Source organism: Burkholderia sp. AU16741, from assembly GCF_002223345.1.
GTDB classification, from domain to species: Bacteria; Pseudomonadota; Gammaproteobacteria; order Burkholderiales; family Burkholderiaceae; genus Burkholderia; species Burkholderia sola.
The window spans coordinates 1-56,924 of the sequence record NZ_NKEZ01000008.1 but is presented as its reverse complement, the minus strand read 5'-3'; the positions used below and the strand labels follow the sequence as shown (position 1 = coordinate 56,924).

Below are 56,924 nucleotides of genomic sequence, written 5' to 3'. Positions count from 1 at the left end.
CACGAACGGCCGCGCGTCGTGAAACAGCCAGTTCCAGCCGGCCACGAGCCGTCGCTGGTCGAGCGGAAACGGCAGCTTCGTCTTCGGCGGCACGTGTTTCACCGGCGGTTGCGACATCAGGTACGCATAGAGCGCGAGCAGATCGGGCTCGCTCAGTTTCGCGAATGCGGTGTACGGGAACGCCGGATACAGATGCGAGCCGTCGCGCGAGATACCTTCGCGCATCGCGCGGGCGAACGCCGGATACGACCAGTTGCCGATGCCGGTTTCCGGGTCGGGCGTGAGGTTCGTCGTGTAGATCGTGCCGAACGGCGTATCGAGCGCAAGCCCGCCCGCGTTGGTCGCGCCGCCGGGCGCCGTGTGGCACACCGCGCAATCGCCGGCGAGCGCGACCTGGCGGCCGCGTTCGAGCATCGCCGCGCTCCACATCGCGCCGTCCGCGCCGCCGGGGGCCATGGACGCAACAGGCGCGATCGGCGCGGGGCCCGGCAGGACCGCGCACGCCAGCCCGATCAGCCCGCCGACCACGCCGCCCGCGCCCCCGCCGGCCAGCCAGCGGCGCCAGCGGGACGCACGGCGCGGGGCCGACCGCGGCCCGTCGCCGGCATCGGCCGGCACCGGCTGGGCGAGCGCCGCGCGAATGTGCGCGGCATCGAACGGCGGTGCACGAAAACGCACGCCCGTCGCGTCGTACAGCGCGTTGGCGATTGCGGCGGCGGCCGGCGCGGCGGCCCGCTCGATCCGCCGCGCATCGTGTGCGGAAAGTTCGCCGTGCGCGCGATGCGTCGCTGCATCGACTGCAAGCAGCTCGTGCGCGATCGCGTCGGGTCGCGCGCCGGCATCGGTCTCGTCGTGCGCGGGCCGCGCGGACAACCGCGCGCCCATCACGCGGGAAATCGCGGCCTCGATCTGCCATGCGGGCAGGCCGGCCAGCGACGCGTCGCCGGGCTCGCCGCTGCCCTGCCCGGCCACCACGCGCTGCACCGAAACGTCGCCCGTCGCGCAATCGACCTCGAGATCGACCACCCACGCGGACCAGCTCTGGTCGCCGTCACGGTCGGCATCCTCATCGGAGGCGGAGGCGTGCGCATCGGCGCGCGCGCCATCGAATGCGAACCCGCGGCCGCCGACACGTGAAGCCGCATTCGCGCGAGCCGCCGCCGGCACGCCCCATGCGGCGCGTTCGCTGACCATCCTGATCGTCTCGCGCGGCCCCGCATCCCGCTCGGCATCGAGATGCTGCAAGCGCAACGCAACCGGATCGCGCCGTAACGCGCCCGCGAGTTCGTCGACGAAGGATTCGCGGGCAAAGACGTGCGCGTGACCGGAAATCGCGCCGTCTGCATCGGCCAGTTCGATCGACGTCTGCGCGTGCCGATAGACGAATGGCGATGCAGGGACGGGACGGGCGCGTTTTTCTGCTCCGTCAGAATCGCCCGGGCCGATATCGGCCGCCTGCGCGCGATAGCGCCAGGTCGTGATCCGGCCGTCGGGTGCGGTCCGGGTTTCGATATCGAACGATGCCTGCGTGCGCGCATCGCCGATCGGCCAGGCGTAGTGCGCGCGGTGCGGGCGCGATGCGTCGGTGGCCGCGTCGTCGTGCGGCTCGGTTTCCGTCACGCGCGCCGGGTCGACGGGCAGATCCGCGTCATGCTTCATCGCCGCCTCGCAGAGAGCGTGCGGCGCGATGCACCGCGCGGATGATCTCCAGATGCGTGCCGCAGCGGCACAGGTTGAAGCGCAATGCGTCGCGGATCGTCGCATCGTCGGGCGCGGGGTTGCGGTCCAGCAGCGCCTTCGTGCTCATGATCATCCCGTTCAGGCAGTAGCCGCATTGCGCGGCCTGCTCGTCGATGAACGCGCGCTGGATCGGATGCGGCGCGTCGCACGACCCGAGCCCTTCCAGCGTCGTCACGTCGCGCCCGTGCGCGGCGGCGGCCGGCACGACGCACGAACGCGTCGCCTGCCCGTCGACGAGCACCGTGCACGCACCGCACTGCCCGAGCCCGCAACCGTATTTCGGGCCATTGAGCGCGCAGTCGTTGCGCAGCACCAGCAGCAGCGGCGCGTCGGGCGCGGCGTCGGCGAAGGCGTGCGGCGTGCCGTTCACGCGAAACGCCAGCGGCCGTGACGGAGAAGCGGGATGGGACATGAATGGATCCGGAATACGGCGTGCGGGCCGGCGTCGGCCGGCGGCGGGCACGAGCCGCCGGCTGGCGCCCCCCGGCGCGCCTGACATATAACACGCCGAAATGCGCGCGTTACGGCGCATCGATTGCCGCGCGAACGCAGCGGCTCCAAAGCACCGGCCGGCGCAGGCGCCGCCCGCGTCAGGCCGCGGCCGCCACGTTGCTGCGCGACGGCGCCTCGAGCGGCACGTCGAACACGTCGTAGCCGAACACCCACGACGGATCCTCGTTCGTGCGCAGCCATGTGTTGTTGTGCGACACGAGCTGCACCTTCGACGCGCGCGCCGCGCGGTTCGCCTCGTACAGCGCGAACGCACCCGCATGGTCGCCGATGCCGACTTCGTCGAGACAGCGCGCGAGCATCGCCGCATCCTCGATCGCCATCGCCGCGCCCTGCGCCATGTGCGGCTTCATCGGATGGCATGCGTCGCCGAGCAGCACGAGCCGGCCGCGGCTCCACAACGGCAGCGGATCGCGTTCGAGCAGCGGCCATTTGGTGATCGACGGCGATACGTCGATCAGATGCTGGATGTCCGCGTGGAAACCGGCGAACGCTTCGCGCATCTCGTCGCGGCTGCTGTCGACCATCGACACCCCCTCGGGCCATTCGGCCTGCGGCACGCCCGTCACGTAGTAGTACTCGTCGCGCTTCTCGGTCACGTAATAGACCATCATGTGACGATCCTCCGACCACCACTTCACGCACATGTCGTACGGCTTGTTGCCGAGCAGCGATGCCGGGAACACCGCGCGGTGCGCGACATAGCCCGTGTAGCGCGGCGGTTCCGCGCCGAGCAGATGCTCGCGAATCCGCGAATTCACGCCGTCCGCGCCGATCGCGATGTCGGCCGTCTCGATGCTGCCGTCGGTAAACGTCAGGCGCACGTCGCTGCCCGTGTCCTCCACCGCCGCTAGCTTCTTGCCGAAGCGGATCGTGCCGGGCGTCACCGCCTGCGTCATCAGCGCATGGAAATCGCCGCGATGCACGGTCAGGTAGCTCGCGCCGTAGGCCTTGCGCGCGTAGTCGCCGAGCGGGATCTGCGACAGCACGTCGGCTGTGCGCCAGTCGCGGCTGTACCAGTAATCCGGATGCGAACCCATCGTCTCCAGCGCGTCCTCGCAGCCGATGCGCCGCATGATCTTCATCACGTTCGGGCCGAGATGGATGCCCGCGCCGAGGCGCGAAAAAGCGGGCGCCTGCTCGTACAGCGCGACGTCGTAACCGCCGCGCTGCAGCAGCGCGGCAGCGGCCGTGCCGCCGAGGCCGGCGCCGATGATTGCGATACGAGGTTTGCTCATGCGGATCTCCTGATCGTGGGCCCATTGCCGAACGCGGCGCGAGGACGGGCGGATTGAATGGCGTTTATTTAGCGTACACACTCAATTTATTCAGGACAAGCAGATTGTTTGATGCCGCCGGAGCACTCGGGTAAATACCAATAAATCACCTCAAACACGCACGCACCAACAATCTACCCATGTCGACCACAATTTTGATCCATTGCCATTTTCAAATGTACACACTAGACTTTGCCCAACATCCGGCGATCCCGCGCCAGCGTGCCGCCCCTTCCTTACCGACACGGAGCCTCCCGTCATGAGCAAGACCTACCGCATCGGCCAGATCGTGCCGAGTTCCAACACGACGATGGAGACCGAGATCCCGGCGATGCTGCGGCTGCGCGAAACCATCCGCCCCGAACGCTTCACGTACCACTCGAGCCGGATGCGGATGAAGAAAGTCGTCAAGGAAGAACTCGCGTCGATGGATGCCGAATCCGACCGCTGCGCGGTGGAACTGAGCGATGCGCGCGTCGACGTGCTCGGCTATGCGTGCCTCGTCGCGATCATGGCGATGGGACACGGCTACCACCGCGTGTCGCAGGCGCGCCTCACGAAGCACACGGCCGACAACGGCGCGCAGGCGCCGGTGCTGACGAGCGCGGGCGCGCTCGTCGATGCACTGAAGGTGATCGGCGCGAAGCGCATCGTCGTCGTCGCGCCGTACATGCTGCCGCTCACCGAGCTGGTGGTCGACTACATCCGCAACGAAGGCTTCGACGTGCTCGCATACCGCGCGCTGGAAATCCCCGACAACCTCGACGTGGGCCGCCACGATCCGGCGCGCCTGCCCGACATCGTGAAGACGCTGCCGTACCAGGACGCCGATGCGATCGTGCTGTCCGCGTGCGTGCAGATGCCGTCGCTGCCGGCCGTCGCGAAGGTCGAGGCGATGACGGGCAAGCCGGTGATCACCGCCGCGATCGCGACCACCTACGCGATGCTGCGCGAACTCGATCTCGAACCGGTCGTGCCCGGCGCCGGCGCGCTGCTGTCCGGCGCGTACTGAACACCGCCGCCACTTCGGAGCCTCCCCATGTCCTCGACCTTCCTGTACGGCGCGAACATCCACGCCAACGGCATCCGCCAGCACTATCTGCGCTACGGCGGCGCGACCGGCGCGCGCGCATCGCGCCCCGCGGTCGTGCTGATCCCCGGCATCACGAGCCCCGCGATCACGTGGGGCTTCGTCGGCGAGGTATTCGGCGCGGCATTCGACACCTACGTGCTCGACGTGCGCGGCCGCGGGCTGTCGGACGCGTCGCCGTCGCTCGACTACAGCCTCGATGCGCAGGCGGACGACGTCGCGGCGCTCGTCGCCGCGCTCGATTTGCCGCGCACGAGCCTCGTCGGCCATTCGATGGGCGCGCGGATCGCCGCGCGCGCGGCCCGGCGCGACATCCGCGGGCTCGCATCGGTCGTGCTCGTCGATCCGCCGGTGTCGGGCCCGAACCGCCGCGACTATCCGGGCAAGCTGCCGTGGTACATCGACTCGATGGCGCTCGCGCGCGCCGGCACCGACGCCGAAGGCATGCGCGCGTTCTGCCCGACCTGGACCGATGCCGAACTCCGGTTGCGCGCCGAATGGCTGCACACCTGCGACGAACGCGCGGTGCGCGCGTCGTACGAAGGCTTCCACACCGACGATTTCCACGCGGACGCCGCGCGACTGGCCGTGCCGTCGCTGCTGATCACGGCCGAGCGCGGCGACGTGGTGCGCGACGACGACGTCGCCGAACTGCAGCGCGCGACGCCGACGATGCGGCACGTGCGCGTGCCCGACGCCGGCCACATGATTCCGTGGGACAACGCGGCGGGCTTCTACGCGGCGTTCGGCGACTTCCTCGGCGCGCCGCTCGCCCCCTGAACGCGCGACGTCCGCCCCTTTCCTTCACGCCTTTACCGGAGCCGACGATGCCAGTCAGCGATACCCAACTGATCGACGCGTGGAAGCAGGTCCTCACGCTGTCGCGCCTCGAACCGGGCCAGACCGTCACGATCCTGACGAGCGCGGCCACCCATCCGCAGACGCTGTCGTGCGCGCTGATCGCGACGCAGGCGCTGGGCGCGATCGTCAACCGGCTCGACCTGCCGCCGGTGAACGGCGACAAGGCGTTCAGCCGCGACCCGCTCGCGTACCTCGGCACGACGCCTTTGACCGGCAACAAGGCCGCGATCGCCGCGCTGCGCGAGAGCGACCTCGTGCTCGATCTGATGACCCTGCTGTTCTCGCCCGAACAGCACGACATCCTGAAATCGGGCACGAAGATCCTGCTCGCGGTCGAGCCGCCCGAAGTGCTGGTGCGAATGGTGCCGACGCTGGCCGATCGCACGCGCGTGCTCGCCGCGTCGAAAAAAATCGCCGCCGCGCGCGAGATGCGCGTGAGCTCGGCGGCCGGCACCGCGCTCGTGTGCCCGCTCGGCGAGTTTCCGCCGACCGCCGAATACGGTTTCGTCGACGCGCCGGGCCGCTGGGATCACTGGCCGAGCGGCTTCGCGCTGACCTACCCGAACGATCGCACCGCACGCGGCACGATCGTGATCGATCGCGGCGACATCCTGCTGCCGCAGAAGCACTACGTGCGCGACCCGATCGCGCTGACCGTCGAAGGCGGCTACGCGACGCGCATCGAAGGCGGCGTCGACGCCGACCTGCTGCGCGACTACATGGAAACGTTCGCCGACCCCGAGGGCTACGCGATCTCGCATATCGGCTGGGGGCTGCAACCGCGCGCGCGCTGGTCGACGCTCGGGCTGTACGACCGCGAGGCGACGATCGGGATGGATGCGCGCGCGTTCGAGGGCAACTTCCTGTTCTCGCTCGGCCCGAACAACGAAGGCGGCGGCAATCGCACGACCACGTGCCACATCGACATCCCGCTGCGCCGCTGCACGGTCGAACTCGACGGCGAGACCGTCGTGCGCGACGGCCGCGTGACCGACCAACCCGTCTGATAGACGAGGACCGGACACCATGAACGATCTTTCCCGTCACGCCGAAGCGAACGTGTATCGCCAGCAGGGTTTCGGCACGCCGCTGCCGCCGCACGGCAACATTGGACTGCTGATCGTCGATTTCGTGGTCGGCTTCGCCGATCCCGCGACGTTCGGCGGCGGCAACATCGCGCCGGCGATCGCGCGCACGACGCATGCGCTCGCGCTCGCCCGCGAACGCGGCTGGCCGGTCGCGCACAGCCGCATCGTGTATGCGGACGACGGCAGCGACGACAACGTGTTCTCGCTGAAAGTGCCCGGCATGGCGACGCTGACCGAGCATCATCCGAACAGCGCGATCGTGCCCGAGCTCACGCCCGCGCCGGGCGAACTCGTCGTGCGCAAGACCGTGCCGTCCGCATTCTTCGGCACGCAGCTCGCGCCGTGGCTCGCGCAGCGTGCGGTGCAGACGCTGCTCGTCGCGGGGGCCGTGACGAGCGGCTGCGTGCGCGCGAGCGTCGTCGACGCGATGTCGCACGGGTTCCGCCCGCTCGTGCTCGCCGATTGCGTCGGCGATCGCGCGATCGCGCCGCACGACGCGAACCTCTTCGACATGCAGCAGAAATATGCGGCCGTGATGCCGCTCGACGATGCGATCGCGGCGATCGACGCCGTGCAGGCGCGCTGAGCCGCCGCGTCGCGCGGATGGCGCCGGCCATTCGGGCGGTTCGGGCGCCTGGAGCGGTGGCTACGCCAGCACCCGCGCGCAATTGACGCAGGGGTTTTGGCGACCTAGATTGACCGCATGCGCCGCCGCGCCGCGGCCACCCGCCGTCTCGCGTGCACCGCGCGCTGCACGCCCGCCGCATTCGTCGTGGCCGGGCGCCGGCCGCGCCTTCCTCGACAGGATCTCTCCCCCGTGAACCGCTCCGAACTGCTCGCGCGCACCGGCTGCCTGACCGTGATCCGGCCGCCCGCACCGCCCGTGAAGCCCGCGCCCGGCCAGCCGGGCAGCCTGTCGTCGTACGTGCCGGCGCTGCCGGAAGTGTTCGTCGCGATTCTCGACGACGGCCGCATCCTCGCGTTCAACGGACACGTCGATCTCGGCACCGGCATCCGCACGTCGCTCGCGCAGATCGTCGCCGAGGAACTCGACGTGCCGGCCGCGCGCGTGACGATGGTGCTCGGCGACACGGCCGCGACGCCGAACCAGGGGCCGACCATCGCGAGCGCGACGATCCAGATTTCCGCGACGCCGCTGCGCTGCGCGGCCGCGCAGGCGCGCCACGCGCTGCTGGCGCTCGCCGCCGAGCGGTTCGGCGTCGATGTGGAACGGCTGAACATCGACGATGGAACGGTTTCAGCCGATGGACAGGTAGTTACGTTCGCCGCGCTCGTCGCCGCGCAACGGATCGCGCTGACGCTCGACCTGAACACCCGCACGAAGGACCCCGCGCACTACCGGATCGTCGGCCGCTCGTCGCCACGCGTCGACCTGCCCGCGAAGGCGACCGGCCAGCTCACGTTCGTGCACGACATGCGCGTGCCGGGCATGCTGCACGGCCGCGTCGTCCGGCCACCGTATGCGGGCCACGACAGCGGCCCGTTCGTCGGCACGTCGCTCGTTGAAATCGATCGCGCGTCGGTGGCCGACGTGCCGGGGCTCGTGGCCGTCGTCGCGATCGGCGATTTCGTCGGCGTCGTCGCCGAACGCGAGGAGCATGCGATCCGCGCGGCGCGCCAGTTGCGCGTGACGTGGCGGCCGCTTCCCGCGCTGCCGCCGCTCGACGCGCCGGCCGCCGCGATCGCCGCCGCGCCGGCCCGACGACGCGTGCTGCTCGACGAAGGCGACGTCGACGCCGCGCGAGCGGAACCGGACACGCTCACGCTGTCGCGCACCTACGCGTGGCCGTTCCAGATGCACGGCTCGATCGGCCCGTCGTGCGCGCTCGCCGACTACCGCGCGCCGGGCGACGGGCGAATCACCGTGTGGTCCGGCACGCAGAACCCGGTATCGCTGCGCCACGACCTCGCGACGCTCGTCGCGCGCGACGAAGCCGATGTCGACGTCGTGCGGATGGAAGCGGCCGGCTGCTACGGCCGCAACGGCGCGGACGACGTGTGCGGCGACGCGCTGCTGCTGTCGCGCGCGGTCGGCCGACCGGTGCGCGTGCAACTGTCGCGCGCGGACGAACATCTGTGGGAACCGAAAGGCGCGGGCCAGTCGATGCAGGTGACGGGCACCGTCACGCGCGACGGCCACCTGCTCGGCTACGACTTCACGACGCGCTATCCGTCGAACGACGCGCCGCTGCTCGCGGCGCTGCTGACCGGCGCGATCGCGCCCGAGCCGCGCGTGTTCGAGATGGGCGACCGCACGGCCGTATCGCCGTATGCGAGCCCGCATCGTCGCTTCGTCTGCGAGGATCTCGCGCCGCTCGTGCGGGCGTCATGGTTGCGCGGCGTGTCGGCGTTGCCGAACTCGTTCGCGCACGACGCGTTCGTCGACGAATGCGCGGCGCTGACCGGCGTCGATCCGCTCGCGTTCCGCATTCGCCATCTGCAGGACACGCGTGCGATCGAATTGCTGAAGGCCGTGGCCGAGCGCGCGGGCTGGATGCCGCGCGCGCCGCGCCCGCTGAACGAACGCGACGAAGCCCGGATCGTGCGCGGCCGCGGGCTCGCGTATGCGCGCTACGTGCACAGCCGCTTCCCCGGTTTCGGTGCGGCATGGTCGGCCTGGATCGTCGACCTGAGCGTGGATCGCATGTCGGGCGAGATCCGTATCGAACGCGTGACGGTCGGCCAGGACACGGGCACGATGATCAACCCCGATGGCGTACGCCACCAGATCCATGGCAACGTGATTCAGGTATTGAGCCGCACGCTGAAGGAACGCGTGCGGTTCGCGGACGGCAAGGTCGCGTCGCGCGAATGGGCGAGCTATCCGATCCTGACGTTCGACGAAGTGCCGGACGTCGATGTCGTGCTGATGCCCAGGCAAGGCGAGCCGCCGCTCGGCGCGGGCGAATCGGCATCGGTGCCGGGGCCGGCCGCGGTCGCGAACGCGTTGTTCGATGCCACCGGCGTGCGGTTCTACGCGCCGCCGTTCACGCCGGAAACCGTGCGCGCCGCACTGAGCGAAGCCGGCCGGCTTCTGAGCGCCGACACGGCCCGCGCATCGGTCACGGCGGGTGCGACGTAGGGCGGCCCGCGCCGCGCGTCACGCGTCGCCGTCTTCTTCCATCATCTTGCGCAGCAGAAACTGCAACGCGACCCGCTCGCCCGGATTGAGCGTGCCATACGTGCGCTCCGTCACCTGCCGCGCGAACGGCACCGTACGGTCGATCAGCGCGAGGCCGGCCGCGGTCGCGCGCACGATCAGCTTGCGGCCGTCGTTCGGATCGGGCAACACCTCGATCAGCGCGCGCGTCTTCAGGCGCTCGACGACGCCGCGTATCGTCGCCTGATCGATCGCGGTCGCCTTGACGATGTCGTTCAGCGAACACGCCTGCTGCGCCTTGACCGCGCACAGCGTCACGAACTGTGCGGCCGTCAGATCCGAGTCGGGGATCGCTTCCTGGAAAATCGAAACGTGCCGCTGGTACGCTCGGCGCAGCAGATGCCCGATCTGGTCGTGAAAATCGTACGAATCCTTGGAAGACGCCATGAGAGTGCGGGCCCGCGCCCGCGTGCAAATGAAAGACAAGCAGTGTACACCCTCAAATCGGTGCAGCCGGCGGCCGGCCGGTCGCGTCATTGCGGTGCATCATGATTCGCGGTGTCGCATGCGGCTGCGGGTGTCGATCGTCCAACCTTGTCGGGACGCTCCACCATCGCGACGGCGCGCCAGCCCGGCCGCGCGCGGTCGCAGCGGCGCCGAACAGGCATGGAATACGTGGGGGCGCACTTCCACGCATACACTTCAATTTTGAGCGCATACGCACGAATATCGTGCATGCCGTCACGCGCGTCGCAGCGTTTTCAGCACGTGCTCCATATCGCCCAATATCCCTTTTTAAACGCGGCTTTTGCCCGCATGAAACGCTTCGATCCAGGCGACCGGATTCATGCCAGTGCGCTTCGGTATTTTCTAGTGTGTACGCTACGTATTTGACGTGATATACAGATTCCTGTGCGCAGCGGAACGTCCGCTCGCGTCGATCGAGCCACCCATTCATCCGCCACATTCGAACAGGGGCATTCCCATGTCTACCGCACACCCGAGCGCCGCCGTTTCCCCCGACGACGCGCCCCACGGCCCTCTCTATCGCAAGGTCACGCTGCGTCTCATCACCCTCTTCTGCCTGTGTTACTTCGCCGCCTATCTCGACCGCATCAACATCGGGCTCGCGAAGCTCCAGATGCTCGATGCGCTCAAGTTCAGCGACACCGTGTACGGCCTCGGCGCCGGCCTGTTCTTCGCCGGCTACATCCTGTTCGAAGTCCCGAGCAATCTGGTGCTGCAACGGGTCGGCGCGAAGCTGTGGATCGCGCGGATCATGATCACGTGGGGCCTGCTGTCGGGCGCGACGATGTTCGTGCACACGCCGATGCAGTTCTACCTCGTGCGCTTCCTGCTCGGCGCCGCCGAAGCCGGCTTCCTGCCGGGCGTGCTGCTCTATCTGACGCAGTGGTATCCCGATGCGCGGCGCGCGCGGATCGTCGCGCTGTTCATGGTGGGCCTGCCGCTGTCGAGCATGATCGGCAGCCCGATCTCCGGCTGGATCATGCGCGCGTTCGACGGCGCACACGGGCTCGGCGGCTGGCAGTGGCTGTTCCTGCTCGAAGCGCTGCCGTCGGTGCTGCTCGGCTTCGCGGTGCTGCGCTGGCTGCCCAACGGCATCGAATCCACGCAATGGCTGAACGCCGACGAGAAGCGCGTGCTGCGCGCGAATCTCGACGCCGATCCGTCCGGCAACAAGAGCCACGCGCTCGGCAAGGCGTTCTCCGATCCGAAGGTGTGGGCGCTCGGCCTGATCGACCTGTGCGTGCTGCTCGGCCTGTACGCGGTGAGCTTCTGGCTGCCGACGATCTTGCGCGACACCGGCGTGAAGGACGCATATCACATCGGCTGGCTGATGGTGATTCCGAACGCCGCCGCCGTGCTCGCGACGCTGTACTGCGGCGCCAGTTCCGATCGCGCGCGCGAGCGCCGCTGGCATATCGTCGTACCGTTCGTGGTGTCGGCCGTCGCGCTGGCGATCGCGGCTTCGTCGTCGCACGGCACGCTCGGCACCGTGCTGCTGTTCTCGCTGATCAACGCAGGCGCGGCCGCCGCGATGCCGGTCGTGTGGGCGCTGCCGTCGACGTTCCTGAAGGGCTCGGCCGCCGCCGGCGGGATCGCGTTCGCATGCTCGATCGCGAATCTCGGCGGGTTCGGCAGCACCTATTTCATCGGATGGTTGCGCGACACGTTCCATTCGCAAAGCGCGGGGCTGTACGGTTTCGCCGCGTGCATGCTGGTCGGCTGCGCCCTCGCGCTCGCGTATCCGGCCCGGCTCGTGAACCGCTGACGCGTCGCGTCTCCGCCCCAACGCGACCTTTTTACAACCGCGACCATCGCGCGGCCCGCCCCGACGTTCCCCGTGTCGTCCCGCGCACGCCGCCCGCCCGGCGCGTGCGCGCTTCCAGCCCCCGTGCGGCCGTCGTTCAGCGGCTTTTTCTCCGCACAGGCACGTCGCTTGCGCCCTTTTCGCGCCCGCCATCCGGCGGACAGCCATCTTCCTTCCAACCGGCGCTGCGCCCCGCACGATCCTTCGCGCGGCGGTCCCGCATCGCAAGGCAGGTTTCCTGAACGAGAGGACGACATGAAATCAATACGAACGATAGTGGCCCTGTGCTCGGTCATTTCCGTACTCGCAGCGTGCGGCGGCGGCGACGACGCCGGGACCGAACTCGGCATCTCGAAGCCGCAGGCGCGCTTCATCAACGCGGTGCCGGCCGGCCCTAACCTCGACTACTACCTGAATGCGAAGATCGACCAGTCGGGCGTCGCGTACAAGGGCGTGACGCGCTATCACGACGTCGATTCGGGCACGCAGACCGCGAGCTACGACGTGTCGGGCACGACCGCGACCATCGCCTCCCAATCGTTCAGCGCCGCGAACGGGCACCACTACACGACCATCGCGCTGCCGAGCACGACGTCGCTGATCTCGGTGATCGACGATCCGTACGACAAGGGCCTGCTGTCGGACAAGGCGCGCGTGCGCAGCTTCAACGCGTCGCCGAATGCGCAGAACGTGGACGTGTACGTCGTGCCGCCGGGCACCGACATCACCACGCAAAGCCCGACGATGGCGGGTGCGGCCTACCAGAACGCCGTGCCGGCGACGACGCAGGATTCGGTCTACCTGAACGGCGGCACCTACCAGATAATCGTCACGACGGCCGGCAGCAAGTCGCCGATCCTCAAGACCGCGCCGGTCAACATCGGCAACAACGCCGACTGGCTGCTGCTGACGATTCCGTCCGGCGGCATCGGCGACGTGACGCCGAACGACATTCACGTGCTCGTCGCGCAGGGCAACAACGCCGATACGTCCGCGCAGGAGCTGGGGCCGCAGTAACGCAGCAAGGGTCCGAAAACACACGCGGCGGCCGGTGCGATCGCATCGGCCGCCGCGTGTCGTATACCGGCATCGAGCGTCGGTATCGGTGCCCGCTATCAGGCGTCGATCCGTTCGAGGCAGATCACGTGCTCGGCGCGCGTGCGCTCGCCATGCTCGACCTCGACGTCGCCGACATGGCGCACGCGCCAGCCCGGCCGCGTCGCGATCTGCGGCAGGTTGCCGGACGGCCGGCTCTCGATGCCGCCGAGCCCTTCGTCGGGCGTATCGACCGCTTCGTCGAGCGACGCGTTCGAATAGATCACGTTGTCCTGCAGTTCCGACGCGCCGGTACGCGTCTCCATGCCCTTGCCGTCGACGTCGACCGTGTTGTCGGTCATCGCCATGTTCGCGTTGTCGAGCGTGACGATCCGGCCGACCGCCCGGCGTACCGGGTCGCCGCTGTCGACCGCGTGCGCGTCGACGTCGATCGCCGGCAGGCCGGTCGGCATTTTCCCGGCGACCGCCTCCGGCGTCAGCGGACGCTGCGCCACCTGCGCGGCCTGGGTCGCCGCATCGGGCATGTCGCCGGCCGCCGGTGTCTTCACCGGGCTCTTCTGGATCTGTTCCCGCTGCTTTTCCGGGGTAGGGTTCGATTCCGCGTTCTGCATCGCACCTCCTTGCCCGGCCCGCGGACATCGGCATCACGCCATCGCCGCCGGGCCGGAATTCGCTACAACGGTCCTTGCAAATCTTTCATGCCCACGGACGCGCGCACGCCGTCCGGCGCGCGTCCCAGCCGGCACGGCACCTCCGCGGCGGACGGCGCGCTCACGCACCGCCCGCTCCGACGACTCGCGTGCGTCAGCCGCCGCTCGCGCCGCTCGGCGCGGAAGCCGCGCCCGGCAGGCTCGCGCCGGCATCGCCGCTGCCGCCGGCCGCGCCGCTGCTCGGCATGCCCGACGGTGCGGTCGAAGGCGCGGCCGACATGCCGCTCGCTGCGCTCGAATCCGAACTGGCCGCGCCGTTGTCGTCCTTCTTCTTGCAACCCGCGCCTGCCGCCAGGCCCGCGATCAGGATGCCGGCGAAGACGGCTCGCGATACGTGACGAATGGAATATCGCTGCATGACACCTCCGCTGATGTCGATGTGGATGGAACCCGCTGACTCGCAATATGCGTGCCGCCCCCCGCGCCGCGGCCGCCCGCCACTGCATTCGTTTTTCGAATGACACCCAGCCGAATATTTAATTTCCCATCGCGGTAGCCGCCGCTCATACTCGCGAACCAATCCGAGACATAACGTCCACCGGGTCCGGCCCGCGCCGCGTACGACATGCGGCCGGTTTCGCGCCCCGCATATGGAAGGAGACAACGGCGTGCAACGGGAAGCCATCCACCGCGCCGCGAGCGACGCCGCGGGCGCGCTCGACGTGCTCGATGCGCGGATGATGCGCATCCTGCTCGTGCTGCTGACCGAGCGTACCGTGTCGCGTGCGGCCGTACGCCTGAACATGTCGCAGCCGGCGACGAGCGCGGCGCTCAAGCGCCTGCGCACGCTGCTCGGCGATCCGCTACTGGTGCGCAGCCGCTACGGGATGGTGCCGACCGAGTTCGGCGCGCGACTGATCGAGCCGCTGCGCAACGCACTGCGCGTGATCGACTTCATCCGCGTCCAGCAGCCGACGTTCGACGCGCGCACGTCGGTGCGCACCTACCGGATCGGCTGCCCCGACTACCTGAACGTGCTGTTCGTGCCGAAGCTGGTCGCACTGTTCCGCGAGCGCGCGCCGAACGCGCAACTGGTGTTTCATCCGCTCGGCGACGGGTTCGACGACGAGCGCGCGCTGGCCGACGGCGAACTCGACGTCGTGATCGACAACCGGCCCGCTCGCCGGTCGCGCTTCCGGCAGGACGACCTGTTCGACGACCGCGTCGTGTGCCTGATGCGCGCGACGCATCCGCTCGCGCGGCACGGCGCGATGACGGCCGCCGGGTTCGCGGCGGCGCCGCAGCTGTGCCCGACGCCGTCGTGGCTCGAAGCGCGCGGCGCGATCGACCGGCAGCTCGATCGCGTCGGCCTGCAGCGGCGCATCGTCGTCACGCTGCCGCACTTCGAACTCGCCGCGCACGCGCTGGTGCGCAGCGACCTGATCCTCACCACCACGTACCGCCTCGCGCGGCACTACGCGAAGCTGCTGCCGCTCGCCGCGGTCGCGCTGCCGGCCGAGCCGCCGGACATCGCGTACCGGATGACGTGGAACGAATCGGGGACGTGCGCGGAAGGCGGTCGATGGCTGCGCGGACTGATCGCGGAAGCGACGCACGCATGGCTCGATGCCGACGCGATGCTGCCGGCCGTTGCAGCGATCGCCGCTGTTGCCGCGGTTGCCGCTTCCGAAGCCGATGCGGACGCTCCGGAAACCACGCCGGACATCGCCGATCCGCGCGAACTCGCCCGGCCCACGCGCGACAGGCCGGCCTCGCATTGTCATGCGTGGCCTCCGGCGCGCGTCGCGCAGGCGGCCCGCATTCATCGCATTCCGACGAAGTCGCACTGACCGGCCCAACGTCGACAGCGGGATCGCGCACGACGTCACGCGCCTCGGCGCATCGGTTGCGCAAGCAACTTGCCGGCAACGACGGCTGAACCGAGCGCCAGCACGCCGCTCACCGTCAACGCATTGGCGAATCCGCTCGCGAACGCGACGGGCGCGGCCCGCGCGAGCGCGCCGGCAGCCGACGACGGCACGCGGCCGAGCGCCTGCGCGAGGTCGCCGGCCAGCAGGCTCGACATGAACGACGCATCGGCAAACGCGCGCAGGCCGGGCGTCGCGGACAGCAGGCCGTCGAGCCGCGCATGCGTACTCGCCGCCAGCACCGCGCCGAGCACGCCGACGGCCGTCACGATCGCCGAGAAGCGCGTCGTCGTGCTGATGCCCGACGCCATGCCCGTGCGATCCGGCGGCACGCACGCCATGATCGCCTTCTGCGTGTCGCCGTTCATGATGCCCGCGCCGCACCCCGTCGCGAACATACCGAGCGCGACGAGCCGATAGTCGCCACTGGCCGTCAGCGCCGCGGTCGCGAGATTGCCCGCGCCGATCAGCGCGAGGCCGCCCGCCAGCACGCCGCCGGACGACACGCGCGCGGCGAGCGCGGCACCGAGCGACGGGCCGACGATCATCGCGAACGCGAACGGCAGCATCCCGAGCCCGGCATCGATCGCCGACATCCCGAACGCGTTTTGCAGGTACAGCGGCAGGAACGTCATCATCACCTGCGCGCACGCCGCATAACCGAACATCGCGAGCACCGCGCCGACGAAGCGCGGCTGGCGAAACAGCGCGAGATCGATCATCGGCCGCGCCTGCCAGCGCTCCGCGCCGACGAATGCCGCCAGCAGCGCCGCCGCGAGCATGAGCCGGCCAAGCGTCGCGGCCGACAGCCAGCCGTGCGACGGCGCGCCGATCAGCGCCGCGATCGCACAGGCGAGCGCCGCCCCGAACAGCAGGCTGCCGGCCGCGTCCACGCGTTTCGCATGCGGATCGTTCGATTCGTCGATCGCGACGCGCGCGCCGGCCGCCAGCAGCAGGCAGACGGGCAGGTTCAGCAGGAACACCCAGCGCCATCCGATCCATTGCGTGATCGCCCCGCCGACGAGCGGCGCGATCGCCGTCGCGATCCCCATGCACATGCCCCAGACCGCCCATGCGCGCGCCCGCTCGCGCCCGTCCGGGAAGCGGTTCGCGATCACCGCGAGCGCCGCGGTCAGCAGCAGCGCGGCGCCGCCGCCCTTCGCCGCGCGCGCGGCGATCAGCCAGCCGGCCGACGGCGCGATGCCGCAGCCGAGCGACGCGACAAAGAAGAGCGCGAGCCCCGCGAGGAGCATCCGCTTGCGCCCGAAGCGGTCGGCGAGGCCGCCGGCCGGCAGCAGGCACGCGGCGAATGCGGTCATGTACGCGCTCACGACCCATTCGATATCGGCGAAGCTCGCGTGAAAGCCGCGCGCGATGCTCGGCAGCGAGACGGCCACCACGTTCGTGTCGAGCACGATCAGCGCGCAGGTCGCAGACGCGACGGCGAGCGTCGCGGCGGCAGGCAGGCGGCCGCCCGTGCGCGGGGCGGCCGCCGCGCTCGCGCGCGACGCCGGTGAAGACTGGGACATCGGCCACTCCGGAACAGGATGAACGAGCCGTATGCTAGGCTTGGCCGCTATTGCCTGTCATTGACACTTCAATGCAGTTTAATTGACGAAAATTGCAACCATGAGCCAGCTCGAATTCCGTCACGTGCGCGCGTTCCTGAGCGTCGCGCAACACCTGCATTTCGCGCGCGCGGCCGATGCGCTCGACATGGCGCCGCCCGCGCTCACGCGGCAGATCCAGGAAGCCGAGCGCGTGCTGGGCGTGCGGCTGTTTCACCGGTCGCGCCGCGCGGTCACGCTGAGCGCGGCCGGCGAGGCCTATCTCGCGGAAGCGCGCGCCGCGTTCGACCATCTGCAGCGCGGTCGCGAGCTCGCCGCGCTGGCCGAACGCGGCGAGCTCGGCCGGATCGAGATCGGCTATGTGTCGTCGGCCGTCTATTCGGGCACGCTGCAGCGCACGGTCGGCGCGTTCCGCACCACGCACCCGCGCATCGAGCTGAACCTGCGCGAAGTGCCGATGGACGACGTCGCGAACCAGCTCGACGCGGGCCGCCTCGACCTCGCGTACGTGCGCCCGCCATTGCCGCTGCCCGGCGGCCTGCGGATCGTCACGCTGCAGCGCGACGTGTTCGTCGCGGCCGTGCCGGCCGATTCGCGCCATGCGGCGATGGCGGCCGTGCGCGCGGCCGACCTCGCCGACGCGCGCTTCGCGGTACCCGAACAGGAGCTCGGCACGCTCGAAGTCGCGCGCCGCGGCCGCTTCGCGCCGGTCGTGGCGGCGCGGCCGGGCGGCCTGCTGGCGGTGCTCGCGTGCGTGTCGGTGAACGGTTGCGTCGCGGTGATTCCGGATGCGCTCGCCGCTTGCGTGTCGCTGCCGGGCGTCGTGTACCGGCCGATCGCCGGCAAGCCGATCATGTCGGCGCTCGCGCTTGCGCACCGGCGCTTCGACAAGGCGCCGGCGGTGCGGGCATTCCTGCGCACGGTCGCGCCGGCCGCGTAAAGCGCTCGCGTGCTCGGCGACCAGGCCGGCGGCCCGCGGGCGCTGGCCGAAGCCGCACGCGTGCTCGACGGCACGCCGTACCGGTTCCGCTGGGCCAACTTCCAGGGCGCGGCGCCGCTGTTCGAAGCGCAGCGCGCGAGAGCGATCGAATGTCCATGCGAGCGCCGTAGACACGTTCGCGAGCCCCGCCCCGACGCCGCCCCCGCCCGGCGTCATGACGCAGCGCCATGCGCTCACGGCGGCGGGCGTCCTTCCGGCCCCCTGCACGTTCCGCCGAATGGGTGCATCGTATCGGTTGGCCAACGCCGGCACCGGTGCGCGGGAATCCGCCGGCGCACACCTGCCGGCACCGCGCACCCGCGGGTGCGCCCCGTTCCTGGAGGACCCCGATGTCGATCAACCCCGATACGCCCTCTCGTCCCGTGAAATCGCCGGGCCCCGATCACCCGATCCTGATCGAACCGCATTCGTCGCGCGTGGTCGTGAAGGTCGCCGGCAAGGTCGTCGCCGATACGCGCCACGCGCTGGTGCTGCGCGAGGCCAGTTATCCGGCGGTGCTGTACATTCCGCGCGAGGATGCCGACATGTCGCTGCTCGAACGCACCGACCACGCGACCTACTGCCCGTACAAGGGCGATTGCGCGTACTACTCGATTCCGGCCGGGGGCGAACGTTCGACCAACGCGGTGTGGACGTACGAGCATCCGAATCCGGCCGTCGAATCGATTCGCGGGCACCTCGCGTTCTATCCGGACCGCGTCGATTCAATCGAGGAAAGCCTGCTCGTCACCGAGTGAGCGCGGCGGCGCGATCGGCGTCGCCACGGCCGGCGAAACCCGCCGATCTTCGCGCAGGCCGTCGGCGTCGAGTTGTCTACGTCGGCGACGAGCCGCCCGCGCCGCAGGGCGAGGCGATCGTCGTGCTGCCCGATTCGCCGATCCGTACCGTCGCGCAACCGCGCGGCAAGAAGGTCGCGTTCAACAAGGGCTCGAGCGTCCACTACCTGCTGGCGAAGGCGCTCGAGCATGCAGGCCTCACGTATGCCGACATCCAGCCGATCTACCTGACGCCGGCCGACGGACGCGCCGCGCCGATGCGCCGCCATTCGTCGTAGTCGGTGACGAGGCCCACATCGTCGATTCCGATATCGGCCGCATACGTGCCGCTCTCGTAGCGGTACACGTGCGGCGCCGTGCGCGTATAGCGCTGCTCGCCGTGCACGATGTCGATATCCGGAAAACGCAACCACGCGGTGCGAATCTCGGCCGACTCGCCGACGGCGAGCGCCAGCCGGCGGATCGGCAGCGTATTGGTCGACGGACTGAAGCCGAGATCGATATCGGTCGCGCCCGCGAGCGCCTGCGCCTCGACGCCGTCGATCGTCCACTGCCCTGCGTCGCACGCGATGTCCCATTGCCGGGGCGGCGCCGTGCCGGTCCAATGCGTCACGCGCGCCGAGCGCGTGAGCCAGTCGGCGCCGCATGCGATCGCGTAGTCGATACGAAACGGCGTGCCGTCGATCGCGCCCGCCACCGCACCCGTTAGCGCGATACCCGTGCGCGACTCGTCGAGCCGGCACCATTCCGCCGCCTGCCACGTCTGCACGTTCTGCCACGCGACACAATGCGTCCGTCGCGCTTCATTCCGTTGCGTCATGTCGTGTCTCCTGTCGGTCGCCCGGAAGAAGGCCGATTTTCGCTCACGGCGCGGACGAACGCACGCGGCTTCGGCAGCCCCGTGAGCGCACCGGCCGATACTCAGTATCGGCTTCATGCACACCATCGCGTCGACGCCGCTTTGGTACCATCCATCGATCGGTAAAAATCGAACCGGAAGACACGAGGCGCGACTTCATGGATTTGTTGGCGACGATGCGCATCTACGTGAGAGTCGTGGAGCGCGGCACGATGTCCGGCGCGGCGCGGGATCTCGACATGGGCCAGCCGGCCGTCAGCGAGCGCATCGAGAAACTCGAAAAGCATCTCGGCACGCGGCTGCTGATGCGCAGTGCGCGCACGCTCGCGTGCACGGAGGAAGGCCGCCTCTTCTACGAACGCAGCAAGGCGCTGCTCGAAGCGGCCGAACTGGCCGTGGCGTCGGTGTCGAAGACGGAGAATGCGCTCGACGGCACGATCCGGCTCGCGGCGCCCCAGTGTTTCGGCGAGGTCGTGCTGCCGGCCGTGCTGATGCAGATCCGCACCGCGTATCCGAAGCTGCACATCGACCTGGTGCTGAACGACGAGATCGTCGATCCGGTCACCGAGGGCGTCGACATTTCGATCCGGATCGGCCCGCTCCGCGACGGCGGCTTCGTCGCCTACGCGCTCGGCGCAATCGGCCGCGTGCTCGTCGCAGCACCGTCGTATCTCGAGCGGCACGGCCCGCTCGACACGAAGGCCGATCTCGCGAACCATCCGTTCATCCGCGTGAAAGGCATGTTCGCGAACGAACAGGTGCCGCTGCAGCGCGACGGCGGTGCAGTCGAACACGCGCGCATCCGCACGGTCATGACCGCGAGCCACTGGCGCCCGATGTTCGACACGATCGCGGCGGGCGGCGGCATCGGCGTGGTCCAGCATCCGGCTTGCGCGGACGCGCTCGCGCACGGCCGGCTCGTCCGCCTGCTGCCGCACTACGACGTGCCCGACTTCGCGCTCAACGTGCTGGTGCACGCGCAGCGGCCGCTGCCGCCGCGCGTGCGCGCCGTCGTCGATCTGCTGAAACGCGCCCTGCCGCCGCTGCTGACGTAACGCCAGCGCTGGCCGTCACGCCTGCAGCGACTTCCCCGGCTCCTTCACGTGCGCGTCGACTTCCATCTGGTAGAAGCGCGCGCTGACGAAGCCGAACAGCGTCCAGCCGAGGAACACGCACAGGCCGCCGAGCATCAGCGCCTGCTCGCCCGAGCTGTAGAGCGCGTAAAAGCTGTACGCGGTCGCGACCATCGCGACCGCGTTCGTCAGCAGCGCCTTGCCCGGCGGCACTTTCGCGACCTTCTGGATCGTGATCAGTGCGGCCATCGACATCACGTAAGGCACGAGGTTCGTGACGACCGCGAGATCGACGATCTTCTGGAACTGGCTGCTCAGCTCCGGGCTGATCGTCATCAGCGCCAGCGCGACCTGCGCGATCAGCAGGATCACCATGCCGACGATCGGCGTGCCCGTGCGCGTCGCGCGGGCGAACACCGGCAGGAAGTAGCCGACGTCCGCCGAACTCTTGAACACCTGCGCCACCGTGAACTGCCAGCCGAGCAGCGAGCCGATGCACGCGATCACCATCAGCGCGGTGACGATCGTGCCGACGGTCGGCGTGAACATCGTCGCGAACGCGAGGCCGAACGGCGCGTTCGACGCCGCGAGGATCGCGTTGGGCACGATCCCGGCGATCACGTTGGTCGATACGATGTAGAAGATCGCCGACGCGATCGTGCCGCCGAGCACGGCGATCGGCACGTTGCGCTCCGGATTCTCGACGGCGTCCGCGTTCGCGCACGCCGATTCGAGCCCGAGGAACGCCCACAGCGTCACCGCGATCGAGCCGCCGACGGCCGGCCCGAACGGCATGTGGTGCGGATTCCACGCGGCGCCCCAGGTCGCGCCGCTGAACCAGAACCAGCCGACCAGCGACACGACGACGACCGGAATGATCACGCCCCACACCGTGACCGCGCCGATCCGGCCGGTGATGCGCGAGCCGCCGAAGTTCGCGACCGTCGTCAGCACGAGCAGGAAGATCGTCCACAGCCCCGTCTGCAGCGGCGACAACGTCGCGTCGAACAGCACGGTGCCGTAGCCGACCGCCGTGACGCCGATCGCGACGTTCGCGATCACGAGCGACAGCCCGTACGTGTAGTTCGCCATGTAGTTGCCGGCCTTGCCGAACGCGTATTCCGCGTAGCCGCCCATCCCGCCCGGCTTGCGGCTCAGCATCCCGCAGCGCGCGAACGCATAGGCCAGCGCGAGCGAGCCGCCGGCCGTGACGATCCACGACAGCAGCGAGATCGTGCCGACCTGCGCGAGCTTCGCCGGCAGCAGGATGATGCCGGAGCCCATCATGTTGACCGCGGTGAGAATGGTGAGCTGCCAGACGTTCATCCGGTGCTTCTGCGCGGCCGCCGGGGCCGCATCGGCCAGATGCGCTGCGTTGTCCATGGTGTTCGATCCTTCGATGTGAGGCCGCCGCGCGGCCGATCGCTCGTTCGCCCGGTCAGGCTTCGGGGCTTCAAGCCGTCAGGCAGTACACGCGGTACGTGCCGTCCTCGACTTCCACGCCGTGCGTATCGTGCGCGAAGCCCGGAAAACGCCGGTCGTACGCTTCGAGCGCCTTCAGGTAGCCGAGCACCGGGCCGCCGGCCGGCCCCGCGTTCTCGCCGGGCATCAGGAGCGGAATGCCCGGCGGATAAGGCACGACGCCGGTGGCCACCGTGCGCCCGGCCAGCTCGTCGAGCGTGACCTGCTCGACGCGGCCCTGCACGAGACGCTCGTACGCGCGCACCGGGCTCATCTCCGGCGTCGGCAGGATCGAGAACGCGTCGGACATCAGACGCGTCGTGCCGAGCTGTTCCATCGCCGCGAACATCGTGTCGGCCAGATCCTTCAGCCCCATGCTCGCATAGCGTGAACCGTGCTCCTTCGCGAGCGACGGAATCGCCATGTCGAGCGGCAGGTTCGCATCGTAGTCGCGCTTGAAATCGCACAGCGCGCTGACGAGCGAGCCCCACTTGCCCTTCGTGATGCCGATCGAGAACAGGAACAGGATCGTGAAATCGGTCGTCTTCTCGACGACGATCCCGCGCGCATCGAGATACGCGGTGACGACGCTCGCCGGGATGCCGACCGGCATCAGGCCGCCGGCCGGCGCCACGCCCGGCGTGACGATCGACACCTTGATCGGGTCGAGCATGCAGTAGCCGTCCTCGATGTTGCCGAAGCCGTGCCATTGCGCGCCGGGGCGCAGCACCCAGCACGCCGGGTCGGTCGCGAGCAGCTCGGGCGGCGCTTCGTGGAACGGCAGCGTGCGGCCCGTGCGCGCCTCGAGCACGGTGTCGGGCTGCCAGCATTCGAAGAACCAGTCGCCCTTCGCGCCGAATTCGCCGTTCATCCGCGCGATCATCTGCCGGAACGCGACGGCCTCCTCGATCGATTCGCGCGTCAGCGCCGCGCCGCCGGGGCCGTCCATCATCGCGGCGGCGACGTCGTTCGACGCGATGATCGCGTAGTTCGGCGACGTCGACGCGTGCATCATGAACGTTTCGTTGAACTGGCCATGCGGAATCGGGCTGCGGCCGTCACGCACGTGGATGTACGACGCCTGCGACAGCGCGGTCAGCAGCTTGTGCGTCGACTGCGTCGCGAATACCGTCGGCCGATCCTTGTGGTGGTCGCGCGGGTCGCCGTGCATAGCATGGCGGTCGCGGTAGATCGGATTGAAACGCGCGTAGCCGTACCACGCTTCGTCAAAGTGCAGCCGGTCGACGCTCGCGCCGAGCAGCTCCTCGACGCGCGTCACGTTGTAGCAGAGGCCGTCGTACGTCGAGTTCGTCACGATCGCATGCTTCGGCTGGCGATCCGGCAGCCCCGCCGCGAGCGGGTTCGATGCGATCGCCTCGCGGATCGCCACTTGCGTGAGGCGCTCCGACGCAATCGGCCCGATGATTCCGTAGCGGTTGCGCGTCGGCACGAGGTAGGTCGGAATCGCGCCCGACATCGTCATCGCATGCTCGGCCGACTTGTGGCAGTTGCGGTCGCACAGCGCGATCTGGTCGCGGCTCACGCTCGCCATCAGGATGATGCGGTTCGACGTCGACGAGCCGTTCGTCACGTGATACGTACGATGCGCGCCGAATACGCGCGCCGCATAGCGTTCGCTTTCGCCGATCGGGCCCGAGTGATCGAGCAGCGAACCGAGTTCGCCCACCGAGATCGACAGGTCGGAGCGGAACAGCGATTCGCCGAAGTATTCGAAGAACGCGCGGCCGACCGGCGATTTCAGGAAGCCGGTGCCGCCCGTGTGGCCGGGCGTATGCCACGAGTATTCGTAGACGCGCGAGAACTTCGCGAGCGCGCCGAACATCGGCGGCAGGACGGTCGAGCGATAGCGTTCGATCGCCGCGTGGATGCGCCCGCCGATGAAGTCGGCCGTATCCTCGAGCAGCCACACGAAATCGTCGACCTTGCCCATCACCGCGGCCGGCACCGTCGACGCGACGCTGCGGTCGGCGAGCAGGAAGATCGGCACGCTGCCGTTGCGATGCCGGATCGCATCGACCACCGCTTCGGACGGCCCGTGACCGTCCACGCCGAGATCCCAGTCGAGCAGCACGCACTGGATCGACGGATCGGAGCGGATCAACACGATGGCATCGTCGGCGGACGTCGCCGTCAACACGTCGATACCGCGTTGCGCGAGCTCCGCGCTCAGCGTGCGAACCGCGCGCCCGGCCGCGGTTTCCTGCGCGATCTCGTCGTCGATCAGTAGCGCACGCATGCCGAGGCGGCGCATGCCGCCAATGGAAGTGTTCACGTTGTTGCCCTCGCTGTTGCGTTGCTTCGATTGGTATCGTTCGTCTCACGAGCACGCGGACGGCAGGTCACGGGCAGCGGCACGAGACGCTCGCCATTCCGGCTTGATTCGCCATCCAGTTCGGAGCCGACTATGCCATGAACGCCTTTCGATGAAAAGCCGACGATTCGGTGAAACCATCGGCGCCTTTCCAATAGGATTTCAACATTGGATCATTTTTATATGCGCCGCGGCACGACAATTCCCGATCGATTGATCAGGCTCATTCGTCAATGACATTGACGATTGCGATTGATTGAATTCGCGTGCCTTTATTGCTACGATCGGCGGCGTCGGGCACTATCCGATCACGGCCGTGGCGCGCTGCTCAACGCTTGCCGGCGCAGTCCGCATTCGGCGTTCGGCATTCGCGGGAGCGTTTCAATCGGCTGCAGCGCGTGTCGTATCGACATCACACGCCGGCGCGAATGCGGCTCCCGCTTCAGGTCATTTACCGGAGAGTTCGCGTGAGCCTGTTGAAAATCGCAGTCGAGCCGGCGCTGATCGGCGCCTTTCTCACCACGCACGAACAGGTCGACGTATTCCAGACCGATTTCACGAATATCGCGGCAGTCGTCGTCGGTATCGATACCGCGGAAAAGGTGCTGAAAACCGTCGAGCGAACCGGCTTCGCGATTCCGTTCTTCGTCGCGGTCGAACCCGACCAGGAAGTGCCGCCGTCGGTCCTGCCGAGCGCAAGCGGCGTGATCCCGCTCCGGCACGGCGGCCGCCATTACCACGGCAGGCAGATTTCCGCCGCCGCCGACATCTACAGCGAGAACCTGCTGCCGCCGTTCTTCAAGGTGATGCGCGACTACGTGCAGCGCGGCTACGTCGAATTCGACTGCCCGGGCCATCAGGGCGGCCAGTTCTTCTCGAATCATCCGCTCGGCCGGATGTTCTTCGATTTCTTCGGCGAGACGCTGTTTCGCTCGGATCTCTGCAACGCGGACGTCCGGCTCGGCGACCTGCTGATTCACGAAGGGCCCGCGCTGGAAGCACAGCGCAACGCCGCGCGCATCTACAACGCGGATAAAACCTGGTTCGTGCTGAACGGCACGTCGACGTCGAACAAGGTCGTCACGAGCGCGCTGCTCGCGCCCGGCGATCTCGTGCTGTTCGACCGCAACAATCACAAGTCGGTGCACCTCGGCGCGCTCGTGCTGTCCGGCGCGCGGCCGGTCTACCTCGAGACCGCGCGCAACGCGTGGGGCCTCATCGGCGGCGTCGACAGCGCGGCGCTCGGCGAAGCGCGCATTCGCGACGCGATCCGCGACGTCGCGCCCGAGCGCGCCGACCTGCCGCGCCCGTTCCGGCTCGCGGTGATCCAGCTCGGCACCTACGACGGCACGATCTACAACGCGCGCGAAATCGTCGACCGGATCGGGCATCTGTGCGACTACATCCTGTTCGATTCGGCGTGGGTCGGCTACGAGCAGTTCATCCCGATGATGCAGGACTGCTCGCCGCTGATGCTGACGCTCGGGCCCGACGATCCCGGCATCTTCGTCACGCAATCGGTACACAAGCAGCAGGCCGGCTTCTCGCAAACGTCGCAGATCCACAAGAAGGACAGCCACATCGAAGGACAGAAGCGCTTCTGCGATCACCGGCGCTTCAACAACGCGTACATGATCCACGCGTCGACGAGCCCGTTCTACCCGATGTTCGCGGCACTCGACGTCAACGCGCAGATGCATGCGGGCCCGGCCGGCAGGCGCCTGTGGCGCGACTGCGTCGCGCACGGCGTCGATGCGCGCAAGTTGCTGCTGAAAACCTGCCGCCAGATTCGCCCGTTCGTTCCGCAGCAGGTCGACGGCCGCCCGTGGGCCGACCATCCGACCGAGCAGATCGTCGACGACCTGCGCTTCTTCCGCTTCCACCCGGCCGACACGTGGCACGGCTTCGAAGGCTATGCGGACGACCAGTATTTCGTCGATCCGTGCAAGCTGCTGCTGACGACGCCCGGCATCGATCGCGACACGCACGAATATGCGCCGTTCGGCGCGCCGGCGCCGATTCTGGCGCGCTACCTGCGCGAGCACGGCGTCGTGCCCGAGAAAGCCGACCTGTATACGATCCTGTTCCTGCTCACGCCGTCGGAGAGTGCCGGCAAGCTGCAGCATCTGGTCGCGCACCTCGCGCAGTTCGAGCGCCATCTCGACCAGGACACGCCGCTGCGCGAAGCGATTCCGTCGCTGTGCGAAGCGTATCCGGAGCTGTACGGCACGATGCGTCTGCGGCAGCTGTGCCAGCGAATGCACGATTTCTACCGCAGCCACGACATGAAGCATCTGCAGAAACAGATGTTCCGGCGCGCGCAGTTCCCGAAGCAGGCGATGCTGCCGCAGGCCGCGAACACCGAGCTGATCCGCAACAACGTCGAGCTCGTCACGCTCGATCGCATCGAAGGCCGGATCGCGACCGAAGGCGCGCTGCCCTATCCGCCCGGCATCTTCTGCGTGGTGCCCGGCGAAGCGTGGGGCGGCCCGGCGCTCGACTACTTCCGTGCGCTCGAAGCCGGGATCAACGCGCTGCCGGGCTTCGAGCCGGAAATCCAGGGCGTGTACCTGCAGGCGAAGCCGGACGGCACGAAGCAGGCGTCGGCGTACGTGGTGGCCACCGGCGCCGACGCGTCGCGGGCCTGATCGCGATCGGTGCCCGCGCCGCGCGGCGCTGGCGCGCCGCGTGTATCATCGCCTCCATCATGCTCATCCGACCGCTTCGTCCGCTCCTGATCGCCCCGGCGCTCGCCGTCTCCATCGCCGCGCATGCGCAGCAGGTCGGCGTGGTTGCCGACGGCGTCTACTACACGCCGAATACGCATCTCGCGGCAGGCACGTCGCTGCAAGTGCTGCCCGATGACGACAAAGGCGTCGCGCACTGCTGCGCGACAGTCACCGGCCCCGCCGGCAAGCCCGGCAACCAGATTCTCGACAGCCTGCACGACGACCGCACGATCGCCGCGTACGCACTGTCGCTGCCGAAATCGGTGCCGGCGGACACGCGCGGCTTCGGCATCGTCGGCGCCGCGCATTTCGTGCGCCAGGGCGCGCACCCGGAAGCCGTGCTCGACGGCGGCTTGCAGCTCGCCTTCTCGACCTGCACGTCGGTGGAAGGCACGCATTACCTCGGGCGCAAGGTCGGCGCCAACAAGTTGCTCGTGCACCTGTATCAGTACTTCGACGGCGAACTCGAGCCGACCTGCAAGGATCGGGACCTGAAATGACGGCACCCGGCCGGCGGGCGGCATCGCGCCCGCCGCGTCACCACGCGTGCCTGTAGATCGCCAGCGCGTCGGCCTCGGTCACCTCGCGCGGATTGTTCACGAGCAGGCGCGTTTGCAGCATCGCGTCCGACGCCATCCGCGGCAGGTCGTCCTCGCCGATACCGACCTCGCGCAGCGTGCGCGGAATGCCCGTCGCGACGATCAGCCGGTCGATCTCGGCGATCAGCGCGTGCGTTTTCGCTTCGTCGCTGCCCGTGGCCGACGGCGCGACGATCGCCGCCAGTTCCGCATACAACGGCGCGGCGGCCGGCGCGTTGAAGCGCAGCACGTGCGGCAGCACGAGCGCGTTCGACAACCCGTGCGGCACGTGAAAGATCCCGCCCACCGGATAGGCCAGCGCGTGCACGGCCGCGACCGGCGCGTTCGCGAATGCCTGCCCCGCGAACATCGCGCCGACCAGCATCGCTTCGCGCGCGTGCCGGTTCTGCCCGTCGTCGCATGCGGCCAGCAGGTTGCGCGACAGCAGCGTCAACGCGTGCGTGGCCAGCATGTCGGAGACCGGATTCTTCAGCCGCGCGGACGTGTACGCCTCGATCGCATGCACCATCGCATCGATGCCGGTGGCGGCGGTCGCCGCGCGCGGCAGGCCGAGCGTGAGTTCCGCGTCGAGGATCGCGACGTCCGCGAACAGGTGCGGCGACACGACGCCCATCTTGCGCGCCTCGCCGACCGTGACGATCGATACGGCCGTAACCTCGGAGCCCGTGCCGGCCGTGGTCGGCATCTGCACGAGCGGCAGCCGCGCGCTCGCGACCTTGTCGACGCCGTACATGTCGGCCAGCGCCTGCGGGCCCGGCGCGAGCACCGCGATCAGTTTCGCGACGTCCATCGACGAGCCGCCGCCCAGACCAAGCACGATCTCGGCATCGGCCGCGACGGCCCGCGCGGTCGCTTCGAGCACCACGTGCTCGGGCGGATCGGCGATCACGTCGTCGATCACTGTGACCTGCCAGCCGTGCGCGGCGAGGCTCGCCAGCGCGGGCGCGAGCACGCCGCTGCGATGCAGGAACGCATCGGTGACGACGCACAGCCGCGCGAGCGCCGGAAAGCGTTCGCGCAACAGCGCGCCGAGCCGGCGCGCGACGCCGAATTCGACGATCTGCGTCGGAACGGTGCGGAATTGAAACGGGTTCATCGGGCGCCTCCCGGGGGCGTCGCCGTGCCGGTGTCCGGCTGCACCATGTAGCGGATCACCTCGCGACGCTCGAGCAACGGCATGATCGCGCCGACACCGATCCGCTGGAAATGCGGCGTTTCCCGATGTACGTCGAGGCCGTCGGCCTCGCTGTAACGCTCGAGGATCACGATGTGGTCGGGATTCTCCGGCGACCGGAAATACGCGTAGTCGAGGTTTTTCGGCTCGGTGCGCGTGGCCGGCGCGAGTTCGGCCAGCAGTTCGACCACGCGGTCGCCGTTGCCGGGTTTCGCGAAGAAATGCGCGATGACCTGCAGATAGGGTTCGTTCATGCGGCGCTCCTTGTTCGACACAAGCCCGTCGCGACGGGAGCGCCCCCGATCCGCCATGAACCGGATGGATTCAAACGCGATGAGGCGGCACCGTATCGCTGACGCGTCGTCGCATTGTATTGAATCGGCACGGCCTGCGCAGTGCCGCGACCTGGCCGCGAACAGCAGGCCGAATCGCGCCGCACGTTCACGGCGAGCCGGAACCGGGCCGCCCGCCCAGCGCCTGCGCCGCCGCCCCGGCTACCACGGCACCGTCCGCCCCAGATAGTCGAGATATTCGAGCCCGGGCCGCGCCCGCTTCGCCAGCAGCACGTCGACGAGGCTCGGCACGCTCTCCTCGATGGTCAGGCGCGCGTCGGGCCCGCCGAGTTCGGTGCGGACCCAGCCGGGCGCCATCAGCGCCAGCGCGCGGCGCGTGCCGGCCTGACGCGCCGCGAAGCTGCGCATGAACTGGTTCAGCGCGGCCTTGCTACCGCGATACACCTCCCGCATCCCGCTGACGTTGTTGGTCACGCTGCCCTGCCCCGACGACATCGCGCCGATCAGCCCGTCGTCGGTCACGAGATCCTGCAGCGTCTCGATCGCGCGCATCGGCGCCAGCGCATTCGTGATCATCACGCGCACGAATTCGTCGGTCGTCACTTCGCCGATCGTTTCGTTCGGATCGTTGGTCGTGCCCGCATTCACGAACAGCATGTCGAAGCGCCGGCCCGACAGGCGCTCGCGCAGCGCGGCCAGTTGCGCGGGCTCGCAGATGTCGAGCGTGCCGATCTCGAGCCGGCCGTCGAACTGGTCGGCCAGGTCGTGCAGCTTCGTGCGCCCCGATCCTTCGCGCACGGTGCCCGTCACGTGCCAGCCCTTGTCCAGGAATGCCTCCGCCATTGCCAGTCCGAGGCCGCGCGACGCGGCGACGAGCAGGATCGCGGGGGCGTTTCGTCGATTCGATTCAGTCGATTGCATGGTTTTCGCCTTTGCCGTGTTTCGTCATGCGCCTACTATAGGCGCGCGCCAAGACAGGCGCCAGACGCACCCGATGCAATCCATCGTTGCACCGAACGCCATGCCAAACCTCGTAGTGGCGTATCCTGTCCGCATGGAAGACATCGACCTGAACCTCGTCACCGCGCTCGACGTGCTGCTGTCGGAGAGCAGCGTGACCGGCGCCGCGCGCCGGCTGGGCCTGAGCACGTCCGCGATGAGCCGCACGCTCACGCGGCTGCGCGTCGCCACCGGCGATCAACTGCTCGTGCGCGCCGGGCGCAAGCTCGTGCCGACGCCGCACGCCGCCGCGTTGCGCGAGCGCGTGCATGCCGTCGCGCGCGACGCGTGCGCGGTGCTCCGGCCGGCCACCGCCGACGTCGACTTCGCCACGCTCACGGCCACGTTCACCATTCGCGCGGCCGCGTCGTTCATGGAAATGCTGTCGGGCCCCGTAGTCGCCGCCCTGGCCGACGTCGCGCCGCACGTGCGGATCCGCTTCGTCCCGAAGCTCGACCGCGATCCGCAAGCGCTGCGCGATGGCACCGTCGATCTGGAAATCGGCAAGCGCGGCGACGACGCGCCCGAGCTGCACACGCGCATGCTCTTTCACGACTGGCACGTCGCGGTGGCGCGCGCCGGGCATCCGCTGTTCGCGTCGGCGCGGATCACGCCCGCGCGCTATGCGGCCTGCCGCCACGTCATTTCCGCACAGTTGGGCGATTTCGACGGGGCCGCCGACGACCCGGCCGGCGAGGCCGGCCCGGGCCCCGCCGTGCACGTCGTCGTGCCGGGCTATCCGGACGCGATGCGTGTCGCGGCCAGCACCGACCTGATCGCGCTGGTGCCGCGCTCGAGCCTCGGCAACGCGTGCTCGCCGGGGCTCATCGAAGCGCTCGGGCTGCGCAGCTTCGAGGTGCCGGTCCGCCTGCCGGCGATCCTCGTGTCGGCGCTGTGGCATCCGCGCATGCACGGCGACCCCGTGCATCGCCGCCTGCGTGACACGGTCATCGCCGTGTGCCAGCGCGCGTATCCGGATGCCCGCCCGCCACGCACGACGGCGCGGGGCAATGGAGCACGCGCCGCCGGCTGACCGTGGTTGACCTCACGCCGCTCAGACCAGCCGGCCGCCGCCGTCGATGTGCAGGATTTCGCCATTCATGAAACGGTTGCCCAGCAGGAACGCGATCGCTTCCCCGACTTCGTCGGCGCGGCCGACACGGCCGCCCGGCAACGCCGCGGCGGCGCCCGCGAGGATCGCATCGCGCGCTTCCGGGCCAAACGCGTCGTACAGCGGCGTCTCGACGAAGCCCGGCGCGACGACATTGACGCGCACCGGCTTCAGTTCCAGCGCGAGCGACTGCGCCAGCGCCTCGACGCCGCGCACGGCGGCGGCGATGACGGCCGTGCCTTGCGCGCCCGGACGATCCGACAGCTGCCCGCCGGTCAACACGATCGAACCGGTCGCGGGTATCAGCGGCAATGCGGCGCGGATCGCGTACACCGGCCCGGCGATGCGCTCGTCCAGCGCGGCGAGCAGATGATCGGGATCGGTCTCGTTCAGTTTGCCGGCAATGAAGCGACCGGCCGTGACGACCAGGTGATCGACCCGCGTCAGCGTATCGAATACGGCCTGCACCGCGTGCCGGTCCGCGATATCGGCCACCGCGATGCCCGCGCCGCCGAATCCTCCCTGTCGCGGCCAGGCCGGGCGGCGCCGGCGGGCCCTTCGGCTAAAATGCCGCACTTTCCACCTTGTCCGGCCCGCTCGCCATGCAACCCGCCTCCTCCGCCCCATCCGCCTCCCATGGCGCCGACGCCGCCGACCCGGCCCGCGACCTCGTCTACGGCCCGAACGACCGGCCGGCGCCGATGGTCGCCTTCGTCGCCGCGCTGCAGCACCTGCTGGCGATCATCGTGCCCATCGTCACGCCCGGCCTGCTGATCTGCCAGGCGCTCGGCGTGCCCAGCCGCGATACGACCCTGATCGTGTCGATGTCGCTGGTGATTTCCGGCATCGCGACGTTCGTCCAGTGCAAGCGCTTCGGCCCGCTCGGCGCCGGCCTGCTGATCGTCCAGGGCACCAGCTTCAACTTCGTCGGCCCGCTGATCGCCGGCGGCAGCCTGATGGTCAAGCAGGGCACGCCGGTCGAGACCGTGATGGCCGCGATCTTCGGCGTCGTGATCGCCGGGTCGTTCGTCGAGATGGGCGTGTCGCGTATCCTGCCGTTCGTGAAGCGCCTGATCACGCCGCTCGTCACCGGCATCGTCGTGCTGCTGATCGGCCTCACGCTGATCAAGGTCGGCCTGATCAGCATGGGCGGCGGCTACGGCGCGATGGCCAAGGGCACCTTTGCGAGCGCCGAGAACCTGACGCTGTCCGGCCTCGTGCTCGGCACGATCATCCTGCTGAACCGCGTGCCGATCGTCTGGGTGCGCAGCACCGCGCTCGTCATCGCGCTCGCGATCGGCTATCTCGCGGCCGCGTTCCTCGGCCGCCTCGACTTCACCGGCATGCACCAGGCCGCGCTGTTCCAGGTGCCGACGCCGCTGCATTTCGGCATCGGCTTCTCGTGGGCGCTGTTCGTGCCGATGCTGATCATCTACCTCGTCACGTCGCTCGAAGCGATCGGCGACGTGACGGCCACCAGCAAGATCTCGAACGAGCCGGTCGAAGGGCCGGTGTGGATGCAGCGGATCAAGGGCGGCGTGCTCGTCAACGGCGCGAACTCGCTGCTGGCCGGCGTGTTCAACACGTTCCCGAGCTCGGTATTCGCGCAGAACAACGGCGTGATCCAGATCACCGGCGTCGCGAGCCGTCACGTCGGCATCTGGATCGCGGGGATGCTCGTCGTGCTCGGCCTGTTCCCGGTCGTCGCCGGCGTGCTGCAGGCCGTGCCGGAGCCCGTGCTCGGCGGTGCGGCGATGGTGATGTTCGGTGCGGTGGCCGCGTCGGGCATCAACATCCTCGCGGGCGTCCACCTCGACCGCCGCGCGCTGCTGATCATCGCGGTATCGCTCGCGCTCGGCCTCGGCGTGTCGCAGGTGCCGGACATCCTGAACAGCCTGCCGCATGCGCTGAAGAACGTGCTGGAATCGGGCGTGGCGACGGGCGGCATCTGCGCGCTCGTGATGAACTGGTTCCTGCCGGAAAGGAAGTAACGGCAATCGCGGTGCGAACCGCATGACGACGTGGCGCGCGTGACGGGCCACGTCGGTCGTCGCGCCAAACGGCATCGGACGTCCCGCGCACCGCCCTGCCACCGGGCGCGCTCGCGCAGGCACGCGGCGTGCCGGCCGCGCATCGGCGGCAATCAATCGTCAAACCCGGTCAGGGCGCCTTGGCCGATCGATTTGTGCTGGTTAGAATCACGGCATGCCCCAAACCCTCGCGCCCGACCAAGCCCCCGAAACGACTGCCGTTCCGATCAAGGAACGCGCGACCGTCGTCTGCTATCGCGATGCGCGAGTGTTGCTCGTCACGCGTGCGGCGTCGCGCTGGGCCCTTCCGGGCGGCACGATCAAGCGCGGGGAAACGCCGCTCGAAGCCGCGCATCGCGAACTGGGCGAGGAAACCGGCATGACCGGCCAGGACCTGGTGTACTCGATGCAGTTCACCGGGCTCGCGAAAATCCATCACGTGTTCTTCGCGGAAGTCGGGCCGGACCAGACGCCTCAAGCGAGCAACGAGATCGAGAAATGCAAGTGGTTTCCGATCGACAGCGTCGACCGCCTGCGCGCGAGTATTCCGACGAAGCGAATCGTCGAGCTCGTCTACGACCACGAAATCCGCAAGGCGTAGCGCACCCCGAGCCGTGGGCCGGCTGAGTCGGGGCCGTGATCAGCGGTGCGCGGACGCTCAGTGCGCGCGCTTTCTTCGCAGTTCGTGCGTGGAATAGACGACGAGGAAGATGCCCAGCATCGCGGCGCCGGACGCCATGAAGTCGTTTGCGCTGTTGCGCAGCGCCGCCGGGAAAATACCCAGGCTCAATCCCGCGCCAGCAAGAAGCAATCCTGCCGCCACGCCCCAGATCGGTCCTGCGGTCTTGTCGATTTTGTTTTTCATACGGCACCCGTCTACGGTCATTACCTGAACGATATCGGCAAAAAACGCCGCGTCTACCTTCAGCGATTCCACTATAACCGGAAGAAAATACGCAAGCTTCTGGTGCTTTTCCCGATCAAGTTTCGGCGGCCGCAGCCGCCATGTTCGGCTCGGGTCGAGCAATACGATGCCGACCGTTGCGTGACGGACGGCCGAGGCGAAGCCGGACGATATGCATCAGCGGGCCACGAGAGCGTCTGATGCGTTGGATGCGCTTCGCGTTGAACGGCACTTGTCCGGCAGCAATGCCTTCATTGCGCCACGCACCCCACCGGGCGATGCCCATGACCGGGCGAATCGGCGACGATCCAGCGGATTTCCTCGACGGCGGCCGCGCCATCGGCCTCGATTGACGGTCATCACCCGACGTCACCGGACGTGACGGTCGCGCCGAAGAAGGTATGGATATTGCGCCGCGGCCTCATCTTTCCGACCTGACACAGGAGAACCGATGAGCGATCCCACCGCAAATTCCCGGGCGGCTCCCAAGGCCGTGCCGTCCCCACGCGATCCCCATCTTCGCGCGCTAGCGAACTGCATTCGCTTCCTTTCAATGGATGCCGTACAGAAAGCCAACAGCGGTCATCCCGGTGCGCCAATGGGCTTGGCCGACATCGCGACGGTCCTGTTCAAGGAGTTCATGCAATTCGATGCATCCGCGCCCCACTGGATCGATCGAGACCGGTTGGTACTTTCCAACGGACACGCGTCGATGCTCCTCTACAGCCTCCTCTATCTGACGGGCTATTCCGACATGACGCTGGACGAGCTCAAGCGGTTCCGGCAAGTCGGCAGCAAGACGCCCGGCCATCCGGAGTATTCGCACGCCGAGGGAATCGAACTGACGACCGGCCCCCTCGGACAAGGCATCGCGGAATCCGTCGGCATGGCGTTGGCTGAGCGCATCATGAATGCGCGCTTCGGCGATGATCTTGTCGATCACTACACCTACGTATTTCTCGGTGACGGTTGCCTGATGGAAGGTATCAGCCACGAGGCCATTTCCCTGGCCGGCCACCTCCGGTTGGGCAGACTGATCGCGTTTTGGGACAACAATTCAATCTCTATCGACGGCGCCACCAAGCTCGCGGTCTCGGACAACGAGATCGAGCGCTTTCACTCGGCCGGATGGCGCGTCCTGGAAATCGACGGTCACGACACGGATGCGATACGGCATGCCATCGAGACCGCTCGAACGACGAATGACAGACCGACCTTGATCGCATGCAGGACGATCATCGGGTTCGGCTTTCCGACGAAGGCCGGGACCGAGCGAGCCCATAGCGACGCGCCGGGCGAGGATGAAATCGCGGGCGCACGACAGACCCTCGACTGGCATTCGCCGCCGTTCGAAATCCCGGACGACCTGCTGAAAGCATGGCGGGAGATCGGGGCGCGCGGCCGCAATGCAAGACTCGCGTGGGAAGAGCGCGTCGGCCGGGCGCCGCTGGCACTGCGTACCGAATTCGAGCGGCGCAATGCGGGCAAGCTTCCGGATGACTGGAAGCAGGCAATTGCCGCGGCACGGCAGGCTTTTATTGCCAGTGGTCGTGAAATGGCCACCCGCAAGGCCAGCGGTGAAGTGCTTGATCGTCTCGTCGACGCGATTCCGGAATTGCTCGGCGGCTCGGCGGACCTCACGGTGTCCAACAATACGAAGACGAAGCATCAAATCGCGATCGAGCCGGGACAGTTCAAAGGTTCGTACCTCCACTACGGCGTCCGCGAACATGGGATGGCCGCCGCGATGAACGGCATCGCCCTTCATGGCGGCCTGATTCCGTACGGCGGCACCTTCCTTTGTTTTTCGGACTACTGTCGCCCGGCGATCCGGTTGAGCGCGATGATGCGGGTGCGATCCATCTTCGTGATGACGCACGATTCGATCGGCCTCGGAGAAGATGGCCCGACTCATCAGCCCGTCGAACATCTCGCGGCACTTCGGGCGATTCCCCAGCTCGCCGTCTATCGGCCGGCCGATCCAATCGAAGCGGCAGAGTGCTGGGAACTGATTCTCGAACAGCCCCGCAGGGCTGCGCTCCTGGCGTTGTCGCGACAGCCGGTCCCGCTGCTGCGCAACGAACCCGGCAACGAAAACGAGTCGGCGCGGGGTGCCTACATTTTGCGGAAGGCCGAGGGTGGGCCGCGCCGACTCACGCTGCTCGCGACAGGCTCGGAGGTTCACCTCGCTGTCCAGGCTCGCGACATCCTGCAGAAGGAAGGTGTGCCGACGACCGTTGTATCGATGCCGTGCCGCCTGCTCTTCGAGGAGCAGCCACGCGATTACCAGGAGGCCGTGCTGGGTGCGTCTCCCGCGAGAGTCGCGGTCGAGGCCGCCGTCGAACTGGGATGGGAGCGATACATCGGCCCGAAAGGCCGATTCGTCGGCATGCACAGCTTCGGCGAGTCCGGAAAAATCAACGACGTATACGAGAAATTCGACATCACGGTAGATGCGGTCGTTCGCGCTGCGCGGGACGTACTGCGAGATAACGGCATGCACTGATCAAGCACGCGACAACGCTGTGTCCGGCGGCATGCGAACGGCCGCCTCCAGCGAACCCGAGTCAACGGGCAATCGTGCCGCAGTGATAAGTCGCCCTCCGCCCTGCCCTATCGAAGTAGCTGTTCGAAAATGAATGAGCCGCTCATTGAGCGGCAGTCGTTCGAGCGCGTACGGCCCATGCCGCGAACGTAAGTCCGCTGATACCCAAGACGATTGTCAGCAGGATGCTCTGAAACAAGCCTGACTGGAGCGTAGCACCCGTGGGCCACGCACGTCCGGCGATGAAGACTTTGACCTGCACACTTATCAGGGCGACGGTCACGGCCAACAATGCGGCTCCGATCTCACGGACAGAACGCCGCAGGTCCCAGCAGATAAGGGCGCTGAACACCAGGGCGGGTAGCAGAAAGAGCGCGGAGCTTCCCCACATGGCCGCCGCGTCCGGTTTCTTCAATGCGGCAAAGCCGATGCTATGGGCCGTAAAAACCGCAAAAACGAGCAGACCGGTACTAATCGCTCCTCGCATCGTGAATATTCGAGGGAGCCGGGTCGAGCGTGAGAAATAGACCTTCGCGCTGGGTGCGAAGAAGAGCAGCGCGCAGATGACGAGATTCAATGCCAGCACGAACACATATGATGGCGCTGCCCGCACGTCCCATAGGGGAGCCGATATTGCGCCAGCGACTACGAGCACCGCCAGCGCGAGCCATCTTGCCCAGCGCCAACCACGGAACAGCCCGACCGCGACAACCACGGTCAGAGGAATCTGGATCCAGTGCCACCTCCATTGCACCGAGACGGGAAACACGCTGCCGGGGTCGAGCGGAATCTTGCCAATGGGGGCCGCGGCGTCATACGCGCGAAGCAGCGTCATCGTGAAGGTCAGGAACAAATATGCCAGCCCCGTAACGATCGCGGGACGCGTCGCAGTCTTCGTTCCGTTCCCGATGTCATCGTTCATTGTTGGCAACCCGAGACGGTAGCTGGCATTTCTGTTCTTTTCTTATCGCTATGCACCGGTGCGGGTAGCGGTGCCTTCAACCGGCCAGCGGACGAAGGAAAAGACCCAGTACATCACCAGATTGATCACCGGCACCAACAACAGCAAGCAAAGCCAGCCCGAAAAGCCCGCTTTTCGGAGAATGCGAGCGGCGGGAACGAGATAGATGATCGGCAGGAGGATCAGGATAATCCAGTGCCAGACGCTGAAATTTGCCATGTCATTTTCCGGTTATTCGCCTTGACCGTCGCCGTCAGCCTGCGCGACCGAAATACAGCCGCCCGGATGCCTTCCGCCCGACTGCGTCACTCGTTCTGCAGGTACGGTCTTACTCTCTTTTCCTATTATCGGCATGCGCCGCGATTCCTTTATTCACCGCATGCCCGCGACCTTTGAGGCTGCCACATCGAAAGTTGCCGTGTACTCGCATCCGCCGACGTGTGCCGACCGCTCGATCAGGCGAGCCGAGAAATCAGCCTTTGCGGATGCCACGAAAACGCGAAGCGCTTTTCGCACCGTGTCAGCGCCTTCGAAGATTGAATCGTGATGCGAAAAGCTCGAGGCTCGCCGCCATCCGGTTTCGCTCGCCCCAGTCGGCCTGGAGACCGAGCTCAGGCGCCCTTGATCGGCGGAATATGGCGACGCACGATCATCAGGCAGATAAAGACCATCGCCATCGCGGCACCCAGCATGCCCAGGTACGCAGGCGCTCCGCCCTGCGTGATCACGAAGGCCCCCGCGAACGCGCTGAGAATCGCGCCGAGCCGTCCAAACGCGAGCGCGGATGCGGTCCCGGTCGCGCGAATCTCGGTCGGATAGACGTACGCGCAAAGGGCATACATCGTCGACTGGACCGCGTTGACGAAGAGGCCGTGCAAACCGATGCCGAACACGAGCAGCATCGTGTGGGCGGAAACGTCGAGACCGCGCAGCAAAAGCGCGCTCGCGGCTGCCATCAGGCAGCACACGAGCAAAGGCCGGCGCGACCCGAATCGACCGATCGCCACCGCGCAACCCATTGCGCCGAGTACGCCGCCGAGGTTGTAGGCGGTAAGACCCGAACCCGCCACCGAAGGGCTGAGCCCCTCGCCTGCAAGCATCGTCGGCAGCCAGCTGAATGCGCTGTAGACCGCAACCAGGTTCATGAAGAAAGCGACCCAGATTGCAAGCGTGTCTCGGCCCTGATGGTCGGCGAACAGCGCACGAAAGCCTGGACGCTGCCCAGCCTTCTGCTCCTTCTGATCGGCGAACACGGCGTCCGGCCGAATCGAGCGGGACATGCGGGTCAGCAGGTGACGCAGTTCGTTCCAACGTTCGTGACGGCGGGCCAGATAACGTGGCGATTCCGGCATGACGAAATACAGCAGGAACGCCAGCGCGACGGGAAGCGTGCCGCCAATCAGAAAGAGGCCGCGCCAGCCATAATGAGGCAGCACGACGCTCGCGAACAACCCGGCAAGCATGCCCCCCAGCGGTACGCAAACGATGGTTGCGGTCACGGCGAGCGTTCGTCGGCGAGCAGGCGTAAATTCCGCCGTCATGGTCGTCGCGCTCGGCAGTGCGCCGCCGATACCCAGTCCCGCGAAGAAACGCAGGATCGCAATGGTCATGACGTCCGGCGATAGCGCGATCGAACTCGTCGCCAGGCCGAATACCAGCACGCTCCCGATGATTGCCCAGCGCCGACCGAACCTGTCCGCAAACAGCCCGGCGAATGCGCTGCCTATCCCCATGCCGACGAGGCCCGCAGCAACGGCGGGTGCAAATGCGTTGCGCGTGATGCCCCATTCCTTGATCAGGCCGGGAATGGCGAATCCGATGAGTTGCCCATCGAATCCATCCATCACGATCGCGAGCGCGGCGAGCAGGACAACCATTCGCTGGAACGCCGAGAACGGTCCATCATCAAGCGTGCGGCCGATGTCTACGGTCGGAAAACCGGGATTTCGATCGTTCATTTCGCTCCCGCGGCCGGATTGGCGAATTCAAAATTGCAGTCCCGATTAATCCGCCTTCCAACGTGATGATCAAACTCGAACCGCGTGCGAGCGAGCGACGACTCGGCATTGACGACAGGCATTGCAGTCTCCTTGAGCCGATCGCTCGTCGTTCCGGGAGCGAAGGCTTTCCAACGATATAGGGTTGTTATTTTGTTCGCGCCCACCGTCAGGAAGCTCATCGCTTCCACGGCGAAACACGCGCGCTGGCCGCGGCAACGATCAGAACGGATAGTGACGAGGCGTCGTTTGCACGGTGATCCAGCGCAAATCGGTAAATTCCGCGACTCCTGCCTTGCCGCCGAAATGCCCGAAACCACTGGACTTTATCCCGCCAAACGGCATTTGCGCCTCGTCGTGAACCGTCGGGCCATTGACGTGGCAAAGCCCGGACTCGATACGCTTCGCTACCGTCAACGCCCGCGCGACGTCACGGCTGAAGACTGCCGCCGACAGACCATATTCGTTGTCGTTTGCACATGCGACGGCCTCTTCGTCGCCATTGACACGAACGATCGCCTTGACGGGCCCGAACGATTCCTCCCGGTAGATCTGCATGTCCGCCGTCACGTGATCGAGCAACGTGGCCGGCATGAGCGTGGTCTCGGCTTTCCCTCCGCATACCAGAGTCGCGCCTTTCGCCAGCGCGTCGTCGATCAGGTCGTTGCATCTCCTGACGGTCGCCATGTCCACGACGGAGCCGAGCACGGTCGGCCCCTTTCTCGGATCGCCAAGCGGCAGGCTCCGGGCCTTTTGCGCCAGTCGCGCGACGAATTCATCGGCGATCTTCGTGTCGACGACGATGCGTTCGGTCGACATGCAGATCTGGCCGGAATTGGCGAACGCCCCGAATGCCGCGCCTTGAACGGCAGCGTCGATATCGGCATCGTGAAGCACCAGAAACGGCGCCTTTCCGCCGAGTTCGAGTACCGAAGGCTTCAGATATTTCGCGCACTGGGTCGCGACGATGCGGCCGACGCGCGTCGAACCCGTGAAGTTCACCCGTCTGACCGCCGGCTCGGCAATGATCGCTTCGACGATGTCGCCCGCATTCGGCGGCGCGTTCGTGACGAAGTTCACGACACCGCGCGGCAGTCCGGCGTCCTGCAACGCCTCGATGATGAGGCCGTGGGTCGCGGGGCAGGTTTCGGAGCCTTTGAGCACGACGGTATTGCCGCACGCCAGCGGCAACGCGATGGCACGCACGCCGAGGATGACGGGCGCGTTCCACGGTGCGATCCCGAGCACGACGCCGGCGGCCTGCCTCACGCCGAGCGCGAGACTGCCCGGCACGTCCGACGGAATCACCTCGCCCGAAATCTGCGTGATCATCGCAGCCGCTTCACGCAGCCCGTCGGCCGCAAGCTTGACGTTGAAATCCGCCCACAGGCGGGATGCGCCCGTTTCGGTTGCCATGGCCAGCGCGAAAGCGTCGCCTTTTTCTTCGAGCGCATCCGCGGCCCGATTCAGTAGCGCGCGTCGTTCGCCGGGGCCCATCGCCGACCATGCGGGAAACGCGGCCGCCGCCGCATGCACCGCCGCTTGTGCATCGGCGACAGTCGCGGCGGGCGCCGTCGAGGCAACCGTGTCATCGAGTGGGTTGCGGCGCTCGAATGTCGCGCCATCGCGAGCCATCGCACGCTCGCCGTTGATCAACATCGTTACCTGATTCATTACCGTCTCCTGGAATATTCTTGAAAAACCGGCCTGCCGAATCACCGACTCGCGGTCAGGCCACGACAATTTCGACGACGCGTGTTTTTCCGGAAGACAACGCGTCTTCCAGCGCGGGCTTCAGCGACAGCGCGTCGCTCACTCGAACGCCTTCGCACCCCATGCTGTTGGCCAGGGAAACGAAATCCAGCCCTGGCAGGTCGGTGCCCTGTACCGGCTCCGACGCGGCGAAGCCGAACACGGGCGCGAATTCCTGCAAGGCGGCGTAGCGCGAGTTATTGAGGATCACGAATGTGATCGGAAGATCGAGCTGGACCGCGCTATAGATCGCTTGCGGCGAATACATCGTCGAGCCGTCGCCGATGAGGCCGATCACGCGGCTGCCGGGTTTGGCCAACGCCACGCCCACCGCGGCGGGCATGCCGTAGCCCAGACCGCCGCTTGCCATCGTGTAGAACGTCCGACTGCGCGTGAACGGCAGATAACGTTGCATGACGGGGCGCGAACTGGGCGCCTCCTCGACCACGATATCGGCTGCGTTGCGGACCTCGGACAGCGTCTGCAACGCAAAGGCGACCGACATCACTGCCGTGGGCTCGGCTCGCTCGACCGCCTCGCGCGGCGCCGGCAGCGGCCTGCCTCGCGGCGCCGGACGGGCGAGCAGGTCCGCCAGCCCCAGGCGAATGTTCGCCACCACCGACGTGCCGACCGGGGTCCACGCAGCGGTAGCCGGATCGTCGATGAGCTGGTACAACGCCGCGCCGTCGGGCACATGCGGGCCGCTGCCTTCGACGTGATACGCAAAAGCCGGCGCGCCGACGACGAAGATCAGGTCATGCCCGTTCAGCATCCGAACGATTTTTTCGCGCATCGCCGGCAGGAAGCCGGCGAAAAGCCGATGATCTTCAGGGAAGCTGCAGCGTGACGACATCGGTGCAACATAAACCCGCGCGTTGTGGCGCTCGGCCAGCTGGATGGCCTCGCTCCACGCATCGGCACGATCGAGTTCCGCGCCGACGACGATGGCCGGCCGTTTGCAGTCGTCCAGCGCGTCGCCGATCTCCGCGATCCGTACCGGATCGGGGCGGAACCGGGTGCTGACCCGGGTCGCCTCGACGAACTCGGCCGGCTGATCCCAGTCGTTGACCGGAACGGACACGAACACCGGGCCGCGCGGCTCCTGCATCGCCACGTGGTAAGCCCGGGCGAGCGCCAGCGGAACATCCGCGGCACGAGCCGGTTCGATGCTCCACTTCACATAGGGCCGCGGCAGCTCGGTGGCTTGCGATGCCGACAGAAACGGATCGAACGGCAGAATCGAACGGGCCTGCTGGCCGGCCGTGACGATCAGCGGCGTCCGGTTCTTGAAAGCCGTGAAGATGTTGCCCATCGCGTTGCCGACACCGGCCGCCGAATGCAGGTTGACCAGCGCGGCATTGCCGGTGGCTTGGGCATACCCGTCCGCCATACCGACCACCACTGCTTCCTGCAACCCGAGCACGTACCGGAAGTCCTCAGGGAAGTCGCGGAACATCGGTAGCTCGGTCGAGCCGGGATTGGCAAACACGGACGTCAATTCGAGGCGCCGCATCAAGTCCACGACGGCATCGCGAACGGTCGGCTGCCCACTTGTGTTTCGTTGCATCTCGAATCCTCTGCGGTTCGCCACTCAGGCTGGCGGTGATGGGATGAGCCGCAGTATGGGATTCGGCGCCTTGTTTGAAAATTGCCAAAAAGGCTCAAAGTCATTACATTCAAGCATGAGTCTGACGGATCGCCGGAGCGGCCCATTCCGCCCGGATGCCTTGTCGGACAAGGCTGTTCGCCGTCATCGGGGCTCGGCGGTCGCCGCAAGGAGCGGGCACCGCGGTCCCTGGCAGGGAAGACACCTCGCAGGCGCCGGGCGGCCCGGAATCCCGTTCGCCCCCTTCACTCCTTTCAATCTGGTCCGCCACGATGAGTTTCAATCTGCAGCAGCTGATGATGTTCACCATGATCGTGTCCGCGGGTAGCCTGGGACGGGCCGCGGCCATGCTGAACATGACCCAGCCGGCGCTGAGCAGATCGATCAAGCGGCTCGAGGAGTCCGTCGGGGCGCCGCTTTTCGAGCGTCACACCAAAGGGATGCAGTTGACCGCGCTGGGCGAAGCATTGATGCCGCATGCGATGTCGCTGCAAAGGGAAGCCGAACAGGCGCGCGAGGAACTGGACGCGATGCGCGGCCTGGCGAAAGGCGTGATCAAGGTCGGCGCGGTGGGCAGCATAGCGAGTCTCGTCCTGCCGATGGCCATCGCATGTGTGCTCGAGAAATGGCCCAATCTGCGCGTCGAGGTGATCGAAGGCGTGTGGGATCGTCTCGTCGAGGGCTTGCTCGCTTATGAAATCGACCTGGCGCTTTGCACGTCGGGAATCGAAACCGAGGATGTCGCTGCGCTCTCCGATTGTTCATGGACCGACAGGAGTTTCGTGGTCGCGGCCCCCGATCATCCGCTGCGGGCGAAGCGCGGCCTTCGACTCGACGACACATTGACACAACGGTGGGCACTCACGCCCAAGGGAACCGGACCTTATGCCCACATGCAGGAAACCTTCAGGGCCCGCGGCCTGCCGATGCCGGCCATCGCGGTCGAGACCCGTTCGGTCACCGTGCTCAAAAGCCTCGTAGCGCGATGTGGCTTTGTCTCGTGGATGGCCGAACCGATGTACGACACCGAAAGCAAAGCGGGCGTCATCGACGCCCTGGACATTGAAGGCCTGGATGCGCCACGTACTTTGACGGCGTTCCGGCGCCGGCGAGGCACGCTACCCGCGCCCGCCGTCAAACTGCTGGACGAATTGCGTCATCTCACAGGGTCTTTGCGCAAGGAAGGGCAACGCCTGTCTCGAGGGCCGTGAATGGGACATGCCCGCGATCCGCTCTGCGTGCCGCTCGCGCATTTCACCGAGGTTTCGATGGAAGCGACTGCAGCGTCGAACCGGTAGCCTCCACGTCCGCGCGAACGCCGCCGCGCTCACCGCCCACGTCTTCGGAAGCAGTCCGTACGATATGACGATATGCCGTCGGTGAATGCCCTGACATGCGCTTGAACGCGTTGCTGAATGCGCTTTCGGACGAGTAACCGAGCGACTGCGCAAGCAGTGCGACCGGGACGTTCTCGTCGCGCAAACGGCGCTCCGCAAGACGCATGCGCCACTCGCCAAGATAGGTCAGCGGGGCGACGCCGGCGCTCGCCCTGAAGTGAGAAGCGAACGTGGTCCGTGACATCGCACACGCGGCGGCAAGCTCATCCAGATGCCATGAACGCGCGGGATCGCCATGCATCAGCCGCAATGCCGGAGCGATGCGCGGGTTGCCGAACGCGCGCAGCCATCCCGTCAAGGACGCGGACGTCTTCAGATGGGCACGCAGTATCTGAATGAACAGCAGTTGTGAAAGCTGGGCCGATACGAGTTGCGCGCCGGGCAGATCGGCCGCACGCTCTTCCACGAGTTGCTCGAGAAGCCAGCGGACCCTCACTGCCTGCGGCGATACGGACGGCACGTGAATCCATGGCGGCAGAACGTCCGACAGCAAGCTGCCCGTGACCGGATCGAGCAGTACGTGTCCGCCGATCTGCGCGAAGTCGTCGCCGTCGCCCAGTTTCACCATCGACTTTCCGGCGCCCGAGAACAACGCCATCGCGTCGACGGGTGGCACGCAAGGATCGCTTGCGAGGACGAACGACCGTTTTGCCGTCAGCAACCCGACGTCGCCGCTCCCAAAGCGGATGGGCGTTTCCTCTCCGTCGATGGAAACCCAGCACGTGCCCTTCACCACCGCGAAAAACTTGATTTTGTCGGGCGCCGGGAATCGGACGGCCCAAGCGCCGCCGGCGGAGAAGCCCCCCGTCGTCAGCGATTCGGCGTTCGTGAGCCTCAGGATGTCGGAGAAAGGGTCGTCACTCATCATCGTACTGTCGCGCAAGCAAATCGCACTATAGAGCATTAACAAGCCGCGGGCCGGGTCTCAACCTGCCGGTTCTTCGTCCCGGACAATCAACGACATGGGCCGGGCATCCACTGTCAGTCAGTCGGCGTTGAGGTTCGTCGATACGCCGCATGGCGTCCGTTCGCGCGCTAATCGTGTCCGACGATTCCGCTAATGCGGGCGGCCAAGGTCAAGCGACCGAGCATCCGGGAAGGGGCCCGCGTGTCGGAGGATTTTTCGACATTGCACGAAGGCTGCAGAGCCCGCAATCCATCAGGCGCTTGCCCTTCCCGGGCTTATTCGCGATGTGGATGACGCTGGACGAACGTCAGCAACGCGTCACGGAAGTGCGATGCGGCGGGGTTTTGCAAGTCATGCCGGGTGACGAGATGCAACGGTGCTCGAAACGCGTGATCGCCGGCCACACGGCAGTAGTGCACGCTTTCCTGATGGTAACGTTGCATCGACGCGGGCACGAGCGATACGCCGCCGCCCGCCGCCACGAGATTGATTGCCGTCACCATGCGCGGCACCTCTTCCACGACGTGCGGCTCGAAGCCCCTGGCCTGACAAGCCCGGATGAAGTCCGCGTACATGCCGGGCGCACCGGGCCGACGCACGAAGATGAACGACTCGTTCGCCAGCTGTTTGAGCGACACGGAGCGACCGCCGATCAGCCTGTGCCCCACGGGCAGCACCAGCAACATGCGTTCTTCGGCCAGCAGTTCGAAGCGTAGGTCAGCCGGCGTTTCGACCGGTTTGCGGAGAATGGCTGCATCCGCGCGGCCGTTCAACATCATTTCGATGATCTCCGCCGCATTCACCTCGCTCATCTCTATCGAAATCTCGGGGTACATGTCCCGAAAATTGCGAATAGCGGTAGGCGTAAGCGGATGAAACGCAGCCGAACTCGTGAGCGCAACGCGCACCGTGCCGATCCGGCCTTGCGCCACCCGGCGCGCATGGACGACGGCGTTGTTCAGTTCGAGCAGCACCGTACGCGCGCGCGCGGCGAAGATCTCGCCGGGCGCCGTCAACACGACGCCGCGAGGCTGTCGCACGAAAAGCGCGAAGCCGAGTTCCTGTTCGAGGTCCTGAATTTGCTGCGACAACGGCGGCTGCTGGATATGCAGTCGCGCGGCGGCCCGAGTGAACTGACCTTCTTCGGCGACGGCGAGGAAATAGCGCAGCTGTCTGAGTTCCATCGTTTGTCTGGTATATGCGTTGGATATGGCAACCGTGTCTCATCTGTATTTTACATTCAAGACATCGACACGTACGCTTGCTTCGGAAGCTGGACAAGAATCAAAGGAGACACATGCAACCCACCTTGCAAGCGAACATGCCCGCGTCGGCCGCAACGGTGCTCAGCCGTTCGCAAACTCGCCGCGCGGTGCTCGCATCGGTCATCGGCAATGGCCTCGAGTGGTTCGACTTTCTCATCTACGGCTACTTCGCGAAGATCATCGCGCAGGTGTTTTTCCCTGTCGGCAACGGATTCGTGTCCATCACGCTGACGCTGGCAACGTTTGCCGTCGGCTTCGTGGTCAGGCCGCTGGGTGGCATCGTGATAGGCGCATGCGCGGATCGCTACGGGCGGCGCAAAACGTTGTCGCTGCTGATTCTGCTGATGGCAGCCAGCACGCTGATGATGGGCCTGACGCCCAGCTACGCGGCGATCGGCATGGCCGCGCCGCTCATCGTGATCCTCGCACGCATTCTGCAAGGGCTCTCCGTGGGCGGCGAGTTCGCGACAGCGGCCGCGATGCTGACGGAATACGCGCCGCCGGGACGCAAGATGTTCTTCGGCAGCTTTCAGATGACGTCACAGGCCGTCGCGCTGCTTCTGTCGTCGCTATGCTCGTACTTGCTCACCACGCATCTGTCGCACCAGTCGCTCGTGACGTGGGGTTGGCGCGTGCCGTTTCTGCTCGGCGCGCTGGTTGGCCCGGTGGGCTTCTACATCCGACACAAGGTCGGCGAGTCGCCGGAATTCGTACAGTTGCGGGAACGGCTCGGACATGCGCCACGCCAGTCGCTACGGACATTCATTCACGAGCGTGGCGATGCGGCGCTCTGCGCGATGGGCGTCATCGTCGTCGGAGCGGCGACCAATTATCTGTGGCATTCCTATATGCCGCTCTATGTCGAACATCAGCTGCATCTACCGCTGAAAAATGCGCTGTTCGGCACGGCGATCTCCGGATTGATCGGCATTGTCGGCTATCCGTTGGCAGGGAAGCTTGCCGACCGCATCGGCGCATATCGGCTGTTCTTTCCGGTGACGATCGGCTGGGTGTGCGCTGCCTATCCGCTTTTCGCATGGGTGCTCGCGGCGCCTTCGCCCGAACGCGTGTTCAGCGCGCAGATGATCGCGACGGTCGTGCTCAGCGTCATGTCGGGCGCGCACCCCGGCATGCTGACGCAGTTGTTTCCGACGGCCATGCGCTCGACGGGCGTGGCGCTGTCGTACAACGTAGCCGTCACGCTGTTTGGCGGGCTCGCGCCGCTCACCGTTTCGACCTTGATCGACGTCACCGGCTCGCGCATCGTGCCGGCGTGGTATCTGGTGTTCGCCGGCATCGTCTCGTTGCTGCTGGTCGGCTTCACGTCGTCCGGGCGACGCTTGCGCCGCGAGCCGAACCTGTGGCCGGGTGACACAGCGTGAGCGTCGCGATGTACCTTACTCGGAACCCCGAAGTGCGTCCACGTAACGAAGTACCCGTCAAAGTCGTCGCCAGTGAGCGGTTGACCGTTTCGACGTCGCGCGGCGAAGCCGGCGTGCCGCTGTTCACGGGCGGCAGCGTCGCGCCGGCCACCGCGACGCAGGTCGTCGTGATGCTGCACGGCCGATTGCGCGACGCCGACGCATACCTTCGTTCGACGCAGCGCGCGCTCGACTCGTCCACGGCCGATGCGAACAGCGTGATACTCGCCGTGCCGCAATTTCTCGCGACGGCCGACGTCGAGCATCACCCGTTGGCGGCCGACTGTCTGCATTGGGAATGGACCTCGTGGATGGGCGGCCTCGACGCCATCGGTCCAGCGCCGCTCAGCTCATTCGATGTGCTGGATGCGCTCATCGAACATTACGTTCAATGCATGCAGAGTGGCCGCTACCCGGAGCTGCGCGAGATCGTGATCGCAGGACATTCCGGTGGGGCGCAGGTCGCGCATCGGCACGCGATACTCAGCAACGCGACGGCATGCTGTCTCGCACGCGGTGTGAAGGTACGTTACGTCATTGCGAATCCTTCGTCGTACGTGTACTTCGACGCGTGGCGTCCGCATGGCGAGGGCATTGATCAAACCGCATGCGCCGGATTCAATGAATGGAAATACGGCACTTCGCGACTTCCCCGCTATGCGGACGGACTCGACGCGCAATCGCTCGAACGTCGTTACGTCGATCACGACGTCACCTATCTGCTCGGCACGCACGACGACGATCCGGCGCACCCGGCTCTGGACCGCTCATGCGAGGCGATGATGCAAGGCCCGCACCGCCTCGCGCGCGGCCGCGCGTACTACGCCTATCTGCGCGCCCGGCATCCGGAATTGCGGCATGCGCTGCATGAAGTTCAAGGCGCGGGACACAACGGCGATGCAATGTTCGTATCGCAGGCCGGCGTGTGCGCATTGTTTGGTCCGTCCGTTCGGCTCGCGGAATCACGCGTCGAACAGGAAGGCGGTGCGCTCGAATAGCAATCAATTCATCTGGAGACGACGATGGACAACAGACCGTTGTGGGGGGCGCTCGCCCTCTGCCTTTGCATCAGCGCGTGCGGCGGCAACGAGTCGGGCGGCGGCGCTTCGGCAAGCTCGCCGCCGCCCTCGGCCGCAACGCAATGCGCGGCATTGAACGGCCTCGCGATTCCGGCATCTTCGATTGCCGAGCCGACCGGCGGTGCGACGGTCACGAGCGCGACACTGGTGGAAACCGCCGGCGAATATTGCCAGGTGAACGGCGCCATCGCGCCCGTCGATCCCGCGGCGCCGTCGATCCGGTTTCAGGTCAATCTGCCGACCAACTGGAACCGCAAGGCGCTGCATTATGGCGGCGGCGGCTTCGACGGTACGCTGATTACCGGCGTCGACGCACTCGACATGGCCCCCACGGGCACGCCGACGCCGCTTGCCAGCGGCTACGCGACGTTCGGTGACGATTCCGGGCATCAGAGTTCCAGCATCACCGACGGCAAATTCGCCGCGAATGACGAAGCGCTTGCGAACTACGGCGGCCTGAGTCTGAAGAAAACACACGACGTCGCGATGGCGCTCATCAGAAAGCGTTACGCGAGCGCGCCCGGCAAAACCTATTTCTTCGGCAGTTCAACCGGTGGTCGGGACGGGTTGAGCGAAGCTCAACGCTGGCCCGCGGACTATGACGGTATCGTCGTGAATCGCCCGGCGCTCAACTATACCGGGCTGCGTTTGAGCAACGTCGTGCTGGGCCGCGCACTCTACTTGAACAACGGCGCAGGCTGGCTCGACGTCGCCAAAACGGTGCTGCTGCAAAATGCCGTCATGCGCGCGTGCGATGCGCTCGACGGCGTCGCCGACGGCATCGTGTCCAACGTGGCGGCGTGCAACGCGCAATCGGCGACGGTGCTGGCGTCCGTGCGCTGTCCGAACGGCGTGGATTCGGGCGACACCTGTCTGTCGGATGCGCAGATCGCGACCGTTCGGACCATCGCCGCGCCGTTGCAATTGCCGTATCCCCTTGCGAACGGCGTGACGCAATACGCTGGCTACAACATCCTCGCGGGTTCGGTGTTCGCGGGGCCATACACGACACGCGATCTCGGCGAATCGAAAGTACCCGCGAATCCTGCAGGAAAGAAAGACGCGAACCAGTGGGTGACGGGCGATCAATGGGTGAAGTACTTCGTCACGCGCGTACCCACGTTCGATTCGTTGACGTTCGATCCGGTCAATCCCGGTGCGTATCAGTCGCGCGTCCAGGCGCTATCGGCACTGACCGATGCAACGAGCACCGACCTGAGCGCCTATGTCGCGAAAGGCGGCAAGCTCATCATGACGCACGGCCTTGCCGACGAAATCGTGAGCACCGATTCCAGCACCGACTATTACAACGGTCTGGTGCAGCGTTTCGGACAAGGAACGGTCGACGGCTTCGTGCGGTTTTATCTGATGCCGGGGGTCGGCCATGGCACGGGGCCGTTTCACCCTGCCGTCGATTCACTCTCCGCACTCGATGAATGGGTGGAAAGCGGCAAGGCGCCCGAAACACTGACGATGAGCGACCTTAACGCAGCGACGCTCGGGAGGACGCGCCCGTTGTGCCGCTATCCACTGTGGCCCAAGTATATCGGCGGCGATGTCAACGCAGCGGCGAGCTTCCAGTGCACTCGCTCGTAGCGGACGGCCGTTTTTCTCGTCATTGCCGTTGCCCGGTTTCACCGCCGACTTTCCGGCGCCCGAGCACAACGCCATCGCGGCGGCGGCCGGAATGCAAAGATCGCTTGCGAGGACGAACGACCGTTTTGCCGTAGGTAATCCGACGTCCTCGCTTCCAAAACGATTCGGCGTTCGTGAGCCTCAGGATGTCGGGGAACGGATCGTCACTCATCATCGTACTGTCGCGCAAGTAAATCGCACGATGGAGCATTAACAAGCCGCGCGCCGAGCCTTAACCTGCCGGTTCTTCGTCCCGGGACAATCAACGACATGAACAGCAATACCCGCCTCCAATCGGTTCTCGTCACGGGCGGCACCGGCTTCATTGCACAACACTGCATCCTGGCGCTGCTGAATCACGGCTATCAGGTACGAACCACCATTCGCTCGCTCGCACGCGAGACGCAGGTGCGCGCGCAGCTCGAAAGAGGCGGCGCGGAACCCGGAGACCGTTTGTCATTCGTCGCGGCGGATCTCCTCGCCGACAACGGCTGGCAACAGGCAACCGCCGGCTGCGCCTACGTCGTGCATGGCGCGTCGCCCACGCCCACCGGCACGCAGACGAGCGAAGACGATTGGGTCAAGCCCGCCGTGGCAGGCACGCTGCGCGTGCTGCGTGCGGCGCGGGACGCCGGTGTAAGGCGTGTCGTGCTGACCTCCGCGTTCGGTGCGATCTGCGCCGGACACGGGCCGATGAGCCGCCCCTTCGACGAAACCGACTGGAGCAACCTGACGGCCGCCGACGTCTGGCCTTATCAGAAGTCGAAAACGTTGTCGGAACGCGCGGCGTGGGATTTCGTGGCGCGAGAAGGACGCGGCATGCAACTGTCCGCGATCAATCCGGTGACGGTTCTCGGCCCCGTGCTCGGCGACGACTATTCGCACTCCATCCGCCTGATCCGGGGCATGCTGGACGGCCAGCCAGGCAATCCGCGCATCAACTCCGGTTTCGTCGACGTGCGCGACGTCGCCGACCTGCATGTGCGCGCCATGACCCACGACGCCGCGAACGGCGAACGCTTCCTTGCCATTGCCGGCGAAAGCATGTGGCTCGCCGAAGTCGCCCAGCTGCTCAAGGCGCGCATGGGCGACGCCGCGCGCCACGTATCGACCCGGGTGCTGCCCGACTGGCTGGTACGCATCGGCGCACTCAGGGATCCCGCGCTGCGCGGATCGCTGCCGCTGCTCGGCCGCAATCTGAACGCCACCAGCCAGAAAGCCATCAGCTTGCTCGGCTGGTCGCCCCGCCCGCGCGAGGACGCCATCGTCGCGACGGCCGAAAGTCTCGTGCGCCTCGGGCTGCTGCGCGATGCCAGCCGGCGATAACACCCGCACCGCCCGCCTGCCTGCCCCTGCCATCTCGTTTCGGCCTGACAATAGGGGAGCTTCTGCGCGCCGAAAACACCGCAAGCTCGTGTCCCCGGTTTTGCTCCTTTCTTCCACGGAGGCTCCATGCCTGACACCACCACTGCCCGTCTCGCAGCACTCGGATGGGTTCTTCCGCAACCCGTCGCGCCGCTCGGTTCGTATCGGACCGTATCGGTCGTGGGCAATCATGCGCACGTTTCGGGCCTTGGGCCCTTCGAGAACGGCACACCCGTCACGGGCATCGTCGGTGAAGACATCAGCATCGAGCGCGCTCAAGCTTGCGCACGACTGACGATGCTGATGATTCTGGCCTGCCTCGACGAACGGTGCGGGCTCGATCGCGTCAGGCGCTGCGTACGGTTGACCGTTTATGTCCGCGCCTCGGCTTCGTTTGTCCAGCATCCGCTGGTGGCGAACGGTGCGAGTGACGTCCTGCTGGACCTGTTCGGAGCGGACGGGTTGCCGGCCCGCAGTGCGATCGGCGTGCACACGCTGCCCATGGGCATTCCAGTGGAGATCGACAGCGTATTCGAGTTGCACGGCGAAGCAGGCCGTGATTAGCTCGCCCGGCTCCGTCGCGCCGGGCGCGACGGAAGTCGCCGGAATGCGCGGGAAGCCATGACTGGCGGAAGGCAGCCAACTGCAACCATCGGTCGTGGAGACCCGCTAGATAAGACTCCCGGAGTTGCCGATGGCCTCCTACCCACAACCCTACCCATATTTGGCTCAGCGGCAAGCCGGAAATCTCGACTTCCGACTGGGACTAATTCTGGCTCAGGGTTCCCGGCGCAGGTCAATCCTGAAACAACGGCGCTCGCGGCCTCGACTTTCCCGCACGAGCCCCTCGGCGCTATCGTGCGGCGGCGGCTGGGTTGAGCTTCGCTTGAGTCACGTGCCCGACCTTGACAGTACCCTACTTGGGGCGCGCGAGACCACTGAGCACACCGAGGTCGATAATTAGGCCCACGCCCACCTGGATACCGCTGCGCGTAGGGCCGAGGGCCGCAAATATGCGTGCCCGGTCGGGATGCAGAAAATACTGCGCGAAACCATTGACCAGAATGCCCGGAGCAATCCCGTACTGAGCGTGGAGCTCAAAAGAGAATGTATTTTGATGGACGGCATCACTGCCCCACCCGCTTACCGTACTGAGCTGTTGCTCAAAAAGTGCGCGCTCGTGACTCAGGCGGATATAGCGTACCGTGGTACCGACCAGTGTCATCGGGCTGTTCTTCAGAAAGCCGCCGTACTCGGCCCCGCCAAAGGCCTCAACGGGGTATGACTGACCCACTCCGGGGGTGATGAAAGCACCTCCGTACAATGCGATGTTAGGACGCACTGGGCCCTCAGAACCCGCTGCGGTCCAGATCACTTTTCTCCCCTGACCGTAGAACCCCCATGTCCCACTCCCATGCTTGAGCGCAGTTCCAAAAGGATTGAGCGCCTGACTCGATCCGTCCACGTTGTAGAGGTCGTCCGTATAGGGGCTAGTGTTGTGATACACACCAACTTCGGCGTTGAGGGGATATCGGCTATCGGAAAAATCACCGGTGTACAACATGTTTGCGACACCGATGATGCCCGTCCTCGTCCGCGAACTCCAATTCCATCCGGACGATTTTGTGAAAAGGTCGCTGTTGTCTTCGATTGCGCCGAGCCCCAGCCGTATATTGTGCGACAGCTGGTAAGCAATCCGCGCCCCCCAGAGGGACTTCGTGAACCCCGGCACATTTACCGTTAGCGCCGGCGTCGATGCGACGCATCCATTACACATTGTCGGCACCATGAAGTCGTCGTTGATGTTCATACGACCGTACTCGATATGGAGCCGTTTATCGAACAGGTCATGTGAAAGTGTAAACTTGACAAGATCTGAGCTGACGGTTTGGACAGGAGCGAGCGCAAAGGCGGAGCCGGTCTGCAATACGTAAGAATATGTATTGTGAGAAGGCGGCTCCCATGCCTCGGTAATATGAAACTGTGTATTGGGAAGTCCGATGAGTTTGCTTAGGTCAACATCAGCGGACATAACCAGCGCGAAATAGTTTGCCCAATTATGGGGCGCGGTGCCCGTCGAAGGGTTAGCGAGAGTCAGGTTTGCCAAGACCAGGCCGAGGTTGATCCCGTACGCGTCCAGGGCATTTCCGATCCCGCTCAGCGGGCCAGTTCGGCGGCCCGGCATTTCACCTGTCGGAGGCGGTACGTTGACGCTCAGGCCTCGCGTGTTTTGGCCGGGTTCCGTGCTCGCTTGGAGGGGTAAGCTATCGGAGACGTATGTCTCTTGGGCGACAACTGTCGGACTATCAACGCTCGCAACAGTACTCCCATCCTTTGAGTAATTTTCTGTGTCAGCCGATAAGGTACTGGGTTGCGGTTCGGTATCTGCGGCCATCGCGGCGACCGATGAGAATGCAAGTGCGATGGCTAGTGCCTTGCCAGTGTATTTGAAGCCGGTGAAGTGTTTCATGTCTCCTCTATAGTCCTATTGAGCCAGATGGCTCTTTGCCCTTTGTCGCCATGCCTGGGTATCCCTCGTCGACTTCACGCAGAATATCGATCTATGAGGCTGGACACTTTCGTCAGACATTTATAGTTAATTAGTAAAACTAATTAGATATAGTAAGAATATTGAATCAATACTTTTCACCGCAGATCAGGTGCAGTCACATTGCGGTCCGGTTGAGCGGAACTTACGGTGTTGACTTCTTGCCCGACACACTATTGCAGAATGAAATACCTGGTGCCCCGATTACGTTGTGGAGAATCGGGGCACGGTTTGCGAGCCGTCGCTTTACGCTGACATGTCCACCATGTCCGCGTCAGCTCTCAGTCGGACAGCACCAGCGAGTCGCTATCGCGCGCGCTTTGGCCATTCTGCCGAAGCTAATATTGCTTGGCGAGCCTGCGAGAATTAGATCGAAGTCGACCTCGGTTCCACCTTATGTTGTTTCGGGTGCGGAGAAGTGGCCCACAATCCCAGGATCGCCAATACGTTCAGCGCCCCGATGACGAAGATCACCGGGAGATACGTCTGATGCGCGTCGAAATAGGCGCCGGCCAGGATCGCGACGAGACATCCGCCCACGGTCTGAATGAGCAGTACGACGGCAGTCAGCATCGGGAACAACCGGGTACTCCAATAGTGCCCCAGCATCCCCATCACGCCGACCTGCCCCGCGCCAAAACCTGCGCCCACCAAGCCGACGGCCACGTAAGTCGTTATCAGGTTTGGAGTGCGAAGGTTTGCCAGCGCGACGAAGCCAACGACAAAGACCCCCATTGAGATGATTTGCGCACGCCGCAAATCGGTGCTCGCGGCCAGCAGGTTAAACCCCAGGTTGCCGAGCACCATGGTCGCCGACAGGAGCGGCATGGCGAAGGCAGCGGCAGCGGCGCTAATCCCGATGCCGCGTAGATAGACCTGCGAATGGGCAATCATGAAGGCCTCCCCGGTGGCGATTGCAAGCATCGCAAAAGCAACGCTCAAGAGCAGCGGGGATCGCACCACCTTCGACAGCGACAGTTCACGCGTCGTCTGCGCCGCTTCTTCATGCTTCTCATCCCACCGGAGTTCGCTGGAGTTTGCATCGTCTCCCGTCGGGGCATTGCGGACAAAGAGCAGACTGGTCAACAGCCCCACGACGCCGGCCCCGACGAACACCCACCATCCGGAACGCCACCCCCCGGCCGACTCGACCACAGACCCAATGAGGGAGATGACGGCGAAACTTGCTGCGCCCACCACGGCAAAGAGGACGGAAATCGCCAGGGTGCGGCGGCGTACAAACCAGGCGGCGACTCCCGCCTGGCAGGGAATGATGCCGCTGAATGCACTGGTCAGGCCCATCAGCACGCTGAAGGCAGCAACGGCCTCCCACGGCTGGGTCGCCAGGGTCGCCAGCCATGCCCCACCGGCCACCATGGTCAGGCAGCCGATGACAAGGCTGTTGCGGATACCGATCCGTCCGACGACGTTGGCTGCCACTGGACTGAAGAGTGCTACCGTCACCATGTTCACGGAGGTCAGCAAACCGAGCGTTTGCCGGTTCCAATCCAGCGCCGTGGCCATATACGTATTGACCACGCTCGCGCCGTAAATGGGCAGCGACATGCTGATGCACATCATCACGGAGAGGGCGGTAAGCACAGCCCAACCTCGATAACCGAATAGCTTCAATTTCGTCTCCAAATGATCAGGCCAGCGTTATGGGGTCGCCGGCTCAACGTCGTTTCAAGAATGCATGCCTGAACGGCCTCGATTCCGATGCGTGCCCCGCCAATGTGCTCGAGGCCGCCTTGCGGACTTAGCGCTTGCTGCGAGCCCCACCCACCGCTTCCAGCATCGGAATCGGCAGACCGAAGTGCGCCTGACCCACACCCTCGGCCGCCGTGTCGTACTGCGCAATCGGATGCGTGCGATAGGTAGCCAT

Annotated in this window: 50 protein-coding genes and 2 pseudogenes (1 of these 52 running past the window's edge); 27 read left to right on the top strand and 25 right to left on the bottom strand. The window is 66.4% G+C overall.

Annotation, left to right across the window (positions count from 1 at the left end):
* The 3 genes from CFB89_RS20695 to CFB89_RS20685 all read right to left on the bottom strand — a co-directional run.
* A protein-coding gene (locus tag CFB89_RS20695) for a c-type cytochrome (RefSeq protein WP_089469502.1) crosses the window boundary here: on the bottom strand, positions 1-1,659 show its 5' portion. It extends 756 nt beyond the left edge of the window; only the first 1,659 of its 2,415 coding nucleotides appear in the window; its start codon is at positions 1,657-1,659; its stop codon lies off the left edge, out of view.
* Positions 1,649-2,152: a (2Fe-2S)-binding protein gene (locus tag CFB89_RS20690; protein WP_089469501.1), complete on the bottom strand. Its 504-nt coding sequence runs from the start codon at positions 2,150-2,152 to the stop codon at positions 1,649-1,651. The genes CFB89_RS20695 and CFB89_RS20690 overlap by 11 nt, the downstream gene beginning before the upstream one ends.
* A 178-nt stretch (positions 2,153-2,330) precedes the next feature.
* Entirely contained in the window at positions 2,331-3,488 is a 1,158-nt protein-coding gene (locus CFB89_RS20685; protein ID WP_089469500.1) for an FAD-dependent monooxygenase, read from the bottom strand.
* 298 nt (positions 3,489-3,786) lie between these two features.
* Here CFB89_RS20685 and CFB89_RS20680 point away from each other — a divergent pair, with 298 nt between their 5' ends.
* From CFB89_RS20680 to CFB89_RS20660, 5 genes are all read left to right on the top strand, one after another.
* The gene (locus tag CFB89_RS20680; protein WP_089469499.1) at positions 3,787-4,539 is read left to right on the top strand and encodes an Asp/Glu racemase; all 753 of its coding nucleotides are present in this window, start codon (positions 3,787-3,789) and stop codon (positions 4,537-4,539) included.
* Positions 4,540-4,566: 27 nt separating this feature from the next.
* Positions 4,567-5,397 carry an alpha/beta fold hydrolase gene (locus CFB89_RS20675; protein ID WP_089469498.1) on the top strand — a complete coding sequence of 277 codons (831 nt, stop codon included), beginning with the start codon at positions 4,567-4,569 and terminating at the stop codon, positions 5,395-5,397.
* Between the two features lie 47 nt (positions 5,398-5,444).
* A complete protein-coding gene (locus CFB89_RS20670; protein ID WP_089469497.1) occupies positions 5,445-6,485 on the top strand; it encodes a 2,5-dihydroxypyridine 5,6-dioxygenase in 1,041 nt (346 codons plus the stop codon).
* Between the two features lie 19 nt (positions 6,486-6,504).
* Positions 6,505-7,152 (top strand): isochorismatase family protein, encoded by a 648-nt coding sequence (locus CFB89_RS20665; RefSeq protein WP_089469496.1) that lies wholly within the window; start codon positions 6,505-6,507, stop codon positions 7,150-7,152.
* A gap of 231 nt (positions 7,153-7,383) precedes the next feature.
* On the top strand, positions 7,384-9,669 hold the full coding sequence (locus CFB89_RS20660) for a xanthine dehydrogenase family protein molybdopterin-binding subunit (RefSeq protein WP_089470545.1): 2,286 nt from the start codon (positions 7,384-7,386) through the stop codon (positions 9,667-9,669).
* 18 nt (positions 9,670-9,687) lie between these two features.
* Here the strand turns inward: CFB89_RS20660 and CFB89_RS20655 are convergent, their stop codons facing one another.
* Positions 9,688-10,134 (bottom strand): MarR family winged helix-turn-helix transcriptional regulator, encoded by a 447-nt coding sequence (locus CFB89_RS20655; protein WP_089469495.1) that lies wholly within the window; start codon positions 10,132-10,134, stop codon positions 9,688-9,690.
* A gap of 538 nt (positions 10,135-10,672) precedes the next feature.
* Between CFB89_RS20655 and CFB89_RS20645 the strand changes: the two genes are divergently transcribed.
* On the top strand, positions 10,673-11,980 hold the full coding sequence (locus CFB89_RS20645) for an MFS transporter (protein WP_089469494.1): 1,308 nt from the start codon (positions 10,673-10,675) through the stop codon (positions 11,978-11,980).
* Positions 11,981-12,274: 294 nt separating this feature from the next.
* Positions 12,275-13,036, top strand: a complete 762-nt coding sequence (locus CFB89_RS20640; protein ID WP_089469493.1) for a DUF4397 domain-containing protein — start codon at positions 12,275-12,277, stop codon at positions 13,034-13,036.
* A 98-nt stretch (positions 13,037-13,134) separates the two neighbouring features.
* Here CFB89_RS20640 and CFB89_RS20635 read toward each other — a convergent pair whose 3' ends face one another.
* Together CFB89_RS20635 and CFB89_RS35005 are read right to left on the bottom strand one after the other, a co-directional pair.
* Positions 13,135-13,686, bottom strand: coding sequence for a DUF3005 domain-containing protein (locus CFB89_RS20635; RefSeq protein WP_089469492.1), 552 nt, complete (start codon positions 13,684-13,686; stop codon positions 13,135-13,137).
* Between the two features lie 193 nt (positions 13,687-13,879).
* Entirely contained in the window at positions 13,880-14,143 is a 264-nt protein-coding gene (locus CFB89_RS35005) for a hypothetical protein (RefSeq protein WP_179233503.1), read from the bottom strand.
* 250 nt (positions 14,144-14,393) lie between these two features.
* Between CFB89_RS35005 and CFB89_RS20620 the strand changes: the two genes are divergently transcribed.
* A complete protein-coding gene (locus CFB89_RS20620) occupies positions 14,394-15,575 on the top strand; it encodes a LysR family transcriptional regulator (RefSeq protein ID WP_256979726.1) in 1,182 nt (393 codons plus the stop codon).
* Between the two features lie 35 nt (positions 15,576-15,610).
* On the opposite strand, the gene CFB89_RS20615 is transcribed toward CFB89_RS20620, so the two are convergent.
* Positions 15,611-17,182, bottom strand: coding sequence for an MFS transporter (locus tag CFB89_RS20615; protein ID WP_089469490.1), 1,572 nt, complete (start codon positions 17,180-17,182; stop codon positions 15,611-15,613).
* A 100-nt stretch (positions 17,183-17,282) separates the two neighbouring features.
* Between CFB89_RS20615 and CFB89_RS20610 the strand changes: the two genes are divergently transcribed.
* From CFB89_RS20610 to CFB89_RS20595, 4 genes and pseudogenes are all read left to right on the top strand, one after another.
* Entirely contained in the window at positions 17,283-18,161 is an 879-nt protein-coding gene (locus CFB89_RS20610) for a LysR family transcriptional regulator (RefSeq protein WP_089469489.1), read from the top strand.
* Positions 18,162-18,170: 9 nt separating this feature from the next.
* Positions 18,171-18,311 (top strand): annotated as a pseudogene (locus CFB89_RS34405) (ABC transporter substrate-binding protein); the annotation flags it as partial.
* Between the two features lie 239 nt (positions 18,312-18,550).
* Entirely contained in the window at positions 18,551-18,958 is a 408-nt protein-coding gene (locus CFB89_RS20600; RefSeq protein WP_069230921.1) for a DUF427 domain-containing protein, read from the top strand.
* 7 nt (positions 18,959-18,965) lie between these two features.
* A pseudogene (locus CFB89_RS20595) lies at positions 18,966-19,263 on the top strand (ABC transporter substrate-binding protein); the annotation flags it as partial.
* Here the strand turns inward: CFB89_RS20595 and CFB89_RS20590 are convergent.
* Complete coding sequence (locus CFB89_RS20590) at positions 19,221-19,817, bottom strand: putative glycolipid-binding domain-containing protein (protein WP_089469487.1); 597 nt, start codon at positions 19,815-19,817, stop codon at positions 19,221-19,223. The pseudogene CFB89_RS20595 and the gene CFB89_RS20590 overlap by 43 nt on opposite strands.
* Before the next feature lie 197 nt (positions 19,818-20,014).
* Between CFB89_RS20590 and CFB89_RS20585 the strand changes: the two genes are divergently transcribed.
* On the top strand, positions 20,015-20,911 hold the full coding sequence (locus CFB89_RS20585; RefSeq protein ID WP_089469486.1) for a LysR family transcriptional regulator: 897 nt from the start codon (positions 20,015-20,017) through the stop codon (positions 20,909-20,911).
* Between the two features lie 15 nt (positions 20,912-20,926).
* Here CFB89_RS20585 and potE read toward each other — a convergent pair whose 3' ends face one another.
* Both potE and CFB89_RS20575 read right to left on the bottom strand, forming a co-directional pair.
* Positions 20,927-22,312, bottom strand: coding sequence for a putrescine-ornithine antiporter (potE, locus tag CFB89_RS20580; RefSeq protein WP_089469485.1), 1,386 nt, complete (start codon positions 22,310-22,312; stop codon positions 20,927-20,929).
* Between the two features lie 70 nt (positions 22,313-22,382).
* Positions 22,383-24,647 carry an Orn/Lys/Arg decarboxylase N-terminal domain-containing protein gene (locus tag CFB89_RS20575; RefSeq protein ID WP_179233539.1) on the bottom strand — a complete coding sequence of 755 codons (2,265 nt, stop codon included), beginning with the start codon at positions 24,645-24,647 and terminating at the stop codon, positions 22,383-22,385.
* A 542-nt stretch (positions 24,648-25,189) separates the two neighbouring features.
* On the opposite strand from CFB89_RS20575, the gene CFB89_RS20565 reads away from it, so the two are divergent.
* Positions 25,190-27,370 carry an ornithine decarboxylase gene (locus tag CFB89_RS20565; protein ID WP_179233502.1) on the top strand — a complete coding sequence of 727 codons (2,181 nt, stop codon included), beginning with the start codon at positions 25,190-25,192 and terminating at the stop codon, positions 27,368-27,370.
* Positions 27,371-27,429: 59 nt separating this feature from the next.
* Entirely contained in the window at positions 27,430-27,951 is a 522-nt protein-coding gene (locus CFB89_RS20560; RefSeq protein WP_089469482.1) for a hypothetical protein, read from the top strand.
* 37 nt (positions 27,952-27,988) lie between these two features.
* On the opposite strand, the gene CFB89_RS20555 is transcribed toward CFB89_RS20560, so the two are convergent.
* From CFB89_RS20555 to CFB89_RS20545, 3 genes are all read right to left on the bottom strand, one after another.
* A complete protein-coding gene (locus CFB89_RS20555; protein WP_089469481.1) occupies positions 27,989-29,146 on the bottom strand; it encodes an iron-containing alcohol dehydrogenase in 1,158 nt (385 codons plus the stop codon).
* Entirely contained in the window at positions 29,143-29,478 is a 336-nt protein-coding gene (locus CFB89_RS20550; RefSeq protein WP_089470544.1) for a putative quinol monooxygenase, read from the bottom strand. The genes CFB89_RS20555 and CFB89_RS20550 overlap by 4 nt, the downstream gene beginning before the upstream one ends.
* Positions 29,479-29,718: 240 nt before the next feature.
* Positions 29,719-30,438: an SDR family oxidoreductase gene (locus CFB89_RS20545; RefSeq protein ID WP_089469480.1), complete on the bottom strand. Its 720-nt coding sequence runs from the start codon at positions 30,436-30,438 to the stop codon at positions 29,719-29,721.
* A gap of 133 nt (positions 30,439-30,571) precedes the next feature.
* Here CFB89_RS20545 and CFB89_RS20540 point away from each other — a divergent pair, with 133 nt between their 5' ends.
* A complete protein-coding gene (locus CFB89_RS20540) occupies positions 30,572-31,549 on the top strand; it encodes a LysR family transcriptional regulator (protein ID WP_089469479.1) in 978 nt (325 codons plus the stop codon).
* Between the two features lie 21 nt (positions 31,550-31,570).
* Here the strand turns inward: CFB89_RS20540 and CFB89_RS20535 are convergent, their stop codons facing one another.
* Positions 31,571-32,122 carry an SDR family oxidoreductase gene (locus CFB89_RS20535; RefSeq protein ID WP_256979725.1) on the bottom strand — a complete coding sequence of 184 codons (552 nt, stop codon included), beginning with the start codon at positions 32,120-32,122 and terminating at the stop codon, positions 31,571-31,573.
* A gap of 107 nt (positions 32,123-32,229) precedes the next feature.
* Here CFB89_RS20535 and CFB89_RS20525 point away from each other — a divergent pair, with 107 nt between their 5' ends.
* Both CFB89_RS20525 and CFB89_RS20520 read left to right on the top strand, forming a co-directional pair.
* The gene (locus tag CFB89_RS20525) at positions 32,230-33,618 is read left to right on the top strand and encodes a nucleobase:cation symporter-2 family protein (protein WP_089469477.1); all 1,389 of its coding nucleotides are present in this window, start codon (positions 32,230-32,232) and stop codon (positions 33,616-33,618) included.
* Positions 33,619-33,832: 214 nt separating this feature from the next.
* Positions 33,833-34,258 carry an NUDIX hydrolase gene (locus CFB89_RS20520; RefSeq protein WP_089469476.1) on the top strand — a complete coding sequence of 142 codons (426 nt, stop codon included), beginning with the start codon at positions 33,833-33,835 and terminating at the stop codon, positions 34,256-34,258.
* A 57-nt stretch (positions 34,259-34,315) separates the two neighbouring features.
* Here CFB89_RS20520 and CFB89_RS20515 read toward each other — a convergent pair whose 3' ends face one another.
* Positions 34,316-34,522 (bottom strand): hypothetical protein, encoded by a 207-nt coding sequence (locus tag CFB89_RS20515; protein WP_089470543.1) that lies wholly within the window; start codon positions 34,520-34,522, stop codon positions 34,316-34,318.
* A gap of 239 nt (positions 34,523-34,761) precedes the next feature.
* Between CFB89_RS20515 and CFB89_RS35000 the strand changes: the two genes are divergently transcribed.
* Together CFB89_RS35000 and tkt are read left to right on the top strand one after the other, a co-directional pair.
* Positions 34,762-34,914 (top strand): hypothetical protein, encoded by a 153-nt coding sequence (locus CFB89_RS35000; RefSeq protein ID WP_179233501.1) that lies wholly within the window; start codon positions 34,762-34,764, stop codon positions 34,912-34,914.
* 98 nt (positions 34,915-35,012) lie between these two features.
* Positions 35,013-37,067: a transketolase gene (gene tkt, locus CFB89_RS20510; protein WP_089469475.1), complete on the top strand. Its 2,055-nt coding sequence runs from the start codon at positions 35,013-35,015 to the stop codon at positions 37,065-37,067.
* A gap of 142 nt (positions 37,068-37,209) precedes the next feature.
* Here the strand turns inward: tkt and CFB89_RS20505 are convergent, their stop codons facing one another.
* The 6 genes from CFB89_RS20505 to mdlC form a co-directional block, all read right to left on the bottom strand.
* A complete protein-coding gene (locus tag CFB89_RS20505) occupies positions 37,210-38,028 on the bottom strand; it encodes a hypothetical protein (protein WP_089469474.1) in 819 nt (272 codons plus the stop codon).
* 48 nt (positions 38,029-38,076) lie between these two features.
* Complete coding sequence (locus CFB89_RS20500) at positions 38,077-38,286, bottom strand: hypothetical protein (protein ID WP_089469473.1); 210 nt, start codon at positions 38,284-38,286, stop codon at positions 38,077-38,079.
* A gap of 392 nt (positions 38,287-38,678) precedes the next feature.
* Entirely contained in the window at positions 38,679-40,025 is a 1,347-nt protein-coding gene (locus CFB89_RS20490; protein WP_089469472.1) for an MFS transporter, read from the bottom strand.
* Positions 40,022-40,246: a hypothetical protein gene (locus CFB89_RS34400; RefSeq protein WP_144030140.1), complete on the bottom strand. Its 225-nt coding sequence runs from the start codon at positions 40,244-40,246 to the stop codon at positions 40,022-40,024. Before CFB89_RS34400 ends, CFB89_RS20490 begins: the two co-directional genes overlap by 4 nt.
* 40 nt (positions 40,247-40,286) lie before the next feature.
* Positions 40,287-41,738 carry an aldehyde dehydrogenase gene (locus tag CFB89_RS20485; protein ID WP_089469471.1) on the bottom strand — a complete coding sequence of 484 codons (1,452 nt, stop codon included), beginning with the start codon at positions 41,736-41,738 and terminating at the stop codon, positions 40,287-40,289.
* Positions 41,739-41,793: 55 nt separating this feature from the next.
* Positions 41,794-43,383, bottom strand: a complete 1,590-nt coding sequence (gene mdlC / locus CFB89_RS20480) for a benzoylformate decarboxylase (RefSeq protein ID WP_089469470.1) — start codon at positions 43,381-43,383, stop codon at positions 41,794-41,796.
* A gap of 311 nt (positions 43,384-43,694) precedes the next feature.
* Here mdlC and CFB89_RS20475 point away from each other — a divergent pair, with 311 nt between their 5' ends.
* A complete protein-coding gene (locus CFB89_RS20475; protein WP_089469469.1) occupies positions 43,695-44,633 on the top strand; it encodes a LysR family transcriptional regulator in 939 nt (312 codons plus the stop codon).
* 43 nt (positions 44,634-44,676) lie between these two features.
* On the opposite strand, the gene CFB89_RS20470 is transcribed toward CFB89_RS20475, so the two are convergent.
* Together CFB89_RS20470 and CFB89_RS20465 are read right to left on the bottom strand one after the other, a co-directional pair.
* Positions 44,677-45,723: an AraC family transcriptional regulator gene (locus tag CFB89_RS20470; protein WP_089469468.1), complete on the bottom strand. Its 1,047-nt coding sequence runs from the start codon at positions 45,721-45,723 to the stop codon at positions 44,677-44,679.
* A 278-nt stretch (positions 45,724-46,001) separates the two neighbouring features.
* Entirely contained in the window at positions 46,002-46,910 is a 909-nt protein-coding gene (locus tag CFB89_RS20465) for a LysR family transcriptional regulator (protein ID WP_089469467.1), read from the bottom strand.
* 113 nt (positions 46,911-47,023) lie between these two features.
* Here CFB89_RS20465 and CFB89_RS20460 point away from each other — a divergent pair, with 113 nt between their 5' ends.
* The 5 genes from CFB89_RS20460 (at position 47,024) to CFB89_RS20435 (ending at position 53,055) form a co-directional block, all read left to right on the top strand.
* Positions 47,024-48,373, top strand: a complete 1,350-nt coding sequence (locus tag CFB89_RS20460; RefSeq protein WP_089469466.1) for an MFS transporter — start codon at positions 47,024-47,026, stop codon at positions 48,371-48,373.
* Between the two features lie 8 nt (positions 48,374-48,381).
* The gene (locus CFB89_RS20455; protein WP_179233500.1) at positions 48,382-49,410 is read left to right on the top strand and encodes a hypothetical protein; all 1,029 of its coding nucleotides are present in this window, start codon (positions 48,382-48,384) and stop codon (positions 49,408-49,410) included.
* A gap of 24 nt (positions 49,411-49,434) precedes the next feature.
* A complete protein-coding gene (locus tag CFB89_RS20450; RefSeq protein ID WP_089469464.1) occupies positions 49,435-51,087 on the top strand; it encodes a tannase/feruloyl esterase family alpha/beta hydrolase in 1,653 nt (550 codons plus the stop codon).
* A 309-nt stretch (positions 51,088-51,396) separates the two neighbouring features.
* Positions 51,397-52,452, top strand: a complete 1,056-nt coding sequence (locus tag CFB89_RS20440) for an aldehyde reductase (RefSeq protein ID WP_089469463.1) — start codon at positions 51,397-51,399, stop codon at positions 52,450-52,452.
* A 126-nt stretch (positions 52,453-52,578) separates the two neighbouring features.
* Positions 52,579-53,055 (top strand): RidA family protein, encoded by a 477-nt coding sequence (locus CFB89_RS20435; RefSeq protein WP_089469462.1) that lies wholly within the window; start codon positions 52,579-52,581, stop codon positions 53,053-53,055.
* A gap of 352 nt (positions 53,056-53,407) precedes the next feature.
* On the opposite strand, the gene CFB89_RS20430 is transcribed toward CFB89_RS20435, so the two are convergent.
* A complete protein-coding gene (locus CFB89_RS20430) occupies positions 53,408-54,961 on the bottom strand; it encodes a carbohydrate porin (protein WP_089469461.1) in 1,554 nt (517 codons plus the stop codon).
* 161 nt (positions 54,962-55,122) lie between these two features.
* Between CFB89_RS20430 and CFB89_RS35795 the strand changes: the two genes are divergently transcribed.
* On the top strand, positions 55,123-55,503 hold the full coding sequence (locus CFB89_RS35795; protein WP_373559871.1) for an ATP-binding cassette domain-containing protein: 381 nt from the start codon (positions 55,123-55,125) through the stop codon (positions 55,501-55,503).
* Here the strand turns inward: CFB89_RS35795 and CFB89_RS35420 are convergent.
* A complete protein-coding gene (locus tag CFB89_RS35420; RefSeq protein ID WP_089469460.1) occupies positions 55,406-56,641 on the bottom strand; it encodes an MFS transporter in 1,236 nt (411 codons plus the stop codon). The two genes, CFB89_RS35795 and CFB89_RS35420, sit on opposite strands and share 98 nt — an antisense overlap.
* Positions 56,642-56,924 lie beyond the last annotated feature (283 nt).

Excerpts from the sequence above, each read along its gene's own strand:
- CFB89_RS20690 (WP_089469501.1), bottom strand. The coding sequence starts at position 2,152 with ATGTCCCATCCCGCTTCTCCGTCACGGCCGCTGGCGTTTCGCGTGAAC.
- CFB89_RS20670 (WP_089469497.1), top strand. The coding sequence starts at position 5,445 with ATGCCAGTCAGCGATACCCAACTGATCGACGCGTGGAAGCAGGTCCTC.
- CFB89_RS20545 (WP_089469480.1), bottom strand. The coding sequence starts at position 30,438 with ATGCAATCGACTGAATCGAATCGACGAAACGCCCCCGCGATCCTGCTC.
- CFB89_RS20485 (WP_089469471.1), bottom strand. The coding sequence starts at position 41,738 with ATGAATCAGGTAACGATGTTGATCAACGGCGAGCGTGCGATGGCTCGC.
- CFB89_RS34400 (WP_144030140.1), bottom strand. The coding sequence starts at position 40,246 with ATGAGCTTCCTGACGGTGGGCGCGAACAAAATAACAACCCTATATCGT.
- CFB89_RS20490 (WP_089469472.1), bottom strand. The coding sequence starts at position 40,025 with ATGAACGATCGAAATCCCGGTTTTCCGACCGTAGACATCGGCCGCACG.
- CFB89_RS35000 (WP_179233501.1), top strand. The coding sequence starts at position 34,762 with ATGCGTTGGATGCGCTTCGCGTTGAACGGCACTTGTCCGGCAGCAATG.
- CFB89_RS20475 (WP_089469469.1), top strand. The coding sequence starts at position 43,695 with ATGAGTTTCAATCTGCAGCAGCTGATGATGTTCACCATGATCGTGTCC.
- CFB89_RS20550 (WP_089470544.1), bottom strand. The coding sequence starts at position 29,478 with ATGAACGAACCCTATCTGCAGGTCATCGCGCATTTCTTCGCGAAACCC.
- CFB89_RS20500 (WP_089469473.1), bottom strand. The coding sequence starts at position 38,286 with ATGGCAAATTTCAGCGTCTGGCACTGGATTATCCTGATCCTCCTGCCG.
- CFB89_RS20685 (WP_089469500.1), bottom strand. The coding sequence starts at position 3,488 with ATGAGCAAACCTCGTATCGCAATCATCGGCGCCGGCCTCGGCGGCACG.
- CFB89_RS20665 (WP_089469496.1), top strand. The coding sequence starts at position 6,505 with ATGAACGATCTTTCCCGTCACGCCGAAGCGAACGTGTATCGCCAGCAG.
- CFB89_RS20645 (WP_089469494.1), top strand. The coding sequence starts at position 10,673 with ATGTCTACCGCACACCCGAGCGCCGCCGTTTCCCCCGACGACGCGCCC.
- CFB89_RS20450 (WP_089469464.1), top strand. The coding sequence starts at position 49,435 with ATGGACAACAGACCGTTGTGGGGGGCGCTCGCCCTCTGCCTTTGCATC.
- CFB89_RS20615 (WP_089469490.1), bottom strand. The coding sequence starts at position 17,182 with ATGTCCCAGTCTTCACCGGCGTCGCGCGCGAGCGCGGCGGCCGCCCCG.
- CFB89_RS20465 (WP_089469467.1), bottom strand. The coding sequence starts at position 46,910 with ATGGAACTCAGACAGCTGCGCTATTTCCTCGCCGTCGCCGAAGAAGGT.
- CFB89_RS20555 (WP_089469481.1), bottom strand. The coding sequence starts at position 29,146 with ATGAACCCGTTTCAATTCCGCACCGTTCCGACGCAGATCGTCGAATTC.
- CFB89_RS20540 (WP_089469479.1), top strand. The coding sequence starts at position 30,572 with ATGGAAGACATCGACCTGAACCTCGTCACCGCGCTCGACGTGCTGCTG.
- CFB89_RS20575 (WP_179233539.1), bottom strand. The coding sequence starts at position 24,647 with ATGCGTGCGCTACTGATCGACGACGAGATCGCGCAGGAAACCGCGGCC.
- mdlC (WP_089469470.1), bottom strand. The coding sequence starts at position 43,383 with ATGCAACGAAACACAAGTGGGCAGCCGACCGTTCGCGATGCCGTCGTG.
- CFB89_RS20600 (WP_069230921.1), top strand. The coding sequence starts at position 18,551 with ATGTCGATCAACCCCGATACGCCCTCTCGTCCCGTGAAATCGCCGGGC.
- CFB89_RS20515 (WP_089470543.1), bottom strand. The coding sequence starts at position 34,522 with ATGAAAAACAAAATCGACAAGACCGCAGGACCGATCTGGGGCGTGGCG.
- CFB89_RS20635 (WP_089469492.1), bottom strand. The coding sequence starts at position 13,686 with ATGCAGAACGCGGAATCGAACCCTACCCCGGAAAAGCAGCGGGAACAG.
- CFB89_RS20640 (WP_089469493.1), top strand. The coding sequence starts at position 12,275 with ATGAAATCAATACGAACGATAGTGGCCCTGTGCTCGGTCATTTCCGTA.
- CFB89_RS35005 (WP_179233503.1), bottom strand. The coding sequence starts at position 14,143 with ATGCAGCGATATTCCATTCGTCACGTATCGCGAGCCGTCTTCGCCGGC.
- potE (WP_089469485.1), bottom strand. The coding sequence starts at position 22,312 with ATGGACAACGCAGCGCATCTGGCCGATGCGGCCCCGGCGGCCGCGCAG.
- CFB89_RS20505 (WP_089469474.1), bottom strand. The coding sequence starts at position 38,028 with ATGAACGATGACATCGGGAACGGAACGAAGACTGCGACGCGTCCCGCG.
- CFB89_RS20680 (WP_089469499.1), top strand. The coding sequence starts at position 3,787 with ATGAGCAAGACCTACCGCATCGGCCAGATCGTGCCGAGTTCCAACACG.
- CFB89_RS20430 (WP_089469461.1), bottom strand. The coding sequence starts at position 54,961 with ATGAAACACTTCACCGGCTTCAAATACACTGGCAAGGCACTAGCCATC.
- tkt (WP_089469475.1), top strand. The coding sequence starts at position 35,013 with ATGAGCGATCCCACCGCAAATTCCCGGGCGGCTCCCAAGGCCGTGCCG.
- CFB89_RS20440 (WP_089469463.1), top strand. The coding sequence starts at position 51,397 with ATGAACAGCAATACCCGCCTCCAATCGGTTCTCGTCACGGGCGGCACC.
- CFB89_RS20435 (WP_089469462.1), top strand. The coding sequence starts at position 52,579 with ATGCCTGACACCACCACTGCCCGTCTCGCAGCACTCGGATGGGTTCTT.
- CFB89_RS20460 (WP_089469466.1), top strand. The coding sequence starts at position 47,024 with ATGCAACCCACCTTGCAAGCGAACATGCCCGCGTCGGCCGCAACGGTG.
- CFB89_RS20525 (WP_089469477.1), top strand. The coding sequence starts at position 32,230 with ATGCAACCCGCCTCCTCCGCCCCATCCGCCTCCCATGGCGCCGACGCC.
- CFB89_RS20655 (WP_089469495.1), bottom strand. The coding sequence starts at position 10,134 with ATGGCGTCTTCCAAGGATTCGTACGATTTTCACGACCAGATCGGGCAT.
- CFB89_RS20560 (WP_089469482.1), top strand. The coding sequence starts at position 27,430 with ATGCTCATCCGACCGCTTCGTCCGCTCCTGATCGCCCCGGCGCTCGCC.
- CFB89_RS20585 (WP_089469486.1), top strand. The coding sequence starts at position 20,015 with ATGGATTTGTTGGCGACGATGCGCATCTACGTGAGAGTCGTGGAGCGC.
- CFB89_RS20590 (WP_089469487.1), bottom strand. The coding sequence starts at position 19,817 with ATGACGCAACGGAATGAAGCGCGACGGACGCATTGTGTCGCGTGGCAG.
- CFB89_RS20455 (WP_179233500.1), top strand. The coding sequence starts at position 48,382 with ATGTACCTTACTCGGAACCCCGAAGTGCGTCCACGTAACGAAGTACCC.
- CFB89_RS20520 (WP_089469476.1), top strand. The coding sequence starts at position 33,833 with ATGCCCCAAACCCTCGCGCCCGACCAAGCCCCCGAAACGACTGCCGTT.
- CFB89_RS20470 (WP_089469468.1), bottom strand. The coding sequence starts at position 45,723 with ATGCTCTATAGTGCGATTTGCTTGCGCGACAGTACGATGATGAGTGAC.
- CFB89_RS20675 (WP_089469498.1), top strand. The coding sequence starts at position 4,567 with ATGTCCTCGACCTTCCTGTACGGCGCGAACATCCACGCCAACGGCATC.
- CFB89_RS20610 (WP_089469489.1), top strand. The coding sequence starts at position 17,283 with ATGAGCCAGCTCGAATTCCGTCACGTGCGCGCGTTCCTGAGCGTCGCG.